At 72.7% G+C, this 56,158-nt stretch carries 52 protein-coding genes; 27 read left to right on the top strand and 25 right to left on the bottom strand.

The genetic code is table 11. The features are described 5' to 3' along the window. Positions 1 to 46 precede the first annotated feature (46 nt). Entirely contained in the window at positions 47 to 1,393 is a 1,347-nt protein-coding gene (locus AB0B40_RS08480) for a PLP-dependent aminotransferase family protein (protein ID WP_345047368.1), read from the top strand. Here AB0B40_RS08480 and AB0B40_RS08475 read toward each other — a convergent pair. After that, entirely contained in the window at positions 1,293 to 2,219 is a 927-nt protein-coding gene (locus AB0B40_RS08475; RefSeq protein WP_345047369.1) for a hypothetical protein, read from the bottom strand. The genes AB0B40_RS08480 and AB0B40_RS08475 overlap by 101 nt on opposite strands. Positions 2,220 to 2,537: 318 nt before the next feature. Beyond that, a complete protein-coding gene (locus AB0B40_RS08470; RefSeq protein ID WP_345047370.1) occupies positions 2,538 to 3,059 on the bottom strand; it encodes a hypothetical protein in 522 nt (173 codons plus the stop codon). Positions 3,060 to 3,211: 152 nt separating this feature from the next. Here AB0B40_RS08470 and AB0B40_RS08465 point away from each other — a divergent pair, with 152 nt between their 5' ends. Next, positions 3,212 to 4,375 (top strand): PP2C family protein-serine/threonine phosphatase, encoded by a 1,164-nt coding sequence (locus tag AB0B40_RS08465; protein ID WP_345047440.1) that lies wholly within the window; start codon positions 3,212 to 3,214, stop codon positions 4,373 to 4,375. Between the two features lie 108 nt (positions 4,376 to 4,483). Beyond that, complete coding sequence (locus tag AB0B40_RS08460) at positions 4,484 to 5,803, top strand: hypothetical protein (protein ID WP_362263561.1); 1,320 nt, start codon at positions 4,484 to 4,486, stop codon at positions 5,801 to 5,803. A 20-nt stretch (positions 5,804 to 5,823) separates the two neighbouring features. Here the strand turns inward: AB0B40_RS08460 and AB0B40_RS08455 are convergent, their stop codons facing one another. Then, a complete protein-coding gene (locus AB0B40_RS08455) occupies positions 5,824 to 7,806 on the bottom strand; it encodes an Ig-like domain repeat protein (protein WP_362263560.1) in 1,983 nt (660 codons plus the stop codon). Positions 7,807 to 7,920: 114 nt separating this feature from the next. Continuing rightward, positions 7,921 to 9,162, bottom strand: a complete 1,242-nt coding sequence (locus AB0B40_RS08450; protein WP_345047374.1) for an amidohydrolase — start codon at positions 9,160 to 9,162, stop codon at positions 7,921 to 7,923. Between the two features lie 415 nt (positions 9,163 to 9,577). On the opposite strand from AB0B40_RS08450, the gene AB0B40_RS08445 reads away from it, so the two are divergent. Then, positions 9,578 to 10,921, top strand: a complete 1,344-nt coding sequence (locus AB0B40_RS08445; RefSeq protein WP_345047376.1) for a helix-turn-helix transcriptional regulator — start codon at positions 9,578 to 9,580, stop codon at positions 10,919 to 10,921. Between the two features lie 19 nt (positions 10,922 to 10,940). On the opposite strand, the gene AB0B40_RS08440 is transcribed toward AB0B40_RS08445, so the two are convergent. Further along, positions 10,941 to 11,732: a hypothetical protein gene (locus AB0B40_RS08440; protein ID WP_362263559.1), complete on the bottom strand. Its 792-nt coding sequence runs from the start codon at positions 11,730 to 11,732 to the stop codon at positions 10,941 to 10,943. 308 nt (positions 11,733 to 12,040) lie between these two features. On the opposite strand from AB0B40_RS08440, the gene thrS reads away from it, so the two are divergent. From thrS to AB0B40_RS08425, 3 genes are all read left to right on the top strand, one after another. Then, on the top strand, positions 12,041 to 13,309 hold the full coding sequence (thrS, locus tag AB0B40_RS08435; protein WP_362263558.1) for a threonine--tRNA ligase: 1,269 nt from the start codon (positions 12,041 to 12,043) through the stop codon (positions 13,307 to 13,309). A gap of 59 nt (positions 13,310 to 13,368) precedes the next feature. Continuing rightward, complete coding sequence (locus AB0B40_RS08430) at positions 13,369 to 14,334, top strand: nucleoside hydrolase (protein WP_345047379.1); 966 nt, start codon at positions 13,369 to 13,371, stop codon at positions 14,332 to 14,334. A gap of 89 nt (positions 14,335 to 14,423) precedes the next feature. Next, the gene (locus AB0B40_RS08425) at positions 14,424 to 16,106 is read left to right on the top strand and encodes a glycoside hydrolase family 13 protein (protein WP_362263557.1); all 1,683 of its coding nucleotides are present in this window, start codon (positions 14,424 to 14,426) and stop codon (positions 16,104 to 16,106) included. Between the two features lie 281 nt (positions 16,107 to 16,387). Here the strand turns inward: AB0B40_RS08425 and AB0B40_RS08420 are convergent, their stop codons facing one another. Next, positions 16,388 to 17,137: a DUF4142 domain-containing protein gene (locus AB0B40_RS08420; RefSeq protein ID WP_345047441.1), complete on the bottom strand. Its 750-nt coding sequence runs from the start codon at positions 17,135 to 17,137 to the stop codon at positions 16,388 to 16,390. Between the two features lie 263 nt (positions 17,138 to 17,400). Between AB0B40_RS08420 and AB0B40_RS08415 the strand changes: the two genes are divergently transcribed. The 3 genes from AB0B40_RS08415 (at position 17,401) to AB0B40_RS08405 (ending at position 19,991) form a co-directional block, all read left to right on the top strand. Next, the gene (locus AB0B40_RS08415) at positions 17,401 to 18,087 is read left to right on the top strand and encodes a DUF6445 family protein (RefSeq protein ID WP_362263556.1); all 687 of its coding nucleotides are present in this window, start codon (positions 17,401 to 17,403) and stop codon (positions 18,085 to 18,087) included. A 58-nt stretch (positions 18,088 to 18,145) separates the two neighbouring features. Next, positions 18,146 to 18,811 carry an SDR family NAD(P)-dependent oxidoreductase gene (locus AB0B40_RS08410; RefSeq protein ID WP_345047383.1) on the top strand — a complete coding sequence of 222 codons (666 nt, stop codon included), beginning with the start codon at positions 18,146 to 18,148 and terminating at the stop codon, positions 18,809 to 18,811. A 232-nt stretch (positions 18,812 to 19,043) separates the two neighbouring features. After that, the gene (locus tag AB0B40_RS08405; RefSeq protein WP_362263555.1) at positions 19,044 to 19,991 is read left to right on the top strand and encodes an MIP/aquaporin family protein; all 948 of its coding nucleotides are present in this window, start codon (positions 19,044 to 19,046) and stop codon (positions 19,989 to 19,991) included. Between the two features lie 78 nt (positions 19,992 to 20,069). Here AB0B40_RS08405 and AB0B40_RS08400 read toward each other — a convergent pair whose 3' ends face one another. Beyond that, positions 20,070 to 20,420, bottom strand: coding sequence for a cytochrome C oxidase subunit I (locus AB0B40_RS08400; RefSeq protein ID WP_345047386.1), 351 nt, complete (start codon positions 20,418 to 20,420; stop codon positions 20,070 to 20,072). Beyond that, a complete protein-coding gene (ctaD, locus tag AB0B40_RS08395; protein WP_362263554.1) occupies positions 20,417 to 22,141 on the bottom strand; it encodes a cytochrome c oxidase subunit I in 1,725 nt (574 codons plus the stop codon). The genes AB0B40_RS08400 and ctaD overlap by 4 nt, the downstream gene beginning before the upstream one ends. Before the next feature lie 322 nt (positions 22,142 to 22,463). Here ctaD and AB0B40_RS08390 point away from each other — a divergent pair, with 322 nt between their 5' ends. The 3 genes from AB0B40_RS08390 to AB0B40_RS08380 all read left to right on the top strand — a co-directional run bounded on the left by AB0B40_RS08390 (position 22,464) and on the right by AB0B40_RS08380 (position 25,978). Next, a complete protein-coding gene (locus AB0B40_RS08390; RefSeq protein ID WP_345047389.1) occupies positions 22,464 to 22,961 on the top strand; it encodes a SigE family RNA polymerase sigma factor in 498 nt (165 codons plus the stop codon). A 260-nt stretch (positions 22,962 to 23,221) separates the two neighbouring features. Continuing rightward, positions 23,222 to 24,505, top strand: coding sequence for a hypothetical protein (locus AB0B40_RS08385; protein ID WP_345047390.1), 1,284 nt, complete (start codon positions 23,222 to 23,224; stop codon positions 24,503 to 24,505). A gap of 111 nt (positions 24,506 to 24,616) precedes the next feature. After that, positions 24,617 to 25,978: a C1 family peptidase gene (locus AB0B40_RS08380; protein WP_362263553.1), complete on the top strand. Its 1,362-nt coding sequence runs from the start codon at positions 24,617 to 24,619 to the stop codon at positions 25,976 to 25,978. 92 nt (positions 25,979 to 26,070) lie between these two features. Here AB0B40_RS08380 and AB0B40_RS08375 read toward each other — a convergent pair whose 3' ends face one another. The 6 genes from AB0B40_RS08375 to AB0B40_RS08350 form a co-directional block, all read right to left on the bottom strand. Continuing rightward, complete coding sequence (locus AB0B40_RS08375) at positions 26,071 to 26,406, bottom strand: CBS domain-containing protein (RefSeq protein ID WP_362263611.1); 336 nt, start codon at positions 26,404 to 26,406, stop codon at positions 26,071 to 26,073. A gap of 372 nt (positions 26,407 to 26,778) precedes the next feature. Then, positions 26,779 to 26,982 carry a cold-shock protein gene (locus tag AB0B40_RS08370; protein WP_069779708.1) on the bottom strand — a complete coding sequence of 68 codons (204 nt, stop codon included), beginning with the start codon at positions 26,980 to 26,982 and terminating at the stop codon, positions 26,779 to 26,781. A gap of 230 nt (positions 26,983 to 27,212) precedes the next feature. Beyond that, on the bottom strand, positions 27,213 to 27,551 hold the full coding sequence (locus AB0B40_RS08365; RefSeq protein WP_345047395.1) for a MerR family transcriptional regulator: 339 nt from the start codon (positions 27,549 to 27,551) through the stop codon (positions 27,213 to 27,215). A gap of 357 nt (positions 27,552 to 27,908) precedes the next feature. Then, a complete protein-coding gene (locus tag AB0B40_RS08360; RefSeq protein WP_345047397.1) occupies positions 27,909 to 28,592 on the bottom strand; it encodes a phosphatase PAP2 family protein in 684 nt (227 codons plus the stop codon). Next, positions 28,589 to 29,194, bottom strand: a complete 606-nt coding sequence (locus AB0B40_RS08355) for a phosphatase PAP2 family protein (protein WP_362263552.1) — start codon at positions 29,192 to 29,194, stop codon at positions 28,589 to 28,591. The genes AB0B40_RS08360 and AB0B40_RS08355 overlap by 4 nt, the downstream gene beginning before the upstream one ends. Continuing rightward, positions 29,191 to 29,853: a DedA family protein gene (locus AB0B40_RS08350; protein WP_345047400.1), complete on the bottom strand. Its 663-nt coding sequence runs from the start codon at positions 29,851 to 29,853 to the stop codon at positions 29,191 to 29,193. The genes AB0B40_RS08355 and AB0B40_RS08350 overlap by 4 nt, the downstream gene beginning before the upstream one ends. A gap of 127 nt (positions 29,854 to 29,980) precedes the next feature. Between AB0B40_RS08350 and AB0B40_RS08345 the strand changes: the two genes are divergently transcribed. The 6 genes from AB0B40_RS08345 to AB0B40_RS08320 all read left to right on the top strand — a co-directional run bounded on the left by AB0B40_RS08345 (position 29,981) and on the right by AB0B40_RS08320 (position 35,479). After that, complete coding sequence (locus AB0B40_RS08345) at positions 29,981 to 30,352, top strand: BlaI/MecI/CopY family transcriptional regulator (RefSeq protein ID WP_345047401.1); 372 nt, start codon at positions 29,981 to 29,983, stop codon at positions 30,350 to 30,352. Next, positions 30,349 to 31,278 (top strand): M48 family metalloprotease, encoded by a 930-nt coding sequence (locus tag AB0B40_RS08340; RefSeq protein ID WP_345047403.1) that lies wholly within the window; start codon positions 30,349 to 30,351, stop codon positions 31,276 to 31,278. Before AB0B40_RS08345 ends, AB0B40_RS08340 begins: the two co-directional genes overlap by 4 nt. Before the next feature lie 456 nt (positions 31,279 to 31,734). Then, positions 31,735 to 32,673 (top strand): ATP-binding cassette domain-containing protein, encoded by a 939-nt coding sequence (locus AB0B40_RS08335; RefSeq protein WP_362263551.1) that lies wholly within the window; start codon positions 31,735 to 31,737, stop codon positions 32,671 to 32,673. Further along, on the top strand, positions 32,670 to 33,509 hold the full coding sequence (locus tag AB0B40_RS08330; RefSeq protein ID WP_362263550.1) for an ABC transporter permease: 840 nt from the start codon (positions 32,670 to 32,672) through the stop codon (positions 33,507 to 33,509). The genes AB0B40_RS08335 and AB0B40_RS08330 overlap by 4 nt, the downstream gene beginning before the upstream one ends. Before the next feature lie 27 nt (positions 33,510 to 33,536). Next, positions 33,537 to 34,814, top strand: a complete 1,278-nt coding sequence (locus tag AB0B40_RS08325; RefSeq protein WP_362263549.1) for a sensor histidine kinase — start codon at positions 33,537 to 33,539, stop codon at positions 34,812 to 34,814. Continuing rightward, entirely contained in the window at positions 34,811 to 35,479 is a 669-nt protein-coding gene (locus AB0B40_RS08320) for a response regulator transcription factor (protein WP_345047408.1), read from the top strand. The genes AB0B40_RS08325 and AB0B40_RS08320 overlap by 4 nt, the downstream gene beginning before the upstream one ends. A 52-nt stretch (positions 35,480 to 35,531) precedes the next feature. Here AB0B40_RS08320 and AB0B40_RS08315 read toward each other — a convergent pair whose 3' ends face one another. Then, on the bottom strand, positions 35,532 to 36,251 hold the full coding sequence (locus AB0B40_RS08315; RefSeq protein ID WP_345047410.1) for a response regulator transcription factor: 720 nt from the start codon (positions 36,249 to 36,251) through the stop codon (positions 35,532 to 35,534). Positions 36,252 to 36,307: 56 nt separating this feature from the next. After that, positions 36,308 to 36,481, bottom strand: a complete 174-nt coding sequence (locus tag AB0B40_RS08310) for a hypothetical protein (RefSeq protein ID WP_345047411.1) — start codon at positions 36,479 to 36,481, stop codon at positions 36,308 to 36,310. 156 nt (positions 36,482 to 36,637) lie between these two features. Between AB0B40_RS08310 and AB0B40_RS08305 the strand changes: the two genes are divergently transcribed. Further along, positions 36,638 to 37,951 (top strand): HAMP domain-containing sensor histidine kinase, encoded by a 1,314-nt coding sequence (locus AB0B40_RS08305; protein ID WP_345047412.1) that lies wholly within the window; start codon positions 36,638 to 36,640, stop codon positions 37,949 to 37,951. A gap of 118 nt (positions 37,952 to 38,069) precedes the next feature. Here the strand turns inward: AB0B40_RS08305 and AB0B40_RS08300 are convergent, their stop codons facing one another. The 5 genes from AB0B40_RS08300 to AB0B40_RS08280 all read right to left on the bottom strand — a co-directional run bounded on the left by AB0B40_RS08300 (position 38,070) and on the right by AB0B40_RS08280 (position 41,380). After that, on the bottom strand, positions 38,070 to 38,420 hold the full coding sequence (locus AB0B40_RS08300; RefSeq protein ID WP_345047414.1) for a helix-turn-helix domain-containing protein: 351 nt from the start codon (positions 38,418 to 38,420) through the stop codon (positions 38,070 to 38,072). A 201-nt stretch (positions 38,421 to 38,621) separates the two neighbouring features. Then, positions 38,622 to 38,936, bottom strand: a complete 315-nt coding sequence (locus tag AB0B40_RS08295) for an SCO5918 family protein (protein ID WP_345047416.1) — start codon at positions 38,934 to 38,936, stop codon at positions 38,622 to 38,624. Between the two features lie 46 nt (positions 38,937 to 38,982). Then, complete coding sequence (locus AB0B40_RS08290) at positions 38,983 to 39,330, bottom strand: CBS domain-containing protein (protein WP_345047417.1); 348 nt, start codon at positions 39,328 to 39,330, stop codon at positions 38,983 to 38,985. Between the two features lie 108 nt (positions 39,331 to 39,438). Continuing rightward, positions 39,439 to 40,932: a DEAD/DEAH box helicase gene (locus AB0B40_RS08285; protein ID WP_345047418.1), complete on the bottom strand. Its 1,494-nt coding sequence runs from the start codon at positions 40,930 to 40,932 to the stop codon at positions 39,439 to 39,441. Positions 40,933 to 41,176: 244 nt separating this feature from the next. Next, a complete protein-coding gene (locus tag AB0B40_RS08280) occupies positions 41,177 to 41,380 on the bottom strand; it encodes a cold-shock protein (protein WP_030224351.1) in 204 nt (67 codons plus the stop codon). 734 nt (positions 41,381 to 42,114) lie between these two features. Between AB0B40_RS08280 and AB0B40_RS08275 the strand changes: the two genes are divergently transcribed. The 4 genes from AB0B40_RS08275 to AB0B40_RS08260 all read left to right on the top strand — a co-directional run bounded on the left by AB0B40_RS08275 (position 42,115) and on the right by AB0B40_RS08260 (position 46,884). Continuing rightward, entirely contained in the window at positions 42,115 to 43,494 is a 1,380-nt protein-coding gene (locus AB0B40_RS08275; RefSeq protein WP_362263548.1) for a UDP-glucose/GDP-mannose dehydrogenase family protein, read from the top strand. Between the two features lie 160 nt (positions 43,495 to 43,654). Further along, positions 43,655 to 43,825 carry a hypothetical protein gene (locus tag AB0B40_RS08270; protein ID WP_345047422.1) on the top strand — a complete coding sequence of 57 codons (171 nt, stop codon included), beginning with the start codon at positions 43,655 to 43,657 and terminating at the stop codon, positions 43,823 to 43,825. Then, positions 43,822 to 45,432: a glycosyltransferase gene (locus tag AB0B40_RS08265; protein ID WP_362263547.1), complete on the top strand. Its 1,611-nt coding sequence runs from the start codon at positions 43,822 to 43,824 to the stop codon at positions 45,430 to 45,432. The genes AB0B40_RS08270 and AB0B40_RS08265 overlap by 4 nt, the downstream gene beginning before the upstream one ends. Positions 45,433 to 45,825: 393 nt before the next feature. Further along, entirely contained in the window at positions 45,826 to 46,884 is a 1,059-nt protein-coding gene (locus AB0B40_RS08260; RefSeq protein ID WP_362263546.1) for a zinc-dependent alcohol dehydrogenase family protein, read from the top strand. Between the two features lie 172 nt (positions 46,885 to 47,056). Here the strand turns inward: AB0B40_RS08260 and AB0B40_RS08255 are convergent, their stop codons facing one another. From AB0B40_RS08255 to AB0B40_RS08245, 3 genes are read right to left on the bottom strand one after another with little or no spacing between them, the layout of a single operon-like run. Further along, the gene (locus tag AB0B40_RS08255; RefSeq protein ID WP_345047427.1) at positions 47,057 to 47,812 is read right to left on the bottom strand and encodes an ABC transporter permease; all 756 of its coding nucleotides are present in this window, start codon (positions 47,810 to 47,812) and stop codon (positions 47,057 to 47,059) included. 11 nt (positions 47,813 to 47,823) lie between these two features. Further along, entirely contained in the window at positions 47,824 to 48,789 is a 966-nt protein-coding gene (locus tag AB0B40_RS08250) for an ATP-binding cassette domain-containing protein (protein ID WP_345047428.1), read from the bottom strand. 2 nt (positions 48,790 to 48,791) lie between these two features. Continuing rightward, the gene (locus tag AB0B40_RS08245; RefSeq protein WP_345047430.1) at positions 48,792 to 49,400 is read right to left on the bottom strand and encodes a PadR family transcriptional regulator; all 609 of its coding nucleotides are present in this window, start codon (positions 49,398 to 49,400) and stop codon (positions 48,792 to 48,794) included. A 329-nt stretch (positions 49,401 to 49,729) separates the two neighbouring features. Here AB0B40_RS08245 and AB0B40_RS08240 point away from each other — a divergent pair, with 329 nt between their 5' ends. Continuing rightward, the gene (locus AB0B40_RS08240; protein WP_362263545.1) at positions 49,730 to 51,787 is read left to right on the top strand and encodes a PA14 domain-containing protein; all 2,058 of its coding nucleotides are present in this window, start codon (positions 49,730 to 49,732) and stop codon (positions 51,785 to 51,787) included. A 217-nt stretch (positions 51,788 to 52,004) separates the two neighbouring features. Here the strand turns inward: AB0B40_RS08240 and AB0B40_RS08235 are convergent, their stop codons facing one another. Then, positions 52,005 to 52,988 carry a metallophosphoesterase gene (locus tag AB0B40_RS08235; RefSeq protein ID WP_362263544.1) on the bottom strand — a complete coding sequence of 328 codons (984 nt, stop codon included), beginning with the start codon at positions 52,986 to 52,988 and terminating at the stop codon, positions 52,005 to 52,007. 492 nt (positions 52,989 to 53,480) lie between these two features. Here AB0B40_RS08235 and AB0B40_RS08230 point away from each other — a divergent pair, with 492 nt between their 5' ends. Both AB0B40_RS08230 and AB0B40_RS08225 read left to right on the top strand, forming a co-directional pair. Next, positions 53,481 to 55,031 (top strand): protein kinase, encoded by a 1,551-nt coding sequence (locus tag AB0B40_RS08230; protein ID WP_362263543.1) that lies wholly within the window; start codon positions 53,481 to 53,483, stop codon positions 55,029 to 55,031. A gap of 574 nt (positions 55,032 to 55,605) precedes the next feature. Beyond that, a complete protein-coding gene (locus tag AB0B40_RS08225) occupies positions 55,606 to 56,142 on the top strand; it encodes a hypothetical protein (protein ID WP_362263542.1) in 537 nt (178 codons plus the stop codon). Positions 56,143 to 56,158 lie beyond the last annotated feature (16 nt).

Below are 56,158 nucleotides of genomic sequence, written 5' to 3'. Positions count from 1 at the left end.
CCGGGGGCCGGGGTGCAGGCCAATGAGCCGTATTCAAGGGGGACTTGTGGATGACTACCGGCACATCGCCGACCGGATCGCGGCCGACATCACCGGCGGACGCCTGCTGCCCGGCCAACGGCTGGTACCCCAGCGCGCGTTCGCCCGCCGGCACGGCATCGCGCCCTCGACGGCAGGCCGGGTCTACGCCGAACTCGTGCGCCGGGGACTGGTGGTGGGCGAGGTCGGACGCGGCACCTTCGTGCGGGCCACCGCGCCGGACGGGCAGCCGGGGCACACCCTGACCGAGGCGGCCGGCGCCCCGCCGGTGAACCTGGAGCTGAACTACCCCACCGCTCCCGGCCAGTCGGAGCTGCTGGCCCCGGCCCTGGCGCCGCTGCTGCGGCCGGACGCGCTCGGCCAGGCGCTGCGGCCGGCCGCCGCCGCGGGCACCCCGGCGGCCCGGGAGGCGGTCGCCGCCCTGCTCGCCAGGGCCGGACAGCGGTTCCGGCCGGAGCGGATCCTGTTCACCGGCAACGCCCGCCAGGCGATCGCCGCCACCCTCGCCTCCCTGGTCCGGCCCGGCGGCCGGGTCGGCGTGGAACCGCTGACGTATCCGCTGGTGAAGGAGATCGCGGCCCGCCTCGGGCTGGTCCTCGTCCCGCTCGCCACGGACGACGAGGGGCCCGTGCCGGAGTCCGTCGCCGCCGCTCACCGCCGCGCGCCGCTGTCCGCCCTGTACCTCCAGCCGGCCCTGCACAACCCGACCTCGCGCAGGACGAGCCCGGGGCGGCTGCGGCAGCTGGCCGACACCGTCCACAGGCTGGGGATACCGGTGGTCGAGGACCGCGTCTGGTCCTTCCTGCACCCGGGCGGCACACCGCCGCTCGCCGCGCTCGCGCCGGGGCTGGCGCACCTCGTCGACGGCCTGTCCAAGCGGGTGGCGCCGGGGCTCACCGTGGGGTTCGTCGTCGTACCGGAGGACCGCGTCGAGGCGGTGGCCCGGGCCGTCCGCTCCGGCGGGTGGAGCGCGGGCGCCTTCGCGCTGGAGGCGGCCGTGCGCTGGCTAGGCGACGGCACCGTGGACCGGCTGGTGGCCGCCAAGCGGCAGGACGCGCGGCGGCGGCAGCGGCTGGTCGCCGAGCGGCTGGCCGGGTTCGCCGTACGCTCCGATCCGGCCGCCTACTTCGCCTGGTGGGAGCTGCCCGCGCCGTGGCGTGCGGACACCTTCACGGCCGCCGCGCGGGCGCACGGGATCGCCGTCACCCCGGGCACGGCCTTCCGCGTGGACCCCGGCCGCACCCCGGACGCGGTCAGGCTCGGGCTCGCGTCGGTGCCGGAGCCGAGGCTGGCGCGGGCGCTGGCGACCCTCGCCGACGTCGCGCGGGACGGGGCAGCCGCAGGTACCGGGTGAGCCAGGTGAGCAGGGCCACCGTCAGGCCGAGGCCCAGCAGCAGCCAGGCGGCGGTGCGCAGCGTGCCGGTGAGGGCGTCGTAGACCGCGCCCGCGGCCGGGTGGGACACACCGGTGGGCAGGTCGGCCAGGGTCAGGCCGCGGCCGACGGAGAGGGCGAGGGCGAGCAGGGCGCCGCCCAGGGCCGTGCCCAGGCCGGTGGCGACGACCGCCCGGCGTCGACGGACGGCGATCGCGATCCCGCCGACGGCGAAGGCGACGGACGCCACCGGCATCCAGAAACCGGCGACTTCGAGCACGTGGAACCCCTTCCGGAGCGCGGTCAGCCGGCCCGCCGGGAGCACGGCGATCGCGGTGTGCTCCACCGGGATGCGTGCGGCGAACGGCACGTGGTCGTGGGTGAGCTGGCGCTTGACCTGGGCGGTGACGGGGGCCAGGTCGACCACGACGGCGTGCTCGTCCTCCTCGCGCAGGGCGCGCAGGACGGCGTCGTGGGTGACCCGGTTGCCGGTGTCCCAGGCCAGCTGGAAGGCCCGCGTGTGCGTGAAGGAGCGCACCACGTCGTGCACGAACGGGCGGACCGAGCCGCGCATCGGGCGGATGTCCAGGTGCTGGTCCACCGCGCGCAGGATGCCGTCACCGACCGTGTCCACGACGGCCTCCCGCACGGCCGGGTCGGCGGCGAGCGGCGCCATCGTGGTGACGTAGCGGCCCGTGTCGGCCAGCCCGTACGCCGCCCACGCCGCCAGCGCGCCGAACGGTGCGAGCAGGCAGGACAAGGCGATCAGCAGGGCCGACAGGGCGCTCCTGCGGCGTCGTGAGGGCACGCTCCCAGACAAGGGCTCCGCGGGCCCGCGCGCGAGCGGGAGGACTGCATCCGGGCGGCGGGAGGACCCCCTTGGCGCAACCAGGTCTTCCGCCCTCCGGTGGAGCGTTCACCCGAACGGGTGTTTCCTGGTGCTGGGGCGGCTCCGGCTCGCCCGGCTCCTCAGGGTCGTGGGGCCGGCCGTGTCCGGAGCCTCGCTCCGTGAGGAGGAGGGGACGCAGGGGAACGCGTGGGGCCCGGCCGGCCGGGCCCCACGCGTACCGCGGGGTGCGCCCGCTCAGCGGATCCCGCTCAGCGGATCCCGCTCAGCGGATCCCGCTCAGCGGATCCGCCGTCCGGACGCGTCCTCCCGCGTGTAGTAGCGGTAGAAGAGCACGGCGAAGGTGACCGCCGACATCAGCAGGGACATCAGCACCGACCGCATCGTGTCGTCATGGCTGCCCTGGCCGGCGCCCTGGGTGGAGAAGAAGCTGCCGCTCTGGCTGTAGAGGAAGCCGAACGCGCAGCCGACGAACGCCGTCCACAGCAGCGCGTGCACCTCCCGCTGCATCCGGGGGGCCAGTGTCAGCAGTGCCAGGCACACCACCGCGAACACCAGCGCGCTGACGAAGCCGAGCAGCAGGTTCCAGCCGGTGACCGGACCGCCGGACCGGTTGTTGGCCGCCACCCAGTAGCCGTAGACCAGGCCCAGCGCGACCGGTACGGCGATCCTGGCCATCGCGTGGGTGCGGGCGTCGAGGACGTCCGGCGGACGGGCGTGCACATCGGTGCCCCGGCCCTCCACCTCGGGTGTGCGGCCGGGCCGGGACATACCACCGGGTGCGGGTGCCGCTTGAGCCATGAGAGCACTCCTCTCTCCTCGCCCCCGGGTACCAGCGCACACCGGCGGGCACGGCCTGGCAACTCGGCCAGGAGGGTGACGAGTGCCCGGATGCGTGCGGTTGCCTCCCGTGCTTCGCTGAAGGACATGGAGGGCTGCCGGCCGTGACGGAGATGGAGTACGGGCGGCGGAGTCCGCTGCTGCGGGTCCGCGGGCGGAGCGTCGCGTGGCTGCCGCCCCTGCCGCTGCTCGTCGGCGTCATCCTGCTGGACTTCTCGACCGGCGAGGACTTCCGGATCATCTCCTGGATCGTCCTGGTCCCGGGCATCGCCGCCGCGATCTGCGGCGTGTGGACGACGGCCGCCTACAGCCTGCTGTCGCTGGTGACGTACGTGGCCGTGGACAGCGCCTGGCCTGACGAGTACAAGGCCGGATTCGGCGACTTCCTCCTGGTCGCCCTCGGCGGCGCCCTGGCCACCCTCGCGGCTGTCGCACGCGTGCGCCACGAACGGCAGATCGGGCACATCCGGGACATCGCCGAGACCACCCGGCGCACCGTGCTGCGCCCGCTGCCGCCGCGCTGGGCCGGCATCGAGCACGCGGGGGTGTACCTGGCCGCCGACGTCGACGCCCGGGTCGGTGGCGACTTCTACGACATCCAGCCCGGCCCGTACGGCACCCGGGTCTTCGTCGGTGATGTGCAGGGCAAGGGCCTGGGGGCCGTGGAGACCGCCGCCGCGCTGCTCGGCACCTTCCGCGAGGCCGGCTACCACGAGCAGGACCTCACCGCCCTCGCCGAGCGCCTGGAGACCCGGATGATCCGGCACCGCTCCCACACCGCCGCGATCGGCAGGGACGAGGGCGACCGCTTCGCCACCGCCGTCCTCATCGCCTTCGCCGACGACGCCCCGGACGCGATCGACATGATGAACTTCGGCCACGAGCCCCCGCTGGCCGTCGGTCCGCGCGGGGTCCGTGAGCTGCCCAGCGGCGAAGGGGTGCCGCTCGGCCTCGGTGACCTCGCGGGCCGGCTGCCGCCCGTGCACCGGGTGCCGCTGGCCCCCGACGAGACCCTGCTGCTGGTCACCGACGGGGTGACCGAGGCCCGCGACGGGCTCGGCGTGTTCTACGAGCTGGCCCGCGAGGTCGACCGGGCGGTCACCGCCGACCCGCGGCGCACCGAGCCCCGCCGCCTGGTCCGCCGGGTCCGCGACGGCGTCCTGCGGCACAGCCGGGGCCGGCTGGAGGACGACACCACGATCTTCGCGGTGCGACGGCTGCCGGCCGCCGGGAACGGCCGGGGCGAAGACCCCGAACAGGGAGGTTTGCGGTCCTGAGCCACCGGTTCGCGCCCGCAGCGGTTACGGTGCTGGCTGGAGAGCGGATCTACGGGGTCCTCGGGTCCGGAGGGTCCCTGGGGTCCGCAGGGTGAAGGGGGAGGCACGATGCCCGGAACCGTGCTGCTGCTCGCGGCCGCGCCGCTGGGCCGGGGGCGGCTGGTGGACGCGGCCGGTGTCCTGCCGGTGCTGGCCGCCGTCGCCCCCGCCGTGCTGTCCGGCGCCGTCACCGCGAACGTCGTCGAACTCGCCGATCCGCTGGAACCACAGGCCGTCCTCACCCGGCTGCGGGCCGCCGCGGCCGCCCCCGGACCGCTCACCGTGTACCTCACCGGGCAGCTGCACCTGGACCGCCGGCAGCACCGGCTCCATCTGGCCCTGGCCCGCACCACCCCCGCCACCGTCCGCTACACCGCGCTCCCCTGGCACTGGATCCGCGAGGAACTGCGGCTGCGCTCCGCCACGGACACCGCCCTCGTCCTCGATCTGCACGCGGACCCGGAGACCTGGCGGCACGTGGCCGAACACGGTCTCGACTCCGGCCCGCACACCGCGGTGTACGGCCGTGTCGCCCCGCCCGCACGGCGGGCCCAGGCCGAGCCGGCGTACATGAAGACGGTGGCGACCCTGCTGAGAAGCGGCCACCGGCCACCCCTCGACGTCCTTCACCAGCAGGCCCTGTCCCGCATCCCGGAGGAGACGAGGGGCAACCTGCTCCTGGCCCACGCCGGGGGACACGCCCCGGGCTTCGGGACGGCCGGCGGGCCGCCCCGGCCGCTCCAGCCCGACGTCCTGACCCCGGGCACGGTGACCGGCCTGACTCATGGGGCGGCGAGCGGCCCGGCACCGGGCACGGTGAGCGGCTTCGCTTCGGGCACGGTGAGCGGCCTGGCTTCGGAGACGGTGACCGGCGGTCCGCTGTCCGGTGCCGTGGCCGCGGGATACGCGCCGGGCCCCCTGCCGGGTGCGTCCGTGCCCGGTTCCCGGGCCGGCGGGGCCGCCTCCCCGGACCCGCACGCCGCCATCAGCGCCGCTGTGCGGGGCGGGCGGCACGGGGAAGCCGACGGGATCGCCGCCCGGTACGAGCACGACGCCGTGCGGGCCCACGGCGGCGGCTCCGAGCAGGCGCTGCACTGGAGCGAGGTGCGGGCCGACCTGGCGATGCTCGCGGGCGACCCGGTGCGCAGCTGCCGGGCCTGGCTGGCGGTGGCCGAGGCGCGGCTGGGCGCGGGGCAGGAGGCGGACGCGCCCGCCGTGGAGACGGCCGTGGACCGCGCCCACCACCAGTGGGCCCGCATCAAGGACACGGCGCGGGCCCGTGAACTCGGGCCCGCGCTCGCGGAGTTGCGGCTCAGGGTGCCGGGACGCCGAAGCGGCGCGCTGGAGAACGTCCGGCGGCAGCTGGGCCGGCTCCAGGCCGCCCAGTAGCCCGGGCCCCTGCGGGTCCCTCAGCCGGTGAAGGTGAAGTACTTCCAGGCGCCGTGCGTCGTGGAGTTCACGCTGTCACCGGAGGAGCCGTCGATGTACGACGAGCGGACCCGGAAGCGCCAGCCGACGTCCTGCCCGTGGTCGCCGTTGATGCGGACCTTGCTGACGCCGTCGGAGCCCAGCTTGAAGTACGCGGGGTCGCCCGGGTACCAGCGGCCCTGGTAGTACACCTCGAACTCGAACTTCTGCGCCCGGTTCGGGTAGTACGTCATCTTCGTCGTGACCAGCGGGTCCTTGGCCTTGTGGAAGAAGTAGTACGTGTGGCCCCACACGGACTTCGCCCGGTAGTGGCCGGAGACCGACGTGGACACGCTGACCTGGGTGCCGACCGTGGCGGAGGCGGAGGCGGACGTGTAGCGGGAGTCGCCCGCGAACTTCGCGGTGACCTTGGTGTCCCGCCTCAGGTCCAGCGTGACCGAGAGGTCGCCGTGGGAGTTGACCTTCCCGGCCTTGACCCGCTTGCCGGGCTTGTCCCCGCCGAACGGGTCGGCCCAGATCTCCACCGTACGGTTCTTGTACGTCGCGCCGAGGTGCGCGGTGAACGTGACGTCTTTGCCGTACGTGTACACCTTGCGGTTGTTGTCGATCGTCAGCTTGGGCCTGGCGCGGGAGACGGCGACGGAGTCCGAGCCGGAGCCGGCCGCGTGCTCGGCGTCACCGGCGAAGGTCACCGTGTACCGCACCTTGCCGCCGGCCGGCGGGGTGTCGGTGAAGGAGAACGTGCCGTCGGCCCTGAGGGTCGCCGCGGGCAGCGTCCTGCCCTTGGGGGAGTCCAGGTCGGTGCGGGTGACGGTCAGCCTGGTGCCGGCGCGGACGGCCGTCTTGGACGCGACCTTGCCCTTGACGGTGAGCTTCTTGGCGCGGGCGGCCGAAGCCGGCGCGTCGACCGTGACGGTGGTGGCCGCCTTCGTCGGGGTGTCGAGCACCCGCACGCGGTACACGCCGTCGCTGTTGGACGACACCGCGAACAGCCGTGAGGCGTCCGGTGCCCAGGCCAGGCCGGCGGCGGCGAGCCGGTCGGCGTTGCCGTCGGCGGAGGAGGACGGGAAGTCGTACTCGCGCACCGTGGAGTGCGAGCCCGGCTTGAAGACGTACACGTCCGGCTCGTACGCGCCGTCGATGCCCGCCGCGACCGAACCGTCCGGGGCGATGTCCACCGCGTTCGGGTAGGCGTTGACGGGGTAGTTGCCGTCGGCCGTCAGGTCGGCGGTCTTGTAGACGGCCTGGTAGTAGGGCGACGCGCTGGCCACCACGACGTCCTTGCCGTCGGGGGTGACGGCCAGGTCCCGCGTGTTGCCGCCCTCCACGGTGGCGTGGGCGGTACGGACGAGGGTGCCGGACGAGGCGTCGTACGTGGACAGCTCCGTCGGGCTCTGTACGGGCGTGCCGGCGACCAGCGTGCCCTCGGCGGCGTCCAGCATCGGGGCGGAGCCCCAGGTGCCGCTGGTGTCCTGGCGGAAGCCGACCGGGTAATGGCCGTCGAGCAGGTCGACGACGCCGATTTCACCCGTGCCCTGCTGGAAGTCGTAACCGAACCACAGCTTGCCCCGCGTCTCCGCGAGGTACTTCGGACGGATCGAGGGCGACGGCATCAGGATCCGCGTGACCTCGGTGGCGGAGGCGGCGGCGATGACGACGATCGCGCCCCGGCCGGGCACGGCCGCGTAGAGCGTGTTGGAGTCGGCCGACAGCTCCAGGTCCGTCACGCCCGTCAGCGAGGTCAGCTGCTTGACGACCTTTCCGCTGAAGTCGGTGACGACGATCTTGCCGTTGGCGGGGTCGCTGATGAAGACCCGCTGGTGGAAGCCGTCCGCCACGATGTCGCCGACGGACTTCACCGGCAGGATCTGGCTGGAGTCGGCGACCGCCGGTGTGGCGCCGAGCGCCATGGAACCGCAGAGGACCGCCAGGGCGGTGGCAGCGGTGAGAGAGCGTTTGCGCACGCTGATTCGAACCCCCCGGAACGAATGAAAGGCAGGGACCACGCGGGCACGGCGAGTCGTCAGCCCCCGGTGCATGAGCCATGTGCCTCGTGTGGCGAGTGCGCAAAGACTAGGTCATGTCACCGACAACAGCGCCAGGGCCCCGGACACAAGGGTGCGGACACCCGGGGCGACCGTGGACAGGTCGGGCGCGAACCGGGGGCTGTGGTTGCTCGGCACGGCCGAGAACTTCTCGGGGAGCGTGTCGCCGGGCGCCTGCTCCCACACCTCGGCGGGGGTGGTGGTGACGAACCAGTAGGCGTACGGGATCGAGCCGAGCGCCAGCTCGGGGAAGTCCTCGCTGCCCATCGCCGGGCCCGGGTCGAAGACCGTCTCCGTGCCGAACACCTCGCCGTGCACGGCGGCCACGGTTGCGTCCGTGCCGGCGTCGTTCACGGTCATGGGGAAGGTGGCGCCGACGGTCACGTCCGGCTCGCGCGGGCAGCCGGCGGCCAGGCACTCGCCGTGCGCGATCCGCCGGACCGCGGCCAGCATCCGCTGCCGGACCGCCTCGGTCCGGGTGCGCAGGTTCAGCGCGATACGTGCCTCGGCGGGGATGATGTTGTGCCGGGTGCCGGCCTCGATCCGCCCCACCGTCAGCACCGCGGACTCGCCCGCCGCGATCTCCCGGGACACCACCGTCTGCAGCCGGGTGACGAGATAGGCGGCCGTCACCACCGGGTCCACGGTCGCCTCCGGGCGCGAACCGTGCCCGCCGCGGCCGTGCACCACGATGTCCACGTCCGTCGAGGCGGACATGATCAGGCCGGGTACGTGCGGGTACAGCCCGGCCGGTCCCGGAGCGGCGTGCTGCCCGAGCAGCACGTCCGGCCGCCCGAACCGCTCGTACAGCCCGTCGGCGATCATCCGGGCCGCGCCCTGCCCGGTCTCCTCGGCGGGCTGCCCCACCACCAGCAGCGTCCCGCTCCAGCTCTCCCGCCCGGCCGCCAGCGCCTGGGCCGCCCCGGCCAGCCAGGTGACGTGCAGGTCATGCCCGCAGGCGTGCATCACACCGGCGGTGCCGGAGGCGTACGGCAGCCCGGTCTCCTCGGCGACCGGCAGCGCGTCCATGTCGGCGCGCACCAGCACGACGGGGCCCTCCCCGTTGCGCAGCACTCCGGCGACCCCGGTGCCGCCGACGCCCTCGGCGACCTCGAACCCGGCACCTTCGAGCCGGCCGGCGAGCTTCGCGGCGGTGCGGTGCTCGCGCAGGGACAGCTCGGGGTGCCGGTGCAGGTCCCGGTAGAAGTCCTCCAGTCGGGGGGTGTCGAGATCGGCGGTCAGGTCCATGGCGACACGGGCGGCGGGGGAGGTCACGGGGTCAGGGTAGGCCCTGCCCGACGGCGACCGCGGTGCGGCGGCGCCCCGGGACGCGGCCGGCCCGGCCCGGCCGGTCGTACGCCACCGGCCTCACCGGTCCGCCTGCACAGCGGCCGTCGAGGCCGGCGGGACGTCGGCCGCCCGGGCCGGACCGGCGTTGGCCGCGAGGAGCAGGGCCGTGGCGGCGACGACGGCGGCGACGACGCCCCGGGTGGCGGAGGACCGGCCGGCCGGGCGTATGCGGGAGTGGGAGAGGGCGGTGGGGGGTGCGTAAGGTGCGGATGTACGTCCTGGCACGGCGACCTCGCAACACGAACAGCGGCGTATTAAGCGTGCTTAATCCGCCATTTAACCTAGGGGTTACCGGATCCCAACGGCAAGGGGTGCCGGGCGAGTTGGGGGGAGCAGGGACATGCGCGAGCGGGACGATGCAGAGGTCGTCGGGCGGCGGGTGCAGCGGCTGCGCACCCAACGCGGACTCACTCAGAGGCAGTTGGCGGAACCCGCCTACACGCCGGCCTACATCTCCACCCTGGAGGCGGGGCGGGTCCGGGCCTCGGACGAGGCGTTGCGGCACATCGCGGACCGGCTCGGGGTCGCCTTCGAGGAGCTGTCCGTCGGCCGCCCCGCCCGCCTCGCCACCGATGTGCGGCTACGGCTCACCGAGGCCCAGCGCGCCCTCGCCGACGGCCGGGCCGAGGAGGCCGCCGCCCAGTACGCCGTGCTGCGCGCCGAGGCGGAGGCCCACGGGCTCGGGGGCGAACAGGCCGCCGCCCTGCTCGGACTCGGGGAATGCGCCCTGGAGACCGGACGGCTGACCGAGGCCCGCGAGCACTTCGAGCGGGCCGAGGAACAGATGGCCGGAAAGGCCCTGCCGGTGCGCGTCCCCGCCGTACGCGGCCGGGCGGTCGCCCACTACCTCGCCGGTGAACTCCGCTACGCGGTCTACCTCCTGGAGTCCACCCTCGACGAGCTGAACCGCGGCGGGCTGCACGACCCCGACGCGCTCCTGCTGCTCTACGCCAGCGTCATCGGCCCGTACATGGACATGGGCGCCCACGCCCGCGCCGCCCAGGCCGCCGAGTTCGCCCTCGCGCTCGCCCCGCAGGCCGGCGACCCCGCGCTGATCGCCCGGATGCACCGCTCGGTGGCCCGCACCCTGCTCGCCGAGGGCCGGGTCGCCGAGGCCGACGCCTCCCTGGCCAAGGCGGCCGAGCTGTACCGCCAGCTGCGCCTGCGCACCGAGCTGGCCAACTGCCACTGGATGCGCGGCTACGTCTGCGCCCAGAACGGCGAGCTGGACCGGGCCGAGGCGGAGCTGCGGCAGGCGCACACCATGCTGTCGCGGACCCGCGCCGCCCTGTACCGCAGCCAGGCCGCCGTCGAACTCGCCGACGTCCTGCACCGCCGGGGGAAGTCGGAGGAGGCCGCCGAGCTGCTGGAGGGCGTCCTCGGGGACTTCTCCTCCGAGCGCGGCGCCGTCCACGCCGCCGCCGCGCACCGCCTGCTCGGCATCATCGCCGAGGACACCCGGGACACCGAGGCCGCCGAGGAACACTACGTCCGCGCCCTCAGCCTCCTGGAACGCGCGGGGGCGGCCGGTGACCTCGCCGACCTGTGCCGCCTGCTCGGCGACCTGCTGCGCCGCACGGGCCGCGTCGAGGCCGCCCTGGACGCCTACCGCACCGGCCTCGGCCACCGCACCGCCCCCGGCACCACCACCCTCGGCCCGGCCCCGGCCCAGCCACCCCTGTGAGCCGGGGCCCGTCCCGCTCTCACACCTGCGCCCGGCCCTGTCTGCGGACGTCCGACAGACGGAGCGCGCCGATCTGGACGGCGGCCTGCGTCGCGTCGTTCGGTACGTCACCGAGACCGGCGTTGGTGAGGGCGAAGGCGTCCTCGCCCACCCGGACGGCGGCCACATCCATGGTGAGCAGGAACTCCTGCCCCTCGGATGCCGTACCGGCGACGGTGACCCGCAGGCCCTGGCGTACGTCCCCGACCTCCGGCAGCGGGGCGTTCGTGACCTGCACGTCCTCCACGAGCCCGAGATCCGTGGTGGCCGTGAACCGTGCGCACTGCACCGGCATCGTGCCCAGCCAGGCCAGCGTGGCGTCGACGTCCGCCGGGCGGCGCGCGCCGAGCTGGTAGCGGAGCTGGGCGTCGGTGTCGGCGTCGTCCAGGCCGATCGCGACGCGGGCCGGGGCGCCGAGCAGCTCGTCGCTGTAGAGGGCGTCCAGCAGGCGCTGGCACTCCCCGGCCGTGGTGCGCGTCTTCAGCAGTCCGTCCCGCCAGGTGGCCGCGCCGCGCGTGGCCGTCCAGGGGGCGCCGAGGTCCGTCTGGGTGATCAGGGCGGCCTGCGCCTGCTCGTCGGTGAGCGTGGCACCGTCGGCTCGCGCGGAGGTCTTCGACGTGGGCGCCGGCCGGTCGACCGTGGGCAGGGGGTGCGGCGCGCTCTGCGGTTGGCGCAGGCCGAGGGCCGCGCAGCCGCCGACGATGAGGAGACCGGTGGCGAGGAGGGGGAGGAGGACGGCACGGGGTATCTGGGGGCGTATCGCGGGGGACATCGATGCCTCCTGGGCTGCGTACGGCCGGCGGGATGCCTGATCTCACGGCACCACCGGCCCGGGCCGCCCACCAGCGCTCCGGTCCGTACGGGTGAGGGGCGCCGGAAAACACGTGGTGGGGGCCGTAGGGCGGCTGTTACGGTCCGGGCCATGCAGCGCGCCCAGCAGTGCCCGTCGAACACGACGACGCCGGAGACCGTCCCGGCGCGCTGACACCTGACCAGCATCGAAGCCCCGGGGCGCACGCCCCGGGGCTTCGGCATGTCACGGGGTGTCCGCCTCTCCCGCCGACCCACGCAGGAGACCCCATGAACGACCAGGCCCGCGACGACGACCGAGCCCGCGACGACGACCAGGCCGGGCTCGCCGACCACCGCCGCCTCGGCCGCGAACTCGGCCTCTTCGGCACCGACCCGCTGATGGGCGCCGGTCTGCCGTACTGGCTGCCCGACGGCGCCGTCGTCCGGCACACCCTGGAGGAGTACGTCCGGGACGCCGAACGCCGGGCCGGCTACCGGCACGTGTACTCGCCCGCGCTCGGCAAACGGGAGCTGTACGAGATCTCCGGGCACTGGGAGCACTACCGCGACGACATGTACCCGCCGATGAGGCTCGGCGCGGAGGAGGTCGTGCTGCGGCCCAGCCTCTGCCCGCACCACGCCCTGATCTACCGCTCCCGCTCCCGCAGTTACCGCGAACTGCCCCTGCGCATCGCCGAGCTGGGCACCATGCACCGTGCCGAGCTGTCCGGCGTGCTGGGCGGCCTGACCCGGGTGCGCGCCATCCACCTCAACGACGCCCACGTCTTCTGCACCCTGGACCAGGCGGTGGCGGAGGCCCGCGCGGCCCTTGAGCTGATCGCCCGCGCCTACGCCGACCTCGGCATCCGGGCCGTGCGCCACCGCCTGTCCCTGCCCGGCGAGGGCGGCAAGTACGTCGCCGGCCCGGAGCTGTGGCACCGGGCCACCGGGCTGCTGCGGGAGGTCCTCGCCGAGGCGGGGGTGGCCCACGAGGAGGCCGAGGGCGAGGCCGCGTTCTACGGCCCGAAGATCGACGTGCAGATCGCGGACCCGGCGGGCCGCGAGTCCACCCTGTCCACCGTGCAGATCGACTTCCACCAGCCCGCCCGCTTCGGCCTGCGCTACACCGGCCCCGACGGTGCGAAGCACCGGCCGGTGATGGTGCACCGCAGCGTCATCGGCAGCGTCGAGCGGGCCGTCGCCCACCTCGTCGAGGTGCACGGCGGTGCCTTCCCGGCCTGGCTGGCCCCGGTCCAGCTGGTCGTCCTGCCGGTCGCCGAGGAGCAGGTGGAGCAGGCGGCGGCGCTGGTCCGCGAGGCCGTCGCACGCGGCCTGCGCGCCGAACTCGCCGGACCTGGGGACGGCACCCTCGGGGCCCGGGTCCGCGCCGCGCGCCTGGTCCCGTACCAGGCGGTGATCGGCGCCCGGGAGGCCGGCGCCGGGCTGGCCGCCGTACGGCTGCGGGACGGGCGGCGGCCCGTCGCGCTCCCGGTGTCCGAGCTGCTGCACCGGATCACCGCGCGGGTGGCGGCGCGGGGCACCGCGCTCTGGGCCTGAACACACCGCTCATCGCATCCCGACCTGATCTAAGGTCGGCACGACGGAAGGAGTCCGCCGTGACCGGTCAGCCCATCCCTGTGATCATCGACTGTGACACCGGGGTCGACGACGCCCTGGCCCTGCTGTTCGCCGTACGCCACCCGGGACTCGACCTGCGCGCCGTGACCTGTGTGGCCGGGAACACCGACGTCGACGGCGTGGTCCGCAACACCCTCACCGTGCTGGAGCGCGCGGGCGCCCCCGACATCCCCGTGGGGCGGGGTGCCGAGCGCCCGCTGCTGGAGCCGGCCCGCCCGGCCCGGCACGTGCACGGCGCCGACGGCATGGGCGACCTGGGCCTGCCGGCGCCCACCCGGGCCCCGGCGGACGTCGACGCCGTCACCCTGCTGCGCCGGGAGATCCTCGCCTCCCCGCGCCCGGTGACCCTGATCCCGACGGCCCCGCTGACGAACATCGCCCTGCTGCTGCGCACCCACCCGGAGGTGACCTCGCACATCGAGCGGATCGTGTTCATGGGCGGCGCCGTGACCACCGGGAACGCCACGCCGGTCGCGGAGTTCAACGTGTGGCACGACCCGGAGGCGGCGGCGATCCTGCTCACGGCCGGGGTGCCGATCACGATGTACGGCCTGGACGTCTTCATGCGGGTCGTCGTCCCCGCCGAGGAGGTGCACCGGCTGCGCACGAGCGACGAGCCCGGCACCCGGCTGGCCGGCGACCTCCTCGCGCACCGGCCGACCACCCAGGGCGAGGAGCCGGAGGCGGAGGAGGCGGGCGGCCTCGGCGACGCGGGCGCGGTGTGCGCGGTCGCCGACCCGCGGGGCATCACCACCCGGCTGCTGCCGGTCGAGGTCTCCCTGGCCCCCGGCCCGGCCCGCGGCCAGACCGTCGTGGACCGCCGCCCCCGGCCGGGCGAGTCCGAGATCCACGAGGGCGGACGCGAACGGGCCCTGGTGGACGTGGCGTTGGACGTGGACGTCGACCGTTACGTCAAGCTGTACCTGGAAACGGTCGAGCGCTAGTCCTTGTTCCTTTTCCGGGCAAGGTGGACAGAGTCTGTACTGTCGACCGAACGGCACAGCGACCGTCGGACCGCCCGAACGGAGCCCGTATGGCAGACCTTTCGCCGGATCCCTCCCCGGAGCCCTCGCCCGACCTCTCCCCCCGGAACCCCGACTGGTGGCGGCAGGCCGTCGTCTACCAGGTCTATCCGCGCAGCTTCGCCGACGCCGACGGGGACGGCCTCGGTGACCTCCGGGGCGTCACCGAGCGGCTGGACCACCTCGCCACGCTCGGGGTGGACGCCGTGTGGCTGAGCCCCTTCTACCCTTCCGAACTCGCCGACGGCGGCTACGACGTCATCGACCCGCGCGGGGTCGACGAGCGCCTCGGCACCCTGGCCGACTTCGACGCCCTGGCCGCCGAGGCGCACCGGCTCGGCCTCAAGGTCGTCGTGGACGTCGTCCCCAACCACACCTCCCATCTGCACCCCTGGTTCCAGGAGGCGCTGCGCGCCGCCCCCGGCTCCCCGGCCCGGGACCGCTACGTCTTCCGGCCGGGCCGGGGCGAGCACGGTGAACTCCCGCCGACGGACTGGCAGTCGGTGTTCGGCGGCAGTGCCTGGCGGCGGCTGCCGGACGGCGAGTGGTACCTCCACCTGTTCGCCCCCGAGCAGCCCGACCTGAACTGGGAGAACGAGGAGGTCCGTGCCGACTTCCGCACCACCTTGCGCTTCTGGTCCGACCGGGGCGTGGACGGCTTCCGCGTCGATGTCGCGCACGGCCTCGCCAAGCACCTCGGGGAACCGCTGCGGGACGTCGGTGACATCGGCGCGACCGGCGAGGACGCCCTGCCGCGGGTGCCGCCGGGCAGCCACCCGTACTGGGACCGCGACGAGGTCCACGAGATCTACCGCGACTGGCGCGGGATCTTCGACGCCTACAGCCCGCCGCGCACGGCCGTCGCCGAGGCATGGGTCCCGGGTGCCCGCCGCGCCCTGTACGCCCGGCCCGACGAACTCGGCCAGGCCTTCAACTTCGAGTACCTGGAGGCGCGGTGGGACGCGGAGGAGCTGCGTGAGGTCATCGGCGGCTCGCTGGCCACGGCCCGGGCCGCCGGGGCCCCCGCGACCTGGGTGCTGTCCAACCACGACGTCGTCCGGCACGCCTCCCGGCTCATGCTGCCGCCCGGCACCGACCCGGCCGCCTGGCTGCTGTCCGGCGGTAGGGCACCCGCGATCGACCCGGCGGCCGGCCTGCGCCGGGCCCGGGCGGCGACCCTGCTGATGCTGGCGCTGCCCGGCTCGGCGTACCTCTACCAGGGCGAGGAACTGGGCCTGCCCGAGGTCGCCGACCTGCCCACGGAGGTGCTCCAGGACCCGATCTGGCAGCAGAGCGGCCATGTCCGCAAGGGCCGCGACGGCTGCCGGGTGCCGCTGCCGTGGACGACGACCGGACCGTCGTACGGCTTCGGGCCCGGGGCCGGCTGGCTGCCGCAGCCGTCGGCCTTCGCGGCCCTGGCGGTGGCGGCGCAGACCGGTACCGAGGGCTCCACGCTGGAGCTGTACCGCACGGCCCTGCGGCTGCGCCGCAAGCTCCTGGAGGGCGAGACGCTGACCTGGACGCCGGACGCGCCCGCCGGCGTGCTGGACTTCGCCCGCACCGGAGCCTGGCGCAGCGTCACCAACCTGGGCCCGGAACCGGTACCGCTGCCGCCCGGCGAGATCCTGCTGAGCAGCGCACCACTGCCGGACGGCAAGGAACTGCCCCCCGACACAACGACCTGGCTGGGCTGACCCACCCCCGAGTCCGACCCGCATCAGGCCCCCACCGGGCCGGGGCCGGCCCGGCCCCGCCACCCCGAGCCGGCCTGGCCGCCGCCGGGTCCGGGTGGGGCCGGGCCGATGGGTTCGGGGTCGGGGACGGCCCGCCGCCGGGTCCGGGTTGGGTCGGGCTGCCAGTGGGTCCGGTCGGGGGCAGCCCGCCGCCGGGTTCGGGGCGGGCATGCCCCCTGCCCGGGTCGGGGCAGGGCGCCGACGGGGCCGGGGCGGGAGTCCGGTGGCGGGGGCGGGGCAGGTCAGCCCGCCGACGGGCTGGGGCCGGGGATGGTGCCGGCCGCCGTCCCGCCGCCGGCGCCCAGGCCGCTCAGGTCCAGTGGGGTGGACGTGGCGGTCGGCGGCGGGGTCAGCACCACCTCCGGCTGGCCCGCGGGGGGAGCCGGGGGAGTCAGGTCGGACGACGGCAGCTTCGGCGGGGTGGTCTGGTTGAAGATGGTCTGGTCGAAGTCCACCAGACCGGTCTTCTCCATCACCGTCATGTGGTCCAGCACGGTGTCGTTGGCCTGGTCGGCGAGGGCGCGGACCAGCGAGTTCTTCGTCGTGGAACGGATCTTCGCGATGCTGTTGAAGATGGAGCCGTGCGTCATCCGCAGGATGTTGGCGAAGTCGGTGTCGAACTGCTTGCCGCTCTCCGCCTTCAACTGGGTGACGAACCCCTCCTGCTGTGGGCTCGCCACGTTGGGCAGCGTGACGTTCAGCATGGGCGCGATCTTGCGGCAGGAGGCGTCCAGCGCCGCGTGCCCGTCGACCAGGTGCGCGCTGGCCGTCTTGACCTCCTTGGAGGAGCCCTTCTGAAGGCCGATCTGACCGAGCGGGTACTCCCACAGGCCGGCCGCGCGCACCCTGACCACGAAGTCACGGTCGCCCTCGGTGAGCGGCCCCCACTGGGTCTGCGCGATGATCCGGGTCTGCGAGCTGGAGACGGTGTCCAGCCCGAGCATGCCCGGGTAGGCGAGGGCCGCGAGGGTGAGGGCCATCGCACCGCCCACGAAGAGAGTTCCCGTCGCGTTCCGCGAAAAGCGCACCGTGCCTCCTGCCCGGTCGTGGAGCCGCCCACGGTGACGGCGTGGACGGTTGGGACGCACAGCAGTACGGACGGCAGGGCGGTTCGTCTCGGCCGCGCGGGTAAAAACTGTGAAAGCGACTCGCCGTAACGGTGATTGCCTCTCTTTGGCGCACATGGCGAACGGTTGACGAAACGTTGACCCCCGGCCGGGAGAGGGCGGACCTGACGCGGTCCTAGATTCGCCGCATGCCTCCACAGCCCGCGCCGCGCCCGCCCGCCGCGATGCCCGTCCTGCCCTACCGCAAGCCCACCAAGGGCCGCGACTACTGGGTGTTCGACGACGTCCTGCCCGACGTCGACGCCGTACGGCAGCGGTGCCTGGCCAAGGACGACTGGGCCGAGGGATACCCCTACACCTCCGAGACCTGGCCGGGCCTGCGCGCCATGCCGGGCCTGGAGCCCGCCGAACTGGACCGGGTCGAAAGGCTGGTGAGGAAGGCGACCGGGGCGAAGGAACTCTGGGTGCAGCGGACGCCCGGCGGCGGCACCCTCAACCACAACTGCGTCCAGGTGGTCGGCGAGGGCGAGAGCGAGCCCCGCCCGCACACCGACTCCCGCGCCCTGTGCCGGTACGCGGCCGTGCTCTACCTCAACCCGGACGCGCCCAAGGACTGCGGGACCGCCTTCTACCGCCAGTCGCTCCCCGGCGGCCGGCTCGGCGGCAACATCGTCCAGGCCCCGCACAACAACCTCGTCGAGGCCCTCGGCACGCGGTACGTCCCGGCGGACCACTTCGAGGAGGACGTACGGGTCCCGCACAAGTACAACCGCCTGCTCCTGTACCACGCCAACCTGGTGCACAGCGCGACCGGTTACGCCGGCCGGACGCTGGAGGAGAAGCGCATGACGGCGGTCTTCTTCTGGATGGCCTGAGCCGGCCGGGTGGGCCGGCCGGTGTGAGCCGGGCGCGCGTGCGGTACGGATGGTGGGCATGAGCAGTGTCGCCATCGTGGGAGCCGGACCCGGGCTCGGGGCCGCCGTCGCCCGGAGGTTCGGGCGGGAAGGGTTCGGCGTCGGACTCGTCGCCCGGGACCGGGGCCGGCTGGACGCGATCGCCGAGGGCCTCGCGGACGAGGGGATCACCGCCCGCGGATTCGCCGCCGACGTGCGCCGGCCGGAGCGGCTGGCCGTGGCACTGGCGGAGCTGGCCGACGCCCTCGGGACCGTCGAGGTGCTGCAGTACAGCCCGGTGCCGCACCGGGACTTCATGCGGCCGGTACTGGACACCGGCCACCGGGAGCTGGTCGGGCCGATCGAGTTCTCCGTCTACGGGCCGGTGGCCGCCGTGCAGCAGGTGCTGCCGGGGATGCGGCGGCTCGGGCGCGGCACGATCCTGTTCGTGAACGGCGGGAGCGCCGCCGTACCGCACCCCGAGCGGGCCGGGACCTCGATCGCCTTCGCCGCGGAGAGCGCGTACGGCCATCTGCTGCACGACCGGCTCGCGGCGGAGGGGATCCATGTCGCGCAGCTGGTGATCCCCGGGGCGATCACGGCGGGGCACGCCCGCAAGGACCCGGAGGTGCTCGCGCAGACCCTGTGGTCCATGCACCGGGAGCGGCACGGGTTCCGGCACTACGCCGATGACCTCGACAGCTGACCCCGCCCCCGGGCCGGTCGGTCCCGACCGGTCGGATTCCCGGTGCGCTGAGTACGGGAGCGGCGGCGCGAGGGGGCCGCCGCGGTCGCCTGTCCGGTGTTTCTCGGCACGCGTCCCGACCTGCCCGTACAGGGCTGAGCGGGAGGGCAGGGAACGGTCACCCTGCGGGGAATGACTTTGTAAGCCAATATAGGGATATTGGCCGCATTTGCTCTCTTCAAAGGGGGCCTCCATGGCTGTGGAAATCCCTCCACTCGTCAAGACGTCCCGCCTCAGAAGCCGGGGCGGTCTGCTGGGCGAGTGCCTGGCGGAGTTCCTCGGAACCCTCGTCCTCATCGCCTTCGGCTGCGGTGTGGTCGCGATGGCGGTGGCCGCGCTGCCCGGTTCGGGCCGGGCCGCCACTCCCACCACGATCTTCCTCGCGGCGGGCGACTGGCTGCTCATCACGTGGGGCTGGGCCTTCGCCGTCGTCTTCGGCGTCTACGTCGCCGGCGGCGTCAGCGGCGCCCACCTCAACCCGGCGGTGACCCTGGCGATGGCCCTGCGCCGCGGATTCTCCTGGGCCAAGGTCCTGCCGTACTGGTTCGCGCAGGTCGCCGGCGCCCTCACCGGGGCCGCGCTGGTGTACCTCGTGTACCACGACGCCATCAACACCTTCGACAGCACCGTGACGGGGCCGAAGGTGAACGGGCACACGAACACCACCTTCTCCATCTTCGCGACCTTCCCGGCCGCGTACTTCCACGGCGGCATCTGGGGGCCGCTGGTCGACCAGATCGTCGGCACGGCTCTCCTGCTCATGCTGATCGCCGCCGTCGTCGACCTGCGCAACCAGGCCGTGAAGGCCAATCTCGGGCCACTGGTCATCGGCTTCGCCGTCGCCGCCATCGGCATGTCCTACGGCGCCAACGCGGGCTACGCCATCAACCCGGCCCGCGACTTCGGACCGCGCCTGTTCACGTATGCCGCGGGCTGGGACAGCCTGGCCTTCCCGGGAAGCGTGTCCGGGGCCTTCAGCGCCTACTGGTGGATCCCCATCGTCGGTCCCCTGGTCGGCGGCGCCGTCGGCATCCTCGTGTACGACCTCTTCATCGGCGACGTCCTGCTCGTCCGGTCCGAACTGGCCGAAGCGCCGCCACCGGGCCGCTCGACCCCGGTCGCCACCAGCGACGAGGAGTGACCCCGGCGCACCCCGCCCGGCCCGGCGACGCCGTCCGCACGGGACGGCGTCCGGGCCGGTTCAGCGTACGGCGGCTCGTCAGAGGACCAGCAGCAGCGTGGCCACGGTGGTGAAGCCGGCGCACACCGCGAGCACCACGCCCACGCAGCGCCGCCGCAACACCTCGTACCGGTGCTCGTACTCGGCCCGCAGCGACACGCAGCGCGCCGCGACGCGTTCGAGGTCGGCCCGGGCCCGCCGCAGACTGTCGGCGACGTACCGCCGCTCGATCTCCTCGCGCTGCGCCGTCGTCAGCCAGTCCAGGGAGCCCGCGAACTCCCGCGCCCGCCGCTCCGCCTCGGCGATCCTGGCCTGCCACAGCAGGTAGCCCTCCACCTCGTTGCCGAGGTCGCCACCCACTCCGGCCCCCTGCTGGGGCAGACCGCTCACCCGTGCCCTCGGTCGGAGGCGGCCGGATGCGCGTGGGCCTCGTACTCCTGCATCGCGATGTCCGGGTGGTGCAGGTCGAACGCCGGGGATTCGCTGCGGATCCGCGGCAGGGTGACGAAGTTGTGCCGCGGCGGCGGGCAGGAGGTCGCCCACTCCAGCGAGCGGCCGAAGCCCCACGGGTCGTCCACGCCGACCGGCTGGCCGTACTTGGCCGTCTTCCACACGTTGTAGAGGAACGGCAGCATCGACAGACCGAGCAGGAAGGAACCGATGGTGGAGACCGTGTTCAGCGCGGTGAAGCCGTCGGACGCCAGGTAGTCGGCGTACCGGCGCGGCATGCCCTCGGCGCCGAGCCAGTGCTGCACCAGGAAGGTGGTGTGGAAGCCGACGAACAGCGTCCAGAAGGTGATCTTGCCGAGCCGCTCGTCCAGCATCTTCCCCGTGAACTTGGGCCACCAGAAGTGGAATCCGGCGAACATCGCGAACACGACCGTGCCGAAGACCACGTAGTGGAAGTGGGCCACCACGAAGTACGAGTCGGAGACGTGGAAGTCCATCGGGGGCGAGGCCAGGATGACACCGGTCAGTCCGCCGAAGAGGAACGTCACGAGGAAGCCGGCCGCCCACAGCATCGGCGTCTCGAAGGACAACGACCCCTTCCACATCGTGCCGATCCAGTTGAAGAACTTCACCCCGGTCGGTACGGCGATCAGGAAGGTCATGAAGGCGAAGAACGGCAGCAGCACACCACCGGTGACGTACATGTGGTGGGCCCACACCGTCACGGACAGACCGGCGATCGCGATGGTCGCGGCCACCAGGCCCATGTAACCGAAGATCGGCTTGCGGGCGAACACCGGGATGATCTCGGTGACGATCCCGAAGAACGGCAGGGCGATGATGTACACCTCCGGATGGCCGAAGAACCAGAAGAGGTGTTGCCACAGCAGGGGCCCGCCATTGGCCGCGTCATACACGTGGGCGCCGAACTTCCGGTCCGCCTCCAGGGCGAACAGCGCGGCGGCGAGGCACGGGAAGGCCAGCAGGACCAGGACACCGGTCAGCAGCACGTTCCAGGTGAAGATCGGCATCCGGAACATGGTCATGCCCGGGGCGCGCATGCAGATGATGGTGGTAATGAAGTTGACCGCGCCGAGGATGGTGCCGAAGCCGGAGAAGGCCAGGCCCATGGCCCACATGTCGCCGCCGATGCCCGGGGTGCGGATCGCGTCCGACAGCGGGGTGTACGCGAACCAGCCGAAGTCGGCCGCGCCGTCCGGGGTGAGGAAGCCGCCGACGGCGATGAGGGAACCGAACAGGTACAGCCAGTAGGCGAACATGTTCAGGCGCGGGAACGCCACGTCCGGCGCCCCGATCTGCAGCGGCATGATCCAGTTCGTGAACCCGGCGAACAGCGGGGTCGCGAACATCAGCAGCATCACGGTGCCGTGCATCGTGAACAGCTGGTTGTACTGCTCGTTCGAGATCAGCTGCAGCCCCGGCCGGGCCAGCTCGGCCCGCAGGATCAGCGCCATCACGCCGCCGAACAGGAAGAACGCGAACGACGTCGACAGATACAGCGTGCCGATCGTCTTGTGATCGGTGGTCGTCAGCCACTTCACCACGACGTTGCCGGGCTGTTTGCGCCTGAGCGGCAGCTCGCTCTCGTAGGAGTCGCCGGCTGCCTCGGCACCGCCCTGGGGTTCGTTGAGGATGCTCACCAGTCGTCCGTCTCCCGATGCTTGCCGTGCGCCCACTCCACGTTCGTCGTCCGCCATCCTCGACCGCGCGAGGGCGGCCGCGCGGCCCAGTACGGCCGACGCGCGGCCGTCCGGATGACGGATGCACCCGGACGGACCAGTGCGGGAGGGGAGGCACGGTGGCCCGCACCGTCCACGGACGGCGAATCGGCCGGGTCGTCGCTCGTGCGGGGGCGTCCCGGTGCGGAGAACGCCGCCTGCGAGGATCCGTTGCGAAAGGCGCGTAACGCGTCGGCACCCTCACCGCGTGTAAGAGATGACGCCGACCACGAGAGGACACACGGTGAGGGAAGCACCCGCGGACTATCTGGAGTTCGCAGTCGCCCGCAGCGGGCCGCTGTTCCGGACCGCCTGTCTGCTCACGGGCGACTGGCACCTCGCCGAGGACCTGGTGCAGGAGACCCTGGCCAAGATGTACCGCTCCTGGCGGCGGATCAGCCGCGCGGAATCCCCGGTGGCCTACGCCAACACGGTGCTGGTGCGCACCTACGTCTCCCAGCGCCGCCGCCGCAGTTCCACCGAGCGCCCCAGTGACCGGCTGCCCGACGCCGCCGGACCGGCACCGGACGCGGAACTGCGGATGGCCCTGCTGGACGGTCTGGCGCGGCTGACGGCCAAGGACCGCGCGGTGCTGGTGCTGCGCTACTGGGAGGACCGCTCGGTGGAGGAGACCGCCCACGTGCTGAAGCAGTCACCGGGTGCCGTCCGGACCCGGAGCACCCGCGCCCTGCGACGGCTGCGCACCCTGCTCGGCACCGAGTTGGCCGACCTGACCGCATGAGCCGTACCGGCCGACCCGCCGGTACGGACCCGTGCGGGCCGGCCTGACGCCATGAACCGGGCCGGCCGAGGTGACCGTACGGACCCGCGCGGGCCGGCCTGACGCCATGAACCGGGCCGGCCGACGTGGCCGTACGGACCCGAGCCGGCCGGCCGGACCGCATGACGAGCGCGGCCGGACGACCGGGCTCGCAGCCGCGCGCGAGCCGCAGCGATGTACGAAGAACCGCCGCCGATCCCAGACGAACGGAGACCCCGCCCATGTCCCCCGACGAGGAGTTCGAAGCCCGGGTGGCCCGCGCCATGAGCCACGCCACGGTCGAGTTCCCACCCCATTCCCCCGACCTCGTACGGCGTTCCGTCGACCGGGGCCGGCGGATGCGGCTGGCCACCGCCGCCCGGATCACCGCCGCGGCTGCCGCGGTGGTCACCGCGGGCGGCGGCCTGCTGGCCACGGGCGCTCTCGGCGGCCACGGCGACGGCTCCGCCGACCGGTTGCGGACCGCCACCCAGGGGCGCCCCACCGAGCCCCCGGCCTCCCGGGCGGCCTCGCCGGTCAGCGGCGACGAGATGGTCCGCACGCTCAAGGAGCTGCTGCCGCCCGGCGGCACCGTCTCCGCGGCCTCGGGCACGGGTACCCAGGACGGCGACCCCGGCGTCCTGCCGACGGCCAGGCTGACCTACACCACCGCGCGGGGGACCTCCGCCGTCGACATCACCGTCGCCCGGCTGGACCCCGGCATCCCCGCCGGGCAACAGGGCAACGGCGGCTGCCTGCCCGTGGAGGTCCGTCCCTACGACAAGTGCACCACCGAGAAGCTCCCCGGCGGGGCGGTGCTCAACACCACCGAGTCGTTCACCTACCCCAACGCGGACACCGGCCAGAAGCGCTGGTACGTGGTGCTCACCACCGCGGACGGCGCCCAGCTGACGGTGCAGGAGTTCGGCGGCGGCGGCGAGAAGGCGTCGTCCGGCGGCGCCGATCCGCTGCTGTCGCTCGCCCGGCTCACCTCGATCGTGCGCAGCCCGGCGTGGCACAAGGCGATCGCCGCGCTGCCGGCCCCCCGGCCGACTCCCACCACCGCCGCCTCCACCGGCCGGCGGCACGCACCCGGCACCCGGCTGAGCCGCGTGCTGAAGGGGCACCTGCCCCGGGGCGGAACCGTCTCCGACGAGAACGCCTCGGACGGGATGGTCCAGCTCGTCTGGGACGACGGCCACGGGAAGAACATGGTGGAGGTCGACGTGCAGTACGACATGACGGCCGACCTGGCCGGGCACATGGGCTGCGCCGGGGTCGCCGGCCACTGCGAGGCCACGGAGTCAGGCGACGGCACCCGGATCAAGAAGGTCCGGGGGACGTCGGAGAAGGGCGGCTCGGCACAGGTGTGGCTGGTCGACGTCCTGTACCCGGACGGCCGGCGGGTGGCGGCCCGCGAGGTCAACTCCTACGCGGAGAGCGCCCCGGTGACCCGCCCCCGGCCCGCGCTGAGCATGGACCGGCTGCTGAGCATCGCGCTCGACAAGCGGTTCTTCACGGACTGAGCGGCCGGGTCCCGCGGGGTGCGCCCACTCCGTTGACTCCGGCCGAACGGCCGTGCGACGGTGAGGACGCGCTCGTCTGGGGAACCACGGGAAAACTGGAGGCAAACCGCTGTGTCCTTCGGAAACGACGACTCCCGCCCGGCCATGGACCGCAGCCTGACCTCCGATCAGCTGGAGGCGTTCGAGAAGGAGTTCGCCGCCCGCCCGGCGAACCGGCTGATGCAGAACGCCGTCACCCAGACCCCCGTGGACGACGTCGCCCTGGACCGGCGGATCCTCACCGGTATCGACCACTCGGTCTCCCACCACCTGGACGACTGGAAGGCCACCAACCAGAAGCAGAGCGGACGCTGCTGGATGTTCGCCGGGCTCAACCTGCTCCGGGTCGGCGCCGCGCGCGAGCTGGGTGTGAGGGACTTCGAGTTCTCCCAGAACTACCTGCTGTGGTGGGACAAGTTCGAGCGGGCGAACCACTTCCTCGAAGCGGTCATCGACACCTCGGACCGGAACGTGGACGACCGTACGGTGGCGCATCTGCTGGCGGACCCGATCGGTGACGGCGGCCAGTGGAACATGTTCGTGGCCCTGGTCGCCAAGCACGGCCTGGTACCGAAGTCGGCGATGCCGGAGACCGACAGCTCCTCATCGACCCGGGCGATGAACCGCGCCCTGCAGACCCTGCTGCGCCAGGGTGCCCGCGATCTGCGCGGGCTGGCCCGCGAGGGAGCGGACGCCCAGCGGGAGCGCAAGCGCGAGGTGCTGGCCGCCGTCCACCGGGTGCTCGGCATCCATCTCGGCACGCCGCCGCGGCGGTTCCTGTGGCAGTGGGAGGACAAGGACAAGGAGTTCCACCGCGACGGCTGGCTCACCCCGGCGGAGTTCGCCGCCTCGTACGTGCGGCTCCCGCTGGACGAGTACGTCTGCCTGGTGCACGACCCGCGGGAGTCGAGCCCGGTCGGCCGCACGTTCACCGTCGAGTACCTGGGCAACGTCGTGGACGCCCCGCCGGTGGTCTACCTGAACGTACCGGTCGAGCTGCTGAAGCGGCTGGCCATGGACACGATCGTCGGCGGTGAGCCGGTGTGGTTCGGCTGCGACGTGGCCAAGATGATGCGCGCGGACGCCGGCGTCTGGGACGCCGCACTCTTCGACTACGCCGCCGTCTACGACGCGCCCTTCACCATGGACAAGGCCGACCGGCTGCTGTACCACGACACACAGATGACCCACGCGATGCTGTTCACCGGAGTCGACGTGGTGGACGGCAGCCCGCGCCGCTGGCGGGTGGAGAACAGCTGGGGTGAGGAGAAGGCCGACAAGGGCTTCTGGACCATGAACGACTCGTGGTTCGGCGAGCACGTCTTCGAGATCGCGGTCCGCCGTTCCGCTCTCCCGGCGGACCTGGCCACGGCCCTCGACCGGCCGCCGATCGTGCTCCCCGCCTGGGACCCGATGGGCGCTCTCGCCGACTGAAGCAGAGCCGGGGCGGACGCGCGAGACGGATGAACGGGGCGGACGCGCGGAACGGATGAACGGGGCGGACGAACGGGACGGGGGGACGGCCGTCAGCGTGGAAGGGCGAGGACGCCCAGGGCGTAACCCTGGTCGTCGACGACGGGGGACGCGACCAGGGCCCGGACCCGCATGGCGGCTTCCGCGTCGTCGAGGATGGTCGCGGACGAGGTGAACGGGCCGCGGTCGAGCGGGATGTCCCGCAGCCGGGTCCGGTCGGCGTACCAGTGGCCGCCCCGGTGCGCCGCGAGCTGGGCCCGGGTGACCAGTCCCGTGCACCGGCCGTCCTCGTCCCGGAGAAGCAGGTGCGGAACGCGGGCGCCGATGAGGACGGACAGGGCGACGTCGACCGTCATGTGGTCGTCCACCTGCGGCCCGGGGGCGTGCATGACGTCACGGGCGGTCAGGCCGGTGCTGTAGACCCTCCCGGTCGGGTGCGCGCGGGACGGGACCTGTTGCGGGCAGGAAGACACCTGCGGGGAGCGGGACGGAAACAGCGTCAAAGGCTTTTCCCCTTCGAGAACGACGGTTGTGTCTCTGCGCCGGGCGGGGCGGGACGAGTGAGAGGCGGCCTCGACTGCCGGGACTCGGCGTGGCAGTGCCGAGAGGTTCCTCCGCCGCTGCGGAATCGCTCGGGAATTCGGAGGGGGAGCCGAGAGAAATCGATACGGAAACGGGCTGGGGCCCGCACCCCGAGGGTGCGGGCCCCAGCCACGTGATCCGCGAGCCCTGGGCTCGCGACGTCCGTGTCAGGCGTCAGGTCAGGCGGGAACGATGTTCTCGGCCTGCGGGCCCTTCTGGCCCTGAGTGACGTCGAAGGTAACCTTCTGGCCTTCCTGAAGCTCGCGGAAGCCCTGGGTGGCGATGTTCGAGTAGTGGGCGAACACGTCAGCGCCGCCGCCGTCCTGCTCGATGAAGCCGAAGCCCTTTTCCGCGTTGAACCACTTCACGGTGCCAGATGCCATATTGAATCTCCCTTAAGGGGCAGTGCCGGATTCCGCACTTTACGGATCCCGAGTCGCCGCGATGATCACCCCTCCGGAAAGACCCGGAAAGCTGTGCAAAGAAACAAGTCTCTGGTAACCAAAACTGCAACTGCTATCACGCTAACACAGGTCGAGGGAAAAACGCAGGCGCTCGGAGAATGTCGCGGAAACCCTCGGCCACTCGAGAGGAAATTTCTGTATCGGCGGCACTAGGTATCCAGACCGTGCTCAGCCAGTTTCCGGCGCATTTCCTCGTTCAGCCGGAGGGCGTCGCCGAGCCGGTCCTCCAGGGTGACGATGCGGCACGCGGCCTCGACGGGCGTCCCCTGGACGACGAGCTCGCGGGCGCGGGCGGCGACCCGCAGCTGGCGGCGGGAGTAACGGCGGTGTCCGCCCTCCGAGCGCAGCGGAGTGATCAACTCGGCCTCGCCGATGGCCCGCAGGAAGGCCGGGGTGGTCCCGAGAACGTCGGCGGCCCGCCCCATGGTGTAGGCGGGGTAGTCGTCGTCGTCGAGGTGGTCGGCGACAGCAGCGTTCTCGGCGGGCATGGCACCTTCATCGGGGGCGCGGCGAGGGGGTCCGGGCGGCCGGGGCGCCCGTGCTCCGAAGGAGTCGGCACCAGCTGTTCCGGTGTCACAACCCTATCCCCGGCACGCGTGCAGATGTGGCCTGCCCACGGCAGGTTTCCCGCGCCTTCCGCTCCCGTTCCCCCGCCGCGCGTTTGAACGGACGCCCCGTGGTGACCTGTGCGGTGGAGAGCGGCCGTGCCTCGTGTGGGTTCGGACCAGCAGCCGGCATTCCGTGCGTCCGTCCCCCACTCTGCCGCCCGGCCGTCACAGGCCGGGCGGCAGGGCTCGCTCGACCCGAGCGGCGGCGGTGCCACTCCGGCGATGTCTCAGCCGTCCTCAGAGCTGCGCGCTTGTGTCGGTCCGCGTCGTGTCGGGGGCCTCGCAGCCGGGCGGCCGGCGGCTCACGGCGCACACGCACACGCCGAGCCAGCCGAGGGCGAACAGCCAGCCGCCGACGACGTCGGTGAACCAGTGCACCCCGAGGTAGACGCGGGTCAGGCCGACCAGTGCGCCCCAGGCGCCGATGACCAGGGCGTACAGGATCCTGCCACGCGGGCCGCGCAGTACGACGGCGATGATCAGCAGTCCGGCGGCAAGGGCCGCTGTCGTGGCGTGACCGGACGGGAACGCCCACCCCGAGGCATGCGTCCGCCAGTCCGTCAGAGGCGGCCGTGGCCGGGCGACGAGCGTCATGACCCCGTACCGCAGGGCCTGGCCCGCCGCGAGGCAGGCCAGGCAGAGCGCGACGGCGAGCGCGCGCTGCCGGAGGGTGCGCCCCGCGATGATCCCGGCCAGCACGGCCAGCGCGTACGGGACGACACCCGTCCCCGTGGCGGTCAGACCGCGGGCGAGCGCCACGACGCCGTCCGGCCGATGGGCGACGGACCAGTTGAGAAGGCCCCTGTCCGCCCACAGCGGTGTGCCGTCGCGGCCGACCATGACCATGGTCATCACGCCGAACGCCGTCCACGCGCCGAGGCCGCAGCTGCCGGCCAGTTCGGCGACCTCACCGCGCTTCACGACGCCACCAGCAGGGGACGCAGGCGGGTGGCCGCGAGCCGGGGGGCCAGGGCCTGCGCGGGCCTGCGCAGTGCGAGCAGGACGAGCGGCACGGTCACGGCGCCCACCACGACCCCCGCCACCACGTCGTGGGGGTAGTGAGCGCCGACCCAGACCCGCGAGAGAGCCATCGCGCAGGCGGCCACGGCGGCGACCGCGCCCAGCCGGCGGGAGACGAACAGCAGGGCGACGGCCGCCGCGGCCGCGATGGCCGCGTGGTTGCTGGGGAAGGACCAGTCACCGGGTGCCGGGCACGCCTCCAGGGTGGCCACATGCAGGCTCTGGCAGGGCCGGTCCTCGCGCACCAGCAGCTTCAGCACGGCGTCCACGCCGTAGGCCAGGACCACGACGAACGGCGCGGCGAGTGCCGTCACCGACGCGACGGCGCCCACCCGGCGGGCGCGCCACCAGCCGGCGAACAGGAGAACGGCGAACAGGGCGAGTCCGTACGTCGACCACGCCGACACGGTGTCGTTCAGCCACGTGGGAGAGCGGTGGGCGAGGTTCACCACGTCGGTGTAGGCCGAGCGGTCGACGGACGAGCCGTCGAAGGCGAGGATCATCCGCGGGCCGCCTTCGCGTCACGCCGCGAGCGGTAGACCTCGGCCGCGAGCGGAATCAGCGACAGGGCGACGATCACCGCGACCATCGGCAGCAGATACCGGTCCACGTTCGGCACGGAGGAGCCCAGCGCGTAACCCGCCAGCGTGAGGCCCAGGCTCCACACCAGGCCGCCGGTCACCTGCCAGACGGTGAACGTCCGTACCGGCACCCGCAGGGCGCCCGCCATCGGGTTCAGGACCGTGCGCACCACGGGTACGAAGCGGGCCAGCACGATGGCCTTCGCGTGCCCGTAGCGCTCCAGCAGCTCCTCGGCGCGCTCCGCCCCCTCGTGCAGGCGGGCGGAGCGGCTGCGGGCGAGCAGGGCGCCGCCCGCTCTGCGGCCCAGGAGGTATCCGCACTGCGAACCCGCCAGCGCCCCCACCGCCGCGGCGACCAGGAGCGGGCCGAGCGACAGCTTCAGGCCGCGGTCGGCGGTGCCGGTGCACAGCAGCCCGGCCGTGAACAGCAGGGAGTCGCCCGGCAGGAAGAAACCGATCAGCAGCCCGGTCTCGGCGAACAGCACCACACCCACGCCCAGCACGCCGAAGGCGGCCAGCAGGGACCGCGCATCCAGCACATTGACAGCGAGCTGCGACGATAGGTGCATGGCTGTGGTCATCGTCGAGGCCCCTTCATCGTGCGTCCGCACCGCGCCGGACGCGCCGCAGCGGAGGCGCCCGACGAGCGACTACAATTCTGTAGACAGTCTACTCGACTGTAGACGACGGGGGAGTGAGGACGTTCCCATGGCGGATGCGAGGGACGAGAGACGGCCGGCCGGCGAACTCGAGGCCGCCGTGATGGCCGCGCTGTGGGCCGCCGGGGCCCCGCTCACGCCGGGGCGGGTGCAGGCCGAACTCGGCTCCGGACTGGCCCGGACGACAGTGGCGACGATTCTGACCCGACTGCACGAGAAGGGCGTCGTCAGCCGTGAGCGGCAGGGGCGCGGCTACGCCTACCTCCCCGTCCAGGACGCTCCCGGCCTGACCGCCCGGCGCATGCACACCGAACTCGACCGGGACACCGACCGGGAGACGGTCCTGGCCCGCTTCGTCGCCCAGCTCAGCCCCGGCGACGAGCAGCTCCTGCGCCATCTCCTGGACGGTGACGAGCGATGACCGCCCTGTTGCTGCTGCCCCTGGTCCTGCCCTTCCTCGCGCCGGCGCTGGGGCGGCGGGCCCTCGACCGGCTCGCTCCCGCCGTCGCGCTGTGGGCCCTCACCGCCTCGGCCCTCACGCTGGCGGGGACCTGCGTGGCCGCCCTCGGCGCCCTGGTCCTGACCGGACTGCTGAAGCTGCCCGCCCTCGCCGCCCTCGGCGAACTCATCCACCCCCTGCGCACGCCCTTCGGCCACCTCGTCGTCCCCGCGGCCACGGCGGCCACCGGAGTACTCACGCTCAGCGTCTGGACCCTCGCCCGTTCGGCCTTCCGCCAGGCCCGCGCCTTCCGCGCCGCCCGGGCGCAGGCGGACAGCCGCCCGGCCGCCGGTGACCTGTGCGTCGTCGACTCGCCCCACGCGGATGCGTACGCCCTGCCGGGGCGGCCCCACCGCATCGTCGTCACCACCGCGATGCTGCGCAGCCTGGGAGCCGTCGAGCGCGAGGCCCTGTTCGCCCACGAACGCGCCCACAACCGGGCCGGCCACCACTACTTCCTGGTCGCCGCCGAACTCGCCGCCCACTGCCACCCCGCCCTGCGCGGTGTGCGCGACACCATCCGGCTCGCCGCCGAGCGGGCCGCCGACGAGGCCGCCGCCGCAGCCCTCGGCGACCGACGCCTCATCGCCAGGGCCATCGCCCGCGCCGCCCTCGCCAGCCACTCCTCCCCCTCCACCCGCCCCGCCTTCGCCCCCGCGGCGACCACCGGCCCGGTCCCGCGACGCGTCGCGGCCCTCCTCGAACCCGCCGAGGGCCGCCCGCGCGCCGCGCGCTGCACCGCGTTCCTCCTCGTGGTCTGCGCGCTCCTGTCCGTCGCCGCCGGAACAGCCGGCGTCGCCGGCTTCCACCACCAGGTCGAGATCGCCCAGGGCGAGAAGGGCCTCTGACCGGCACGGGCTCCAGCCCCTGCACGAGCCATCGGGCGGCCGGCCGCACGGCCGCCGAGCCCACGACGGGCACCGCCCGCACCGCGGCGCCCCCGTACCGCCGCAGCCGCCCCGGTCCTCGCCCCGGCCTCCTCCGCCCCGCCCCGCCCCGCCCGCCCGCGGGGCCCCGCAGCGGCCGGGTGCCCGCCGAGGCCACCGCGGATCCGACGCACCCCGACGCACCCCGACGCACCCCGTCGTACCCCGACGCACCCCGACGCACCCCGTCGTACCCCGACGCACCCAGAAGGTCCCCACGGTTCCGGAGACTCCGCAGGCAGCCGGGTGGTACCGCGGTACCACGTGGTCGGCGCGGTTCGGGCTTCCGGTACCACCGGGTCGGGGTGATGTGGCTCTTAGCGTGGTCGGTGAGGCGTCGGAGACGACGGACGCCGGAGTCCGACAGGGAGAACGCGGATGATCGAGGCACGGCAGCTGACCAAGAGGTACGGCGAGAAGACGGCCGTCGACGGACTGGATTTCGTCGTGAAACCGGGCACGGTGACCGGCTTTCTGGGACCCAACGGCGCGGGCAAGTCCACGACGATGCGCATGATCGTCGGCCTTGACGCCCCGACCAGCGGCTCCGTCACCGTCAACGGACACCACTACGCCCGCCACCAGGCGCCCCTCCAGGAGGTGGGCGCCCTGCTGGAGGCCAAGTCGATCCACCCGGGCCGCTCGGCGTACAACCACCTGCGGGCCCTCGCGCTGACGCACGGCATCCCGCGTCACCGGGTCGACGAGGTCATCGACCTCGCGGGTCTGGGCAGCGTGGCGAAGAAGCGGGCCGGCGCCTTCTCCCTCGGGATGGGCCAGCGGCTGGGCATCGCGGCGGCGCTGCTGGGTGATCCGCAGACCGTGATGCTGGACGAGCCGGTCAACGGGCTGGACCCGGAGGGCGTGCTCTGGATCCGCAACCTGCTCAAAGCGCTCGCCGACGAGGGCCGCACGGTGTTCGTGTCCTCGCACCTGATGAGCGAGATGGCTCTGGTCGCGGACCACCTGATCATCGTGGGCCGCGGGCGGCTGCTGGCCGACACGACCGTGGGCGACCTGATCCGCGAGGCGGGCGGCGACACGGTGAAGGTGGCGACGCAGGACCCGGGGCGGCTGCGGGACGTGCTGGCCGGGCCGGGCGTCGACGTCACCGGCCGGATCGGCTCCGAGGAACTGCAGGTGACCGGGCTGACCGCCCGCGAGATCGGACTGAAGGCGGCGGAGCACGGGATCGCGCTGTTCGAACTGAGCGCGCGTACGGTCTCGCTGGAGGAGGCGTTCATGGACCTGACCAGGGATGCCGTGGAGTACCACGGCACCACGACCGGGGTCGAGACCCTGGGGAGGCCCGCATGAGCACCCTCACCGCGACCGTCGAGGAGCCCAGGACCGCCCCCGCCCGCCCCGCCTACCGGGTGACCGGACGGCGCGTGCTCTCCTCGGAATGGGCCAAGCTGTGGTCCCTGCGCTCGACCTGGATCACTCTGGGCCTGGGCCTGCTGTTCCTGGTGGTGTTCGGCCTGATCGCCGCGAGCCGCTACAAGTCGGGGATCGACTCCGGCCACCTCGACCGGGACTTCGCCGACCGGACGGCCGTCAGCCTGTCCCTCTTCGGTACGAACTTCGCCCAGCTGGCCCTCGGCGTGCTCGGCGTGCTGGTCACGGCCGGGGAGTACTCGACCGGCATGATCCGCTCGACGCTCGCCGCGGTACCCCGGCGGCTGCCGGTGCTGTGGTCCAAGGCGGCCGTGTTCGGAGTGGTCGCGCTGGTGGTGGGAACCGTAGGCGCTTTCGTCGCCTTCCTGATCGGGAGCGGGATCGTCTCGGGCACCCCCGCGGCCATGGGCCTCTCCCACGCGGGTGTCGCGCGCAGCCTGCTCGGCGCCGGGCTCTACCTCGGCCTGGTCGCCGTGATCGGCACCGCCCTGGGTGCGCTGCTGCGCTCGGTGGCCGGCGGGATATCGGTGCTGGTCGCCGTCCTGATGCTGATCCCGGGACTGGTCTCACTGCTGCCGAGCTCCTGGCAGGGCGACATCAGCCCCTATCTGCCCTCCAACGCCGGGGAGTCGGTCTTCGCGCTGACCCACGACTCCACGACCCTGTCGCCGGGCGCCGGGCTGCTGGTCCTCGTCGGCTGGACGGCGCTGGCGCTGGCCGGCGCGGCGTACCGGCTCGCGCGCAGCGACGTCTGACAGCTGCACCATGGACAGGTGACGTCCGTGACCACCGATGACATCAGCGGGATGGCACCGCTGGTCGCCCGGCTGTCCCGGGTCGGCCAGCGGTTGCGGCAGGCCGACCGGACACATCCGTGGGTGCTGGACACCGCGGTCGTGGTCCTGGTCTTCCTGATGTTCTGTCTGCCCGACCTGCTGCACGGCGTCGCCGACGACGGCGACGGCCCGCGCCGGTTCCGGCTGGTCTTCACCCGGCTGCCCGTCGCGGGAACGCTGGCGCTCCAGGCCGGACTCGTCCTGCCCCTGCTGTGGCGGCGGCGCAGGCCCGCGGCGGCCTTCGGCGTCATCGCCGCGGTGTTCGTCGCGCAGTGGTCCCTGGGCGCGGCGCTGCGCGCGGACGTCGCGCTCTTCGTGGCCCTGTACAGCCTGGCCCTGCACGGACGCCTGCGGCAGCTGCCGTGGGCCTGCGCCGTGACGGCGGGCGCCATGGCGCTGGTCGCCGTACGGGCGTCCGCCGCCGTGTCCGTCTGGGACGCGCTGTTCTTCCTGCTCAGCACGGCGACCGCGGCCCTCGCGCTCGGCCTGATGGTCCGGATCCGGCGCGCGCAGCTCGCCGGGCTGCGCGACCGGGCCGCCCGGCTGGAGATCGAGCGCGACCAGCGCAGCAGGCTGGCCACGGCCACCGAACGCACCCGTGTCGCCCGCGAGATGCACGACATCGTCGGCCACAACCTGTCCGTCATCATCACGCTCGCCGACGCCGGCACCTACGCCACCGACATCGCCCCGGAACGCGGCAAGGAGGCCCTGCGGCTCATCGGCGACACCGGCCGCCAGGCCCTCGGCGAGCTGCGGCGGGTGCTCGGTGTGCTGCGCGAGACGGCGGACGGCTCCCCGGGCGGGCCCGACCTCAGCCCGCAGCCCGGCATCGCGGACATCGACGCGCTGTGCGCCAAGGTGCGCGCCGCCGGACTGGAGGTCGTCTACCGCACCTCCGGCGAAGTGGACGCCCTGGACAACGGGGTGCAGCTGACGGTGTACCGCATCGTCCAGGAAGCACTCACCAACACCCTGAAGCACGCCGAGACCGACGCCCGGGTGCACCTGGCGGTCGTCGAGACGGACGGCCGGCTGACCATCCGGGTCCAGGACACCGGGCCGGCCGTGGCGCGCGGACCGCACGAGGAAGGACACGGCCTGGTGGGCATGCGGGAACGAGCGGCTCTGTACGGCGGGACCGTCAGCGCCGGTCCGGCGGCCGGCGGCGGGTGGAGCGTCGAGGCCGTCCTCGACCTCACTCCCCAGGGCGGTGCCCGGTGACGACCGTGCTCATCGTGGACGACCAGCCGCTGCAACGCTACGGCTTCCGCATGCTGCTGGATTCCGTCCCCGAGACCGAGGTCGTGGGGGAGGCCGCCCACGGGGCCGAGGCGGTGCGCAAGGCGGCCGAACTCCGCCCGGACGTCGTCCTGATGGACGTACGCATGCCCGGCATGGACGGCATCGAGGCCACCCGCCGCATCGTCGCCGCGGGCGGGCGTTCGCGTGTCCTCGTGCTCACCACCTTCGACCTCGACGAGTACGTCCACGCCGCTCTGCGCGCCGGGGCCAGCGGCTTCCTGCTGAAGGACGTGCGACCCGAGGAGCTGCTCGCGGGCATCCGGGCCGTCGCCGCCGGTGACGCCGTCATCGCCCCGGCCCTCACCCGCCGCCTCCTGGACGAGTTCACCCGCTACGTCCCCGCCCGCCCCACGGGATCCGGCGAGGACCCGAGACTCGGCTCCCTCACGGACCGCGAACGCGAGATCCTCGTCGCCGTCGGCAAGGGCTGGACCAACGGTGAGATCGCCACCCGCTTCGTCCTGTCCGAGTCCACCGTGAAGACCCACGTCGGCCGCGTCCTGGCCAAGATCGGCGCCCGCGACCGCATCCAGGCCGTCATCTTCGCCTACGACCAGGGCCTCGCCCGGCCCAACGCCGGCTGACCCGGCGGGCGGCGCCCGGGAGACCCTCGGTGGCCGTGGTTCCAGGTGGCCGTCAGGGTTCCAGGCGGTAGCCGTGTCCGCGCAGGGTGGTGATGCGGGGCGGCCGGGCGCGCGCGCCCGCGGCCTCGGTGAGACGGCGGCGCAGAGCCGCCATGGTGACGTCGAGGGTCTTGGTGGAGCCGAACCAGTTCTCGTCCCAGACCTCGGCCATCAGGGTCTCCCGGGAGACGGCCTCGCCCGCGTGCTGGGCGAGCACGGCGAGCAGGTCGAACTCCTTGGGGCGCAGGGGGACGTCCTCGTCGCGGAGGGTGCAGCGCCGGGCGGAGACGTCGAGGACGAGGTCGGCCAGGCGGACGGGCTCGCGCGGCGGCGCGGCGACGACACGGCGGCGCAGGTGGGCGCGGAGCCGGGCGAGCAGGACGGAGAGGCTGAACGGTTTGACGAGGTAGTCGTCGGCCCCCGCGTCCAGTCCCGCGATCACGTCGATGTCGTCGGTACGGGCGGTGAGGACGATGATCAGCAGGTCGGGCCGGCGGGTGCGCAGGGCGCGGGCGACGTCGAGACCGTCCATGTCGGGCAGGCCCAGGTCGAGCAGCAGGACGTCGTACGGCGTCCGGGCGGCCTCGGCCAGGGCGGCGGAGCCGGTGCGGCTCCAGACGGGGTCGTAGCCGTTTCCGACGAGGCCGCTCTCCAGATGGCGGCCGATGGTGTCGTCGTCCTCGACGACCAGGACGCGCGGGCGGCTGCGGTCGGCGGTGGCGGGCGGGCGCATGGTCGACAGCGTAGGAGCGGGCGGGCCGGCCGGCCCGCCGGCCCGGTGTGGCGTGATCACAGGTCGCGCAGCTCCTCGACGGCCGGGCGCCCGGCGCCGCGGATGCCGTTGAGGGCTGCGGCCAGTACGGCCGCGACGGCGGCGCCCGCGGTCAGGGCCAGGTAGGCGGACGGGACCGAGAGCGCGACCAGCACCAGCCCGACGGCTGCGGACCTGTGTCCGAGTGCCATGCTCACTGCCCTCCCGCAACGTCTGCGACCGGAGGTCGGTCATGGCACCGACGCTAGGAGGCGGCCGGTTAACGCCCGGCACGCCGACGGTTAGACGACGGCAAAAGGGCGTGGCGCGCCGTCGCCGGGCAGGCCGGCGGCCCGCAGGATGAGGGCATGAGACAGCGTGTGGTGCGCGTCGCCCTCACCGCCGCCCTGGTCGCCGTGGTCCTCCTCGCCGTCCCGCTGGCCCTGGTCATCAGGTCGTCCCTGTACGCCGGCCAGCGCGACACCCTGGAGCGGGCGGCCCTGGCGGGTGCCGTGCGCGTCAGCCCGGACTACCCGGCCGGGGATCCGGTGGAACTGCCCGCGCCACCGGCCGGCGGCCACCTGGGCCTGTACGACACCCGGCTGGGTCTGCGGGCGGGCAGCGGCCCCCGAACCGGTGACGCGACGGTACGGCGGGCGCTGGGCGCCACGGTGGTGCGCGGTCACTCGGGCGGTGATCTGACGGTCACCGTGCCGGTCTCGCACGCCGAGCGGGTCATCGGCGTCGTCCGCGCCTCCTCGCCCGCCGGCGCCGTACGCGACCGCGTCCTCGCCGCGTGGGCCGTCCTCGCCGGCGCCTGCGCCCTCGCCCTGACCGTGGCCGTCCTGATCGCCCGCCGCCAGGCGCGGGCGCTGGCCGCCCCGCTGGAGGACCTCTCCCGCCACTGCCGGGCCGTCACCGCCGGCGACCTGAGCGCACGGGCCGCGGCCAGCAGCATCGCCGAGATCGGCCAGGTGGCCCGCACCCACAACGAGATGCTGCACAGCCTGTCGGAACTCCTGCGCCACGAGCGGGACTTCACCGCCAACGCCTCCCACCAGCTGCGCACCCCGCTGACCGGACTGCAGCTCACCCTGGAGGCGGCCCTGGCGCAGGAGGACGACGCCCGGCTGCGCCCCGCTGTCGAGGAGGCGCTGGCGACCACCCGTCGCCTGCACGGCACGGTGGAGGAGGTGCTGCGCCTGTCACGCTCCCGCGGCCTCGCGCGTTCCGCCGTCCCGGACACCGCGGTGTCCCGCCTCGTGCGGGACGTCGAGGGCCGCTGGCACGGCCTGTTCGCCCGCGACGGCAGGCGTCTGGAGTGCGAGACGCGCGACGTACCGGACGATGTCCGCGTCCCGGGCGGCCCCGTGGCCGAGATCCTCGGCGTGCTGTTGGACAACGCGCGCGTTCACGGGCGAGGCACCGTCCGCCTCACGGTGCGGGACCTCGGGGACGCCCTCGCCTTCGACGTCGGCGACGAGGGGGAGGCCGACGGTGAGACGGCACGGCTCTTCGACCGCGGGCACAGCGGCGGTCCGGGGGCGGGGATCGGCCTCGCCCTCGCCCGCGACCTGGCCGTCTCGCTGGGCGGCAGGCTCTCCCTGGCGGGCGGCCGTCCGACCACGTTCACCCTGCTGGTGCCGGTCCATCAGGACGGCGACGGCGACGGCGGTGGCTGAGGGGACGGGAACGGCCGGCCGGACCCGTCCGGCGCGTCGCGCGGCAGGCGGTCTGAACGGCTCGCGTCCCCGCCGTGGTAGTGCGCGCCCCGGGGACGGCCCGCCCGCGTCCGCGTGCTCAGTTCGGACCGGGACCGGAAGCCTCGGACGCTCCGTTCGCGGCACGGCGGTACTCGGCGTTGATGCGCTGCGCCTCCTCGAGCTGGTCCTCGAGGATGACGATGCGGCACGCGGCCTCGATCGGGGTCCCCCGGTCCACGAGTTCGCGGGCGCGGGCGGCGATCCGCAGCTGGTAGCGGGAGTACCGGCGATGTCCGCCCTCCGAGCGCAGCGGAGTGATCAGACGAGCCTCACCGATGGCCCGCAGGAAGCCAGGGGTGGTGCCGAGCATCTCGGCGGCCCGGCCCATGGTGTACGCGGGGTAGTCGTCGTCGTCCAGATGATCGTTGAGTGGGGTATCTGCTGCCATGTCACCTCGTTGTGCAACGCGTCGAGGGGCCCTCGTGCCGTACGGCACCGGGGCCCCGAAAGAGATTGAACACCATCCGCCGACCCCGGGGGTGTGCCGACCTTCTGTTTGCGGGCCGGGATCGGTACACGAGTGAGGGCCCTGCCGGCGCGCGCCGGCAGGGCCCTCACTCGTGTACGGGTGGCGGTTTCCCGCCTGTGCTCACTCCTTCGGGGAGGTGGCGCCCCCGAGCAGCATGGACGCGGCCAGGAGCGGGCTGGGGGCAGCCACCGGCGCGGTCGCGAGGTGGTCGTGGCAGGTGAAGCCGAGACGGGTCATGGCCCGGACGACCTCGCCGCCGGTGAAGTCGCGGCGGTCCTGTCGGGTGATGACCTGGCCCACTTGCTTGACCGGGTAGCGGCGGCGGCCGATGGTCACGGACTCACCCGTGACCAGCTCGGGCCTGATCCCCTTCATGGAGGCCAGCACCCCGCTCCTGGTCAGCTCGAACGGGTACCGGGCGATGACACAGCGCATGATGCCTCACAGCGGGGAGGGGGAACGGGCGACCGGGCGGGGTGGGTCAGCGGGCGAGGGTGCGGACGCCCGGGCTCCGGCCGCGCTCACCGGTGGGGCCCGGACGGGTGCCGGACGGGGTGAACGGTCCGGCGAGGACGTCCCGGAGACGGACCCGGTCCGTGTAGGCGGGGCTGTCGCGCAGAACGGTGAGCCGGGCCAGGGTGATCAGGCCCGTGCCCTGGTCGTCACCGTCGCAGAGGACGAGGTGGTCGACGCGGGCACCGGCCATGAGGGAGAGAGCCACCTCGACCGTCATGTCGTCCCGTACGCGCGGCCCCGAGGCGTCGCTGTCGTGAACCACGGCCTCGGGGGAGGGATGCACCGCACGGTGCCGCGTCTGAACCGGTGTCATAGGTGCCTCCAGCGGGGAAGGGGTGGGCTCGTGGTCACGGCGGCTCCAGGGCCTGGTGCGAGAGTGCGTGCCGGGCGTCGCCCGGCAGGCGCCACTTCCGCGACAGGCCTAGGCGGCCGAGCCGAAACCGGGCCGGCGCTGTGCCCTGCGGGGCGCCGCCGAGCCGACGGGCCGGCCCTGGCCCGCACGGCCCCGGCGGCCCCGACCGCCCCGGGACGGGGAAGACGTGCCGCGAGGACGTTCCACGACCGGCGCGGCGATGACGACCGGGACACCGGACGGCGCCTGGGCACCGGTGATGCGGCTCAGCTCCGCCTCGCCCGAACGTACCTGGGCCACCTGGGGGGTGATGCCCGCCGAAGCCATCAGCCGGGTCATACCGCGACGCTGGTCGGGGGTCACCAGGGTGACGACGCTGCCGGACTCCCCGGCGCGGGCCGTACGGCCGCCGCGGTGCAGGTAGTCCTTGTGGTCACTGGGCGGATCCACGTTGACGACCAGGTCGAGGTTGTCGACGTGGATCCCGCGCGCCGCGACGTTGGTCGCCACCAGTACGGTCACATGCCCGCTCTTGAACTGGGCCAGGGTCCGCGTGCGCTGCGGCTGGGACTTGCCGCCGTGCAGGGCCGCGGCGCGGACACCGCTGCTCAGCAGGTGCTTGGTCAGCCGGTCCACGGCGTGCTTGGTGTCGAGGAACATCATCACCCGGCCGTCGCGCGCCGCGATCTCGGTGGTCGTCCGGTGCTTGTCCGCGTCGTGCACGTGGAGTACGTGGTGCTCCATCGTGGTGACCGCGCCCGCCGACGGGTCGACGGAGTGGACCACCGGGTCCGACAGGTAGCGGCGGACCAGCAGGTCGACGTTGCGGTCCAGGGTGGCCGAGAACAGCATGCGCTGGCCGTCGGGACGCACCTGGTCGAGCAGGGCCGTGACCTGGGGCATGAAGCCCATGTCGGTCATCTGGTCGGCCTCGTCGAGGACCGTGATGCCGACGTCGCCCAGCCGGCAGTCGCCCCGGTCGATGAGGTCCTTGAGCCGCCCGGGTGTCGCGACGACCACCTCGGCCCCGGCGCGCAGCGCACCGGCCTGCCTGCCGATGGACATCCCGCCGACGACGGTGGCCAGCCTGAGGCTCACCGAGCGGGCGTACGGAGTGAGCGCGTCGGTGACCTGCTGGGCGAGTTCGCGGGTGGGGACGAGCACCAGGGCGAGCGGCTGCCGCGGCTCGGCACGCCTGCCCGCCGTACGGGCCAGTGCGGCGAGCCCGAAGGCGAGGGTCTTTCCCGAGCCGGTGCGGCCACGGCCGAGTACGTCACGACCGGCCAGGGAGTTCGGCAGGGTCGCCGCCTGGATCGGGAACGGCACGGTCACGCCTTCGTGGCCGAGCGCGGCCAACAGCCGTGCGGGCATGTCGAGATCGGCGAACGACTCGACGGCCGGCAGCGCGGGCGTGATCGTCTTCGGCGGCGTGAACTCGCCCTGTACGGTCCGTCCGGCCTGCCGGTTTCCGAAGCCCTTGGCGCGGCGCGGACCACCGGAGCGCCTGGCGCCGGCGTCTCCTGCGAGACGGTCATTCGAGCGGGATGTGTGGGCACGCTTCATGCGGGACCTTCCTTGTTGCGGCACGTAGCAAGGAATTCCCGCAGCAGATGAGCGGCGCAGAGAATCTCGAAACGAGCCGGAGTCGATGTCGGCCGGGCCGATGCGGGCCGGGCCTGCCCGACGGGAAATGTCACCCGTCGGTGGTGCGGCGGAGCCTCCCGTCGCACGCCCTAAATGCAGCGAGCTGGGGCCCGCACCCCAGAGGTGCGGGCCCCAGCTGCGAAGTTACGCGTGAGCGCCGGTGTCAGGCGGGAACGATGTTCTCGGCCGTCGGGCCCTTCTGGCCCTGCGCGATGTCGAAGGACACCTTCTGGCCTTCCTGCAGCTCACGGAAGCCCTGGGCGGCGATGTTCGAGTAGTGGGCGAAGACGTCGGCGCCGCCGCCGTCCTGCTCGATGAAGCCGAAGCCCTTTTCCGCGTTGAACCACTTCACGGTGCCAGTAGCCATTTTATTTCTCCTTCGGAGGCGGGATCGGGAATCCGCCCTGTGCGGATTCCGTGTCGCCGTGGTGATTACCCCGTCGGGAATGAACCTTCTGGCAACCACACCTGCAACTGAGATCGACAGTAGCACGGTGCGATCGGCCCGGCACGACCCGATAATTCCGGTCGGGTCGGTGGCCGAGGAATACTCGCCGTGCACCGCGCTTATTTCTCATTTCACGGGCACAGATATTGCTCTCCGCGGGTGCGGCCTTTTTGCCGTGCCCTTCCGCCCGCGACCCTGTGACCTCCGGCGACGGGAGGCGCGCCGCCGCAACCGCCGTCGGCGGCCCGCGCGGCGGCGAAGGCCCCGACACCCGGCTGCCGCGATGAAGGTCACATCCCCGGACATCCCGGCCCGGCCGGACGGCTCGTCCGGGGCACGGCACCGTCCACGCGCGCGTCCGACCCCAAGTGATCACAATAAAGTCACGTACCTTCGCGGGTTCTTCACACCCGCCACAGGTGGTTTACCTTCTTACTACTTTCAACAACTGGGGACGAGGTACCGCCAGGTGGGGGGATCTGCCTGATTCCGGTACGAAGCGGCCGGTTCCGGACCGTTCCGCGTCGCGTGCGCCCGAAGCGCAGCGCTTCGGGGGCGTGCGGACGCCGCCTTTCGCCGAAGCGGCCCCGCCTTCCCGGGCGGGGCGTGGCCGCTCGTCCCCCGTAGTCACCGGCAAGCAATGGAGTCTCAGCATGGCAGTCATCGCTGCACCGCATCCCGCCGTGACCGCGGGAGCGGATGACAGTGACGCGCCGGCCCCCCGCCTCACCGTCATAGGCACCGGCTACCTCGGGGCCACCCATGCCGTCTGCATGGCCGCCCTGGGTTTCCACGTCCTCGGCGTGGACACGGATGCGGACAAGGTCGGGAAACTCAACTCGGGCGAGCTGCCGTTCTTCGAGCCGGGACTGCCCGAGCTGCTGACGAAGGCGCTCGACTCCGGCCGCCTGCGGTTCACCACGAGCTTCGCCGACGCCGCGGAGTTCGGTGACGTCCACTTCGTCTGCGTCGGCACGCCGCAGCAGCCGGGTTCGGACGCCGCCGACCTGCGCTACGTGGACAGCGCGGTCACCGAGCTGGCGGCGCATCTGCGCCGGCGCGCCCTGGTCGTCGGCAAGTCGACCGTGCCGGTCGGTACGGCTGCCCGGCTCACCGAGCTGGTTCAGCGTGTCGCTCCCGCCGGCCGTGACGTCGAAGTCGCCTGGAACCCCGAGTTCCTGCGCGAGGGGTATGCCGTGGACGACACGCTGCGCCCCGACCGCCTGGTCTTCGGTGTGTCCTCCGACTGGGCGGAGCAGCGGCTGCGCGCCGCCTTCGGCCCCGTCATCGACCGGGGCACGCCGGTCGTGGTCGCCGACCTGACGACGGCCGAACTGGTGAAGACGGCCGCCAACTCCTTCCTCGCCACCAAGATCTCCTACATCAACGCCATGGCCGAGATCTGCGAGGCCACCGGCGGTGATGTCACCCGGCTCGCCGAGGCGCTGTCCTACGACGACCGGATCGGCGGCCGCTTCCTCAAGCCGGGCCTGGGATTCGGCGGCGGATGCCTGCCCAAGGACATCAGGGCTTTTGCGCACCGGGCCGAAGAGCTGGGCGCCGGCCAGGCGGTCGGCTTCCTCCGGGACGTCGACGCGATCAACAAGCGGTGCCGGGTCCGCATCGTGGAACTCGTCGCGGAACTGTTCGGCGGAGACCTGGCGGGCGTACGAGTGGCGGCGCTGGGTGCCGCCTTCAAGCCCAACTCCGACGACATCCGCGACGCCCCGGCCCTCGACGTCGCCGCCGCGCTGCACCGGCTCGGCGCACAGGTGACCGTGACCGACCCGGTGGCCCTGGACAACGCCCGGCGGAGCCATCCCGAACTCGCCTACGCCGCCGACGCGATGTCCGCGGCGCGGGCTGCGGACGTCGTCGTACTGCTGACGGAGTGGAACGAGTTCCGCCTCGTCGATCCCGGGGCGATGGGAGCCGTGGTCGCCGGCAAGCGTGTCGTCGACGGCCGGCACGCACTGGACCCGGCGCGGTGGCGCGCGGCCGGGTGGGAGTACCGCGCCCTCGGCCGCCCCTGAGGCCCGCGGTGCCGCGGCAACTCAACTAAGACGCCGCCTGGTTGGCCCGCGTTGCCTGATGAGCCGCACATCACAGGACCCCTGTCCTGAAGTTCTTCAACGTTCACATATAATCTTCACACTTTCCACGCAATCTCCATACTCCTGGGGGGAGTTCTCTATGTCCGACGGTCAGCAGCTCGCTGCCACCGGTGCTGGCGGTCTCACGATCGCCGGGGTGACCATCTACACCGGCTGGTGGATGTTCGCCGTGGCTGCCGGCGTGGTCCTGGCAGGCATCCTCGTGACCCGCATGGGCTTCCGCAGACGTCAGTCCGTGGGCGAGGAGTGAGCCGCGGACGACGCGAGCAGGCGCCGGTGCTGTCCGCGTGGCAGCACCGGTCCGGCACAGTCCTGATCGCCATCTGCGGGCTTGCCCTGATCACCGTCTGGACGGCCCACCACGTGCTCGTGGTGTCCAGCTGGGACTCCCGGACCACCGGGCGTCTGTCGTTCGTGTGGCTCGGCACGTTCGTGCTCTTCGCCATCCAGGTCACGCTCTACCACCTGGACCGGCCGACCCGCGTCCCCGCCAAGGCGCGTGAGCGTCTGGACCGGCTCCATGTGTCGATCCTGATGCCGGTCTACAACGAGGACCCCGGCTACCTGAGGCTGGGACTGGAGTCCTTCCTGCAGCAGACCCGCCGCCCCGACAGCGTCCATGTCGTCGACGACGGTTCGACCACCACGGACTACGCGGATGTGCGTGACTGGTGGCTGACGGCCGCACCGCAGGCGGGTGTGCGCACGACGTGGCAGCGCGTACCGAACGGCGGCAAGCGCCATGCCCAGGCCCACGGCGTCGAGGCCGGCGGGGAGGCGGACATCTACATCACGGTGGACTCCGACTCCTATCTCGACCCGCACGCGGTGGAGGAGATCCTCAAACCGTTCTCCAAGCGCCGCGTGCAGTCCGTCGCGGGCATCGTCATCGCGACGAACAACCAGGGCCCCGGCCGACCCGTCTGGAGCCCCCCGGGGAGCCGGGCCTCGCGCCGCGCGGTCCGGCAGGCCAAGAGGGAGCACCGCAAGGCGCTTCTGCACTGGCGCAGCAGCCAGTTGCTGGCCCGCACGACCGACCTGTGGTTCGTGACCTCGCAGATGGTCGACCGTTCCGGACAGTCCGCCGTAGGCGCCGTCATGGTCAACTCCGGCCCCCTCGCGGCCTACCGCGCCGCCGTCGTCCGGGACAACCTGGGCTCCTACCTCAACGAGACCTTCATGGGCCGCGGCGTCGCGTTCAGCGACGACAGCATGCTCACTCTGTACGCCCAGGAACGCGGCCTGACGGTCCAGCAGGCGACGGCCATCGTCTTCACGGCCATGCCGGAGCGCTGGAACCACTTCGGGCGGATGTACCTGCGCTGGATGCGCGGCTCCACGATCCGCTCCATCTGGCGCATGCGGTACCTGTCGATGGGCCGGCCCGCGTTCTGGCTGCACGCGATCCGCTGGGTCCAGATGGTCCTCACCCAGATGGTCACCGTCTGGCTGCTCGTGGTGGAACCGGTCGCCTACGAAAACCGCCCCCCGCTCAGCATGCTCTGGATCCCCTTCCTGCTCGGCTGGGCCCAGGGGCTGCGCTACCTCGGCATCATCCGCACCGACGAGCGGATCCGCTCCCGGTTCCTCACGTGGCTGATGATGCCGCTGGCGATCGTCATGGCCTGGACGTGGTTCCGCTGGCTTCGCTGGTACGGCATCGTCACCTGCGCCAAGACGGGCTGGGGCACCCGCCAGAACGGCGCCGAGGTCTCCCTCGCGGGCGGGGCACCGTCAGCTCTGAACCCCGCGCCGGCCGTGATGCCCGCGGCCCCCGTGTACACCACCACGGACCCCTGGTACGAGGACGGCACGTCACCCCAGCAGCACATGCCGCCCATCCCCTCGGCCCCCTGAGGCCCCCGCCCCCGGAGGCCCCGCCCCTGAGGCCCCGCCTCCGCGGGCACGGCCTCGCGGACACGGCCTCGCGGGCACGTTCCGGACGGCCCCGGCCTTCCCCGGTGAGCGCGGCACACCGCGCTCACCGGCGGTTTCACGCCCTTTCGGAAGTAGGGCCGGTACTCCTGGCACTCGCCGACGAGAACCGGCGCCGGGTCGTCGCCGAACTCTCCGCACGGCCGGAAGAGGAGCGATTGCCTTCGCAAGGAGGGCCTGGACCCTTCACCCCGTCGTGAGGCGGCCCTCACGACATGACAGTGCTCGCGAAGCGGCGCAAGCTGGGACGAGTGCAGGGGTGAACGGGGTGGCACCTGGCCGCCGGGAGACGAAAGGTCACTCATGCCACGGTCCATGCGCGCGCTCGTAGCCGGAGAGATCGGCGAGCCGAAGGATGTCCTGCGGCTGGAGTCCCGGCCCGTTCCCACGCCGGCGGCCGGCCAGGCGCTGATCCGCGTGAAGGCGACTCCGATCCACGCCAGCGACCTGCACGTGCTGCGTGGCCGCTACGGCTTCACCCCCGAGTTCCCCACCGTCGGCGGGCACATGGAATGCGTGGGCCGTATCGAGGCCCTGGGGCCGGACACCGGGGGACTGAAGACCGGCGAACGTGTGGTGGCCGTCGCCGTCCCGGCCGTACCCGGGCCGCCTGTGACCGGTACCTGGCAGGAGTACCTCGTCGCCGAAACACACAGGCTTCTGCCGGTCCCCGACCGCCTGAGCGACTCCAGCGCCTGTCAGCTCGCCGTCAACCCGTTGACCGCGCTGCTCCTGGTGACCCGGGAACTCGGCGTACGGCCCGGGGAGTGGCTGTTGCAGACGGCGGCGGGCTCCACCGTCGGCCGGCTCGTCATCCAGCTGGCCAGGCATCTGGGTATACGCACGGTCAATGTGGTGCGGCGGCGCGATGCCGTCGAGGAGACCGAGGCACTCGGCGGCGACGAGGTCATCTGCACCGAGGACGAGGACCTCGCGCAGCGTGTGGCCGAGATCGCGGGACCGGCCGGCGTGCGCAAGGCCATCGACTGTGTCGCGGGCCATGTGGGTGCCCAGGTGTCCCAGGCACTGGCCCCGGGAGGGGAGACCGTGGTCTACGGCGCCCTCTCCACCCATCGGCAGACCGACCCGGCGGCGCTGACGATCCCGCTGCAGGTGCGCTCGCTCATCTACGGGACCCGAGCGGTCCGCGGCTTCTGGCTGAACCGCTGGTTCGGCACCGTCTCACCCGCGGAAGCGCTGCGCGCGCTGTCCGAGGTGCGCAGCCTCGTCGCCGACGAGGTGCTGACCATCCCCCCGGGCCGGCCGTTCCCGCTCGAACGCTTCCCCGAAGCCATCGCGTTCGCCGAAGCGCCCGCCCACGGCGCCAAACCGCTCTTCGTCTTCGACGACGGCCGGGACGCAGCCGGCGCTTAGGACGCGGTCTTCGGACTCCCCCAGCCGGCTCGGGCGGACGCCGGTGCCGGGTGGGCGCCGGTGCCGGGTGGGCGCCGGGCCCCGTCGGCACGGCGGTGGCGGACGGCGCCCCGCGAACAGGCCGGCGCCGCCCGCCACACACCTCCGACCGGGATCCTTCCGGTGGGACGGCTCAGGAATTGGCCTTGACGAACTTTCGCGTGCCGAGGGTGAGCGAGCCCACGACCAGGACGACGGCGACGACGGCTCCGCCCAGCACCGAGTCGGTCGTGTAGTGGCCGACGAAAAGGTCGCGCATGGCGTCGACGATGTACCGGAAGGGGCTGAGGTGGGACAACGCGGAGAGCCAGTCCGGCGCGAACGTCATCGGCAGCAGGATGCCGGAGAGCAGCATCAGCGGCAGGACCACGGTGTTGATCACTGGGGCGAAGAGGTACTCCGTCGGCAGGCTCAGCGCCAGCAGGTACGACAGCGAGGCCAGACTGATGGCGAGCGCCAGAACCAGGGCGAACCCGGCCACCACACCCAGCACCGGCGCCCGCAGCCCGAACCCGACGGAGACCAGGGTCAGCAGGAGTGCCTGGAAGAGCATGACCACGGCGTCCCGCATGACCCGGCCGAGCAGCAGGGCCAGCCGGCTGACCGGCGTCACCCGCATGCGCTCGATGACCCCGGCGCGCATGTCCGGGATCAGGTTGAACCCCGCGTATCCCGCCCCGAACAGTCCGAGTTGGACGAGCAGTCCCGGCACGTACTCCTGCCAGGCGTTGTGGCCGGAGGCGTCCGGCAGCGCCTTCTCCAGCATGGGGCCGAAGAGCAGCAGATAGAGCACCGGCTGAACCATGCCGATGACGACACTCATCTTGCTCTTCAGCGTGGTGTCCATGTGCCGCCGGAAGATGAGCAACGAGTCGTTGATGACCTGCACGACAAGTCCTTTCAGGCGCCCAGGGGCTGGGGAGCGGCCGCGTCCAGCGGACGGCCGGTGAGGGACAGGAAGACGTCGTCCAGCGTCGGCCGGACCACCTGGATGGAGGTCGGCTCGACGTCGGCGCTGTCGAGCGTGCGCAGGAATTCCAGGAGCATGCGGTCGTTGTGCTCCACCGTCAGCCGCAGCGTCTCGCCGTCGACCTGGACGTCCCGGACGGCGGGGTGCTCGGCGAGCGCGACTCCGGCCCGGTCGGCCCCGGAGACCAACTCCATGGTGACGATGTCGTGCCCCAGCTGCTGCTTGAGACTGGTCGGGCTGTCCTCGGCGACGATCCGGCCGCGGTCGATGATCAGCACCCGGTCGCAGAGCGCGTCGGCCTCGTCCAGGTAATGGGTGCTCAGGAACACGGTGGTGCCGTGCTTCTCCCGGACCTCCCGGACGTGGTCCCACAGCATGCTGCGGCTCTGCGGGTCGAGCGCGGCGCTGGGTTCGTCGAGGAAGAGCACCTCGGGCTCGTGGACCAGGCCGAGGGCGATGTCCAGCCGACGGCGCTGCCCGCCGGAGAGCGTGATGGTGGGGCGTTCCGCGAGCCCGGTCAGGTCGAATTCCTCGAGTAACTGGTCTGCGCGGCGTACCGCGTCGGCCTGGGACATCTGGTAGAGCCGTCCCTGCAGAATCATCTCGCTGCGCACCGAGGCGGCAGGTGAAGTACCGCCGGACTGCGCGACGTAGCCGATCTTGCGGCGGACTCCCTGCGGATCGGCGCGCAGATCGCATCCGGCGACGCGGGCGTTGCCGGACGTGGGCTGCAGCAGGGTGGTGAGCATCCGCAGGGTGGTCGTCTTACCGGCGCCGTTCTGGCCCAGGAAGCCGACGATCTCACCCGGCGCGACATGGAAACTCACCCCGGAGACGGCCTCGACCCCGCCCTTCTTGTTCCTGTACGTCTTCGACAGGTCTTTCGCTTCGATCATGTTCACGGCATCTCCTCGGTGGGCTGGTCTTCCGAGACGGCCCGCTCGGCGCCGGCGGCCGGTCCCGGATCGGGGATGTCGGCCACGTCTTTCTCGAACTGCTCGAGCCAGCGCAGTTCGGCGTCCAGTTGCATCTCCCGGCGGTGGAACATCGCCGCGTCGAACGCGCTGATCAGCCCCTGTTCGGTGAGGCGTCGGCATTCGGAGGCCACGCCGTCGCGGCTGAGAGCGAGTGCCTCGCGGCGCCGGGCGAGCAGTCTGAGCATCTCCGAGCGGTCCCCGACCCGGCCGAAGAGCAGGGCGACTCCCAACGGGTCGGGGCCGAAATGCAGCCGGGAGACAGCCGTCTCCCGGAGGGCGTGCAGTTCGCTCCGGCCGTCCTCGGTGATCCGGTAGATGGTCCGGACGGGACGGCGCCCGACCTGCTCGGTACGGACGGCCTCGACAAGGCCGTGTGTCTCCATCGTGCGCAGTTCGCGGTGCAGGGCACCGATGCTGACGCCGCCCCAGGTCTGGACGTTGCTGCGCTCGGCCTGTCTGCGGATTTCGTGGCCGTGCTGCGGACCGCCGCTCTCGAGCAGTCCCAGCACCACAAGGCGAGATAGATTCACGTTGCTAGCTTCACCGCATTAGATTCATGTTGTCAATCGGCTCCGATGGAGTGCCGCTGAAGACGGGGAGGCGGGGAGGCGGCGACAGCCCGGGAGACGGCACGGCCTCACGGGCGGTCGAGGTGGTGGTCGATACCCGGCACCTTGATTCCATAGGGCCGAGCCCAACGGCGCCGGCAGGACGACCACCATGCGCATGCTGACCACCCGGGCTGTCACCTGCGGAGCGGCTGACGGGAGGGGCGGGCAACCCTGTCCCCGCCCCGTGAGTCACAAGGGCGTCACCCGTTCCACATGGTTTCCCATGGTCCTGAAAGGGCCCGCTCTCTGTGCTGACTCGTACCCGGCGGACCGCACTGGCCGCGGCGGCCGCCGTCGCCGCCATCGGCGGCCTGATCACCGCCGCCCCCGCCTCCGCGGCCGTCACCTGCACCTCTCCCGTCTGGACGGCGCAGTACTTCGGCAACTCCACCTTCAGCGGCACACCGAAGCTGACCGCCTGTGACCCCGCCATCGCCGAGAACTACGGGTACGGCGACCCGTCCGGAGTCACGTTGCCCAAGGACGACTTCTCCGTCCGCTGGTCCCTCACCCGGGACTTCGGCTCCGGCGGCCCCTTCCGGCTCTCCGCCGCCACGCAGGACGGCATGCGCGTCTACGTCGACGGCGTGCGGAAGATCGACCTGTGGAAGAACGTCTCCACCACCGCCCGCAAGACCGTCGACGTGACCGTCCCGGCGGGCCGGCACTCGCTCCGCGTGGACTACGTCGCCTGGACCGGCCTTGCCCGAGCCGGGTTCACGTACGCCCCGCGCACCGAGGCCGCCGTCGACACCGTCAAGCCGCTCGCCCCGACCGGCCTCACCGCCGCGTACGACCGCGACACCACGAAGACCACCCTGCGCTGGACCGCGAACAAGGAGATGGACCTCGCCGGTTACCGCGTGTACCGCCGGCTGGGCACCACCGGGTGGGCGAAGGTCAGCGGCTCGGCGCTGCTCACCTCCCCGTCCTTCGCGGACGCGACGCCCGCCACGGGCCAGACCTTCCTGTACGAGGTCCGCGCCGTCGACAAGGCGGGCCGCGAGTCCGCCGGCAGCTCCGACGCCGCCGCCGTGACCGTGGACCGCACCGGCCCGGCGGCGCCGGACGGGCTCACGGTCACCGGCGACGCGTGGTGGGCCACCTTGGCCTGGCAGGGCGGCGCCGACGCCGCGAAGTACGAGGTGTACGCCGCCCCCGCGGCCACCGGCCCGTTCGAGCTGCTGGGTACGACGACCACGACGTGGTACCGCACCGACGCGCCCGTGAACACCGCCCGCTACTACCGGGTCCGCGCACTCGACGCGTTCGGCAACCCGTCGGCGTACGCCACCGCCACCGGCGACGGCGTCGACCGGACACCGCCGAAGTCGTCCCCGACCTCCCTCGACTCCGTCGTCGGCGTCGGCTACACCGACGTGCACTGGAAGCAGCCCGACGGCTTCGGCGAGGACTTCTCCAACGGCGGGACCTACCGCGTCTACCGCTCACCCGGCAAGAACCTCGACCCGGCCGCGCTCACCCGCGTGACCTGCGCCGACAACAGCGACGAGACCGGCACCGGCGGCGTCTGCGAGGACCTGGACATGCCCGCGGGCACGTACGTGACGTACGCGGTCGCGGCGGTGGACCCGGCCGGCAACGAGTCGGCGTTGTCCGCCCCCCTCGTCGTCCGCACCGGTGACCGCGTCGCGCCCCGCCCGGTCACCGGCGTGCGGGCCACCCCGCGCGCCGACGGCGTGCTGGTGAGCTGGGCGGCCTCGGCCGAGGACGACGTCGAACGCTACGCGGCCTGGACCGGCGTCCGGCAGGCCGACGGCACGGTCAAGTGGCTCAGCTCCACCGACTGCGCGGAGGGTACGAGCGACCCGCTCGCGGTCCTCTGCGGCGACCTGCCGGACGGCGAGACGTACGTGTACGCGGTCGTCGCCAGGGACCGCTGGGGCAACGCGCTGCCCCCGGGTGACTCCGAGGTCACGGTCGTCGACGCCACCGAGCTGGACCTCCGGCCGTCCGTGACGGTCACCCGCGACTGGGACCTCGGCAGCATGGCCTACGGCACCGTGATCGGCGGACCCGACGAGGACGGGCCGTCCGTCAACTGGCGGTGCGACAAGACGGCCGAGTGCGACACCGTCGCGGGCTACCGGGTCAGCCGGTGGAACGGGGCCACGAGATCGTACGAGCCGCTGCACGCCGGACTGCTGCCGGTGGAGACCCGTGCCTACACGGACACCACGGCCGCCCGGGGCACCACGCACTTCTACACGCTGGAGGCGGTGCGCGCCGACGGCGGCGTCGCGGGCACGCAGGCGTGGAGCTGCGTCTTCCAGGACCGCGTCTAACCGGTACGACGGGCCACCCCGCACAGCACAAGGCCCGGGTCCGTGACCTGGGCCTTGTGCTGTGTTCCGGCAGATCGTCAAGGCCAGGGGCGCCGTGCGGAAGGCTTCGGCGCAGTGCCTGCGTTCCGGGGCGGGTGGCCGGGAACGAGCCCTCGCCGCCGCGCTTGCCGCGCCCGTCTGCAGAGCTCGGAGCGGCGTTCCGCTGCCCCCACCCTGGTCAGGAGGTGAAGGGCACACGGGTCCAGTTGAGGACCTGCGGGCTGCCGGGGTCGACCGTCACCTTGAGGTAGTCGGTGGCGTTGCCGGACCCGTCGACGGTGACGCGGTGCAGGTTGGGCACAGCGGCCGTCTGCCGGTAGAACGACAGCCACTTGGAGCCGGCGGCCAGCGGCTGGTCGGCGTTGTAGACGTGGCTGTCGCCGTTGAACAGGTACACCGGCCCCCGGAACCGGGCGGACTCCTGGGCGATCGCGTCGACGATCGGCTGGAAGGCGTAGTAGTCGGCGTACGAGGGGTCGGTCACCGTCGGGTCGAACATGTCGGCCTGGGTGAGCAGGGCGACGGCCTTGTCGTGGTGGCGCCGGGCCCCGTCGAAGGTGTCGCGTATCGACTGGACCACGGCGGCGGTGCGGCCGAGGACCTCGGCGGCCTGCTCCGGGGTGGGCCGGGTGTTGCCGGTCCACGGCGCCAGGCTGTTGTTGCTGCCGACGATGTGCAGCGCGGAGAAGGCCACGTCGGCCCGGGTGTAGCGGACGTCCTCGGGGTATCCCTCGTCTGCCTGCGAGGCGACGTGGACACTGTTCCGCCCGAGTGTCCAGCCGGGCCGCGGGAAGAACACTTCGCGGATCTTGGCGAGGCGGTCGAGCGGGTTGTACGGGCCGTTGTTCGGCCGGTGGCAGTCGGTCCACTCGTTGTCGCCGACGGTGTAGACCAGGGGGTCCTGGAACTGGTCGAAGTCCGACTTGATCATCCGGAAGTAGTCGTCACTGCACACGGACGAGCCGTTCTTGATGTCACCGAGGTGATCCACGAACTGCACGTCAGGATCGGCGTTGATCTGCTGGACGACTTTGGGGAACTGGGCGATCTCGGCGTCCCCGTAGGGAACGTCACCGATAACCGCGAAGGTGAACCGGGAGTCGTGGGAACCGGCGGTGGCCGCGCCGGCCGACGCCGACCCGGTGGACAGAGCGATGGACAACACGCTCAGGGCAACCGCGGCGGATGCTGCATGACGCCACTGTCTCATCGTCGTTCCTCCTGGGATCGAAAAGGCGCGTCAATGTCCCGAACGTGATCGACCAGCAGCCCCCCTCCCGGAGGACAGGCGGTGAACAGTGCCCGGCGGTGACGAGCACACCGCCGGTGACGGTGTGAGGAGGTAACGGCGCCCGCGGTCGGTCCATGATCTCGTCGGCGGCGGCCTCACCGAGGGCGGCGGACACCGCCACCACCCGCTCACGTTGACCGGACGTCGTACTCGCCGCGCCAGCCCCGGCGTTCCGTCGATCCGCCGGCGAAGCGGCTGACGGCGGAGGTCGGCGGAGGTCGGCGACGACGGCCGGCTGTCCTGCTGGCAGCTAGCCTGACCTGCCACAACGCGCCGGCCACGGGGGAAAGGCAGGGCCGTTTCCCTCGCTGCGCCGACTCGGTCCGGATATCTGGCACAGGCTGGGGGTACCCGCCTCGCAGCATGGTCCCTGGCCGAGTCCGGTACGCGGTGACAGCAACGGAGAACCAGATGAAGGCCCGCCAGTCAGCAACCCCGCCGACGCCCGCGCCGGTTCCAGCGGATGAGCAGCCTGCCGAAGTCCTCGCCGGCCGCTACCGGTTGGCCGCGAGAATCGGATCGGGAGGCATGGCCGACGTGTACGAGGCCGTCGACACGCGTCTTCGGCGTCCCGTGGCCGTCAAGGTGTTCCGGCCCGGTCCGGACCCGCAGGCAGAGGACCGTCTCACCGCGGAGGCCGTCCTCCTGGCCCGCCTGCAGCACCCGGGACTGGTCACCGTCTACGACGCCGGCCGCCACGACGACCGCACGTACCTGGTCATGCAGCTGGTCAAGGGCCCCACGCTGCGCGGCCTTCTGGAGTGCGGAGCGCTGCCTGAGCGACGTGTGGTGGATGTGGGCGCCGCCCTCGCGCGGGCGCTGGCCTACGTCCACCGGGCCGGCGTCGTGCACCGAGACGTCAAACCGTCGAACATCCTCCTCGATACGGCCGGTGCTCCTCACCTGGCCGATTTCGGCATCGCGCGCCTGGCCGACGCCACCCGCCAGACGGCGCCGGACGTCCTGATAGGCACCGCCGCCTATCTGGCACCGGAGCAGGTCGAGGGCAGGCGGATCGGACCGGCCGCCGACGTCTACGCGCTCGGCCTGGTCCTACTGGAGTGCCTGAAAGGCGAACTGGAGTACCAGGGAACCGCGTTGGAGGCGACAGTCGCCCGCCTGCACCGCCCACCCGAGGTCCCCACCTGGCTTCCCCCGGAACTCGCGGCCCTGCTGCGGGCCATGACCGACCAGGACCCCGAGGCCCGCCCGGACGCCGAGCAGTGCGCGCAAGTCCTCGCCTCCCGGAACGCCCAACCTGATCCACACCCCCTGCCGCTCCCGGCGTCCTCCGAGGCACGCCTCCGGGCGCCGGCGGCCCCTCCCCCCGGAACGGAGGAGCACATACGGTCTCGGGAGGCCACGGTCACCCGGCGCAACCTCCCCGGCGGCACTCGCCACAGCCGCCGCCTGGCAGCGGGCACGGCCCTGGCCCTCTCCGCGGCCCTGGGCGCGACTCTCGCCTTCACATCGAGCACCAGCGGAAGCGACGACCCGGCAGCAGCGACGCCCTCCGTAACCCCCACGCACCCGTCCTCCGGCACGGCGGCCGCCGACAGCGGGCCCGGTGCCCTCCCGACCGTCCGGTCTCACGGCGCTCAGCCTGCCTCCAGGGCATTCGGCGCGTCTCACCCTGCGGCTGCGCCAACCGGATCCCATGCCCAGCCCGCCTCCAGGACACTCGGCGTGGCGGCTGCCCCGAACTCGAGCCGCAGCGCCTCTGCACCGCCCGCGGGCCCGAGCGGATCGGCGTCACCGCCGCCACGATCGGTGCCGACCACAGCCGGGGCCGCCGGCCCGAGCCATACGACACCAGCGGCGACGCCGACCGCTGGCACGGTGCCCCCATCACCAAGCCCCTCGGAGGACGGCACCGCTACCGGCGCACCGCCCACCCCGACCCCGACGCATTAGAGGCCGGCTACCGAACCCCGCCGTGCCCCGATACATGCCCGAACTCCCAGGCACGAGCTCGATCCGGTGGCCGTGCCCGCCCCGTGTCACCGGTACGGCTGCTCTGGGCAGCAGGTCTGCTCGCCGGTCCAACCGATCACGGCGAACGGGCTCCCGGCGAGACCGAATCCGTCGCACCCCGCCTTCCTGCAGCAGCGCGCTCACCGAACTCGCGCTCCCAGCTTGGGAAGCGGCGGTCATTTACGGCCGGCTCGGCAGCTGACCTGGACGAACGTCGGAGTCCTGGGCTGGTCGCGCCCGTCCGCTTTCACCGTGGCTCCCCGCTGTTTCCCGCACGATCTGGTGCGCTTGTGGTGCGGGGATGCCGTATCGGAAGCCGGGTATCCGTCCACGCATGCTCGCCATGGTCTACCACTCCTACGATGCGGCAACCACCGGTCGGGCGTTCGTTCTGTCCGTTGTGATTGTGCTGGCAGTGGGCCGGTACGTCCGTCATCGCCAATAAGCGAGTCCTCTTGGCACCTTCTCCCATACGCTGTGGCTCACGGCACACAGCCGTCATGGCCGGGGGAGCATGATGGAGCAGCTTCGGAAGCTCGTTGTCCGTTACGGCGATTGCCAACAGAAGCCCGTGCGTTTCCGTCCAGAAACATGGCGCTCGCGGTTGGAGCCGCACGGAGCGGCGCACGTACTCGGTATCGGCGTTGGATGTGCGAGCGGGTCGAGCGGAGAGCGTCTCGTCAGCCGGGGCGACCTGGCCCATCTCCGTGACCGCGTTGGTGACGATGATCCCGACAGTCTGCGTGACCTGTTCGTGGCCGTCATGATCTGGGGCTCGGGCATCACGAACGGACGTGGGCCGCGGTACACGGAAGCTGCTCTGTCCGACGCGCGCATGCCCACTGTCCTCCGGACCACGCGCGAAGCGGTCCGAGGTGGTGACCTGAGCGAGGCCTACCGGCAGTTCGCCCTCAAGGGGGTGGGGCGGTCCTTCTTCACCAAGTGGTTCGCGGCCGTGGACGACCGCGACGCCTCATGTGACCGGGCTTTGATCCTCGACGACCGGGTCTTTAGACGTCATTTCACTTGGCCAGTCGGCGGTGGCATATGAGGGTCGCGGCGATGGC

The sequence above is a fragment of the Streptomyces sp. NPDC042638 genome, assembly GCF_040647235.1.
GTDB classification, from domain to species: domain Bacteria; phylum Actinomycetota; class Actinomycetes; order Streptomycetales; family Streptomycetaceae; genus Streptomyces; species Streptomyces rameus.
Note: the sequence above shows the minus strand (reverse complement) of the source record. Positions and strands in the feature narration are given on the sequence as shown.

Coding starts and splice junctions, on each gene's coding strand:
- AB0B40_RS08470 (WP_345047370.1), bottom strand. CDS start 3,059: ATGGCTCAAGCGGCACCCGCACCCGGTGGTATGTCCCGGCCCGGCCGC.
- AB0B40_RS08465 (WP_345047440.1), top strand. CDS start 3,212: ATGGAGTACGGGCGGCGGAGTCCGCTGCTGCGGGTCCGCGGGCGGAGC.
- AB0B40_RS08460 (WP_362263561.1), top strand. CDS start 4,484: ATGCCCGGAACCGTGCTGCTGCTCGCGGCCGCGCCGCTGGGCCGGGGG.
- AB0B40_RS08445 (WP_345047376.1), top strand. CDS start 9,578: ATGCGCGAGCGGGACGATGCAGAGGTCGTCGGGCGGCGGGTGCAGCGG.
- AB0B40_RS08440 (WP_362263559.1), bottom strand. CDS start 11,732: ATGTCCCCCGCGATACGCCCCCAGATACCCCGTGCCGTCCTCCTCCCC.
- thrS (WP_362263558.1), top strand. CDS start 12,041: ATGAACGACCAGGCCCGCGACGACGACCGAGCCCGCGACGACGACCAG.
- AB0B40_RS08425 (WP_362263557.1), top strand. CDS start 14,424: ATGGCAGACCTTTCGCCGGATCCCTCCCCGGAGCCCTCGCCCGACCTC.
- AB0B40_RS08415 (WP_362263556.1), top strand. CDS start 17,401: ATGCCTCCACAGCCCGCGCCGCGCCCGCCCGCCGCGATGCCCGTCCTG.
- AB0B40_RS08410 (WP_345047383.1), top strand. CDS start 18,146: ATGAGCAGTGTCGCCATCGTGGGAGCCGGACCCGGGCTCGGGGCCGCC.
- AB0B40_RS08405 (WP_362263555.1), top strand. CDS start 19,044: ATGGCTGTGGAAATCCCTCCACTCGTCAAGACGTCCCGCCTCAGAAGC.
- AB0B40_RS08385 (WP_345047390.1), top strand. CDS start 23,222: ATGTCCCCCGACGAGGAGTTCGAAGCCCGGGTGGCCCGCGCCATGAGC.
- AB0B40_RS08375 (WP_362263611.1), bottom strand. CDS start 26,406: ATGCACGCCCCCGGGCCGCAGGTGGACGACCACATGACGGTCGACGTC.
- AB0B40_RS08370 (WP_069779708.1), bottom strand. CDS start 26,982: ATGGCATCTGGCACCGTGAAGTGGTTCAACGCGGAAAAGGGCTTCGGC.
- AB0B40_RS08365 (WP_345047395.1), bottom strand. CDS start 27,551: ATGCCCGCCGAGAACGCTGCTGTCGCCGACCACCTCGACGACGACGAC.
- AB0B40_RS08355 (WP_362263552.1), bottom strand. CDS start 29,194: ATGATCCTCGCCTTCGACGGCTCGTCCGTCGACCGCTCGGCCTACACC.
- AB0B40_RS08350 (WP_345047400.1), bottom strand. CDS start 29,853: ATGACCACAGCCATGCACCTATCGTCGCAGCTCGCTGTCAATGTGCTG.
- AB0B40_RS08345 (WP_345047401.1), top strand. CDS start 29,981: ATGGCGGATGCGAGGGACGAGAGACGGCCGGCCGGCGAACTCGAGGCC.
- AB0B40_RS08340 (WP_345047403.1), top strand. CDS start 30,349: ATGACCGCCCTGTTGCTGCTGCCCCTGGTCCTGCCCTTCCTCGCGCCG.
- AB0B40_RS08335 (WP_362263551.1), top strand. CDS start 31,735: ATGATCGAGGCACGGCAGCTGACCAAGAGGTACGGCGAGAAGACGGCC.
- AB0B40_RS08330 (WP_362263550.1), top strand. CDS start 32,670: ATGAGCACCCTCACCGCGACCGTCGAGGAGCCCAGGACCGCCCCCGCC.
- AB0B40_RS08315 (WP_345047410.1), bottom strand. CDS start 36,251: ATGCGCCCGCCCGCCACCGCCGACCGCAGCCGCCCGCGCGTCCTGGTC.
- AB0B40_RS08310 (WP_345047411.1), bottom strand. CDS start 36,481: ATGGCACTCGGACACAGGTCCGCAGCCGTCGGGCTGGTGCTGGTCGCG.
- AB0B40_RS08305 (WP_345047412.1), top strand. CDS start 36,638: ATGAGACAGCGTGTGGTGCGCGTCGCCCTCACCGCCGCCCTGGTCGCC.
- AB0B40_RS08300 (WP_345047414.1), bottom strand. CDS start 38,420: ATGGCAGCAGATACCCCACTCAACGATCATCTGGACGACGACGACTAC.
- AB0B40_RS08295 (WP_345047416.1), bottom strand. CDS start 38,936: ATGCGCTGTGTCATCGCCCGGTACCCGTTCGAGCTGACCAGGAGCGGG.
- AB0B40_RS08290 (WP_345047417.1), bottom strand. CDS start 39,330: ATGACACCGGTTCAGACGCGGCACCGTGCGGTGCATCCCTCCCCCGAG.
- AB0B40_RS08285 (WP_345047418.1), bottom strand. CDS start 40,932: ATGAAGCGTGCCCACACATCCCGCTCGAATGACCGTCTCGCAGGAGAC.
- AB0B40_RS08280 (WP_030224351.1), bottom strand. CDS start 41,380: ATGGCTACTGGCACCGTGAAGTGGTTCAACGCGGAAAAGGGCTTCGGC.
- AB0B40_RS08275 (WP_362263548.1), top strand. CDS start 42,115: ATGGCAGTCATCGCTGCACCGCATCCCGCCGTGACCGCGGGAGCGGAT.
- AB0B40_RS08270 (WP_345047422.1), top strand. CDS start 43,655: ATGTCCGACGGTCAGCAGCTCGCTGCCACCGGTGCTGGCGGTCTCACG.
- AB0B40_RS08260 (WP_362263546.1), top strand. CDS start 45,826: ATGCGCGCGCTCGTAGCCGGAGAGATCGGCGAGCCGAAGGATGTCCTG.
- AB0B40_RS08250 (WP_345047428.1), bottom strand. CDS start 48,789: ATGATCGAAGCGAAAGACCTGTCGAAGACGTACAGGAACAAGAAGGGC.
- AB0B40_RS08230 (WP_362263543.1), top strand. CDS start 53,481: ATGGTCCCTGGCCGAGTCCGGTACGCGGTGACAGCAACGGAGAACCAG.
- AB0B40_RS08225 (WP_362263542.1), top strand. CDS start 55,606: ATGATGGAGCAGCTTCGGAAGCTCGTTGTCCGTTACGGCGATTGCCAA.